Here is a 55,967-nt window from a genome sequence, read left to right as displayed (position 1 = left end):
CGCTCGGAACGGCGACGTTCGCAATCGCGCTCGGCGCGTTGCTCGGCCCCGCCATCGAAGCCCGGCTTACAAGCGCACTCGGAAAGATGACAGAATCACAGCTAGAACTCCTCGAAGGCCACGTTCTCGTCCTGGGGTACGGCGAACTGACGGAACCGCTTCTCAACGAACTCGACGCGAGCGACACGGATTTCGTCGTTATCGCCCCGCGGTCGGAGCGCCTGGAAGCGCTCCGCGAACGCGGCTTCCTCGTCGTCACGGGGGACCCGAGCGACGAGGAGACGCTCGAACGCACGCGGCTGTCGGACGCCCGCGCCGTCGTCGCCGCGACGAACAACGACGCCGAGGACGCGCTGAGCGTGCTGACAGCCCGACAGCTTCATCCCGACGTGCGGATCGTCGCCGCGGCCACGGACGACGAGAACGTCGAGAAACTCCGCCGTGCGGGTGCCGACAGCGTGATCAGCCCGGCGGCCATCGGGAGCCACCTGCTCGCTCAGTCGGCGCTCGGCCAGGACGACACGGAAGCCATCGCGAGCCAGTTACTCGACGAGCACTGACCGCGCGATTACGGCGTCCACCCGCGAACCGGCGAGTCAGGCCAGATGAACGACCGCGACGGCGGCGTCCACGTCGTCGATCCGTTCGAACGTCGGCGGGGAGACGAACCGGGAGGCGGTCGAGCGGTCGGTGCTGGCCCCGATTATCGTCAGGTCGTACCGCGGCGCGTTCGCCGCGAGAAACGACTCTATGCTGGCGCTTGCGACCCGCGTCTCGAACGGCCCGTCGAACGCCTCGACGACGTTCGCGAGCATCGCCTCCGCGGCGCGTCGCTCGCGTTCGTCGTCGATGCAGGTCGCGACTGCGACCGTTCCGGACGGCCCCGCGAGCCGTCGAGCGAACTCGACTTTCACGTGGGCCGCCCCGCCGGCTTTTCGAACGGGGACGAGAACCCGGCGCCAGCGTCGCTGGTCGGCGTCCACGCGAGCGGCTATCACGTCGATGTCACCGCCGAACAGCGATCTGACGTACCCCGAGAGGTGACCGTACTCCTTCTCGTACGGCGAGACGATGAGGTCGCAGTTCGCTTCCCGAGCAGTCCGGAGCGTCGCCGACGCTCGGGCCTCCGTTGCGGCGACAACCACCTCGCAGGGGACGCCGACCGTCGTCCGGACGTTCGCCGCGTGGGATTCGAGGCGGTGCGCCAGTTCGTTGCCCTCGTCCTCTGTTGGCGTTTGACCCTCGCCGCCGTCGGTCGTCCGGTCGGCGAACCCCAGCAGGACCACTTTCCCGGCCTCGTGTGCGGCGGCGAGTTCCGCGCCGAGACGGGCCGTCGCTGCGGCGGAGTCGCCGTGCATCGGAACGAGAACGTGGTCGTCACCGCGGGTCGAGCGGTAGAGGTAGCGGGCGCGGTTCTCGTAGAATTCGTGCCGCCAGACGACGAACACCAGAGCGACGAGCGCCGACGAGGTTGCGACGCTGACAACGTACGCGAACGGCGAGGCGTCGATGAGCAAGACGAGGAGGCCGCAGGCGTACGCCGACGGTTCCTCGACGTCGAGCAGCCACGTGACGAGACCGGTGAGGAAGATAGCCAGCGCCGCGGCCGGCGCGCTGACCCGGAACTGACCGGCAGGTTCCGACAGAACGAGCCTAGCGAGTTCGAGCGCCACCCACCCGCTCGCCGCGCCGGTCGTCAGGCCGACGACGAACCGACCGGGAGACGCGTACTCCCCTTCCGGGTCTGAAAACAGCGTGTACGTTCCCGACGCCAGCGGCGGAAAGAGGAGAAAGGAGAGTTGCTGAACGGCGTTCGAGACGGCCGTCACCAGCGCGATGAGCAGAGGAACGACGAAGATCGCAGTGACGTGAACGAAGTTTTCAGTGTGTTCTATCCAGCGTCTGAACTCCCGTATCTCCCTACGCTCGACCCGACGTAGCCGTCGTTTAGCGGCGCGAAGCCGGGACCAGAGCGCGTCTCGCATGCCGGCAACTGTGACGGCCCCCGGGTAAAGGCGTTCCGTCAGAGACACGTCCTCGGCGGGGCAGAGTCGCCACGGTCCGTAGCTGATCCGTCAGAGTCGCCACGGTCCGTAGCTGATCCGTCAGAGTCGCCACGGTCCGTAGCTGATCCGTCAGAGTCGCCACGGTCCGTAGCTGATCCGTCAGAACCGGTTGTACTGCTCGTCGAAAACGTCTATCGTGGCCTTCAGGGCACCGAGGAGAACCGGTCCGAAGAAGATCCCCATCGCCCCGATCACGTAGACGCCGCCTACGATCCCGAACAGGATGACCGCCGGGTTCAGGTTGGCCCGCCGGTCGACGACGACGGGACGGAGGTAATCGTCAGTGATCCCGACGACGATCGTTCCGTACACCGTCAGACCGACGGCGGCGGCGGCGTCACCGTTGCTGAGCAGAAAGACCGCGGCGGGACCCCAGACGAGGAACGCGCCGACGACCGGCAGCAACGCCAGCACCATCATCACGACGGTCCAGAACAGGGCGTTCGGAATGCCGGTGACGAACAGCCCTACCCCCGCGATCCCGCCCTGAACGGCGGCGACGAACACGTGTCCGGCGAGGACCGCCCACATGACGTTATCTATCTCCTCGAACAGTTCGTCCTGCACGTCCGGCGGCAGCGGGACGACGTCTTTCAGCCACGCGACGAACTCGGCCCCGTCTTTCAGGAGATAGTACAGGAGAAACACGGTGATCCCGAACCCGATCACGACGTGGGTCACCAGGTCGAACAGGCCGAGCGCTTCGCTGAACGCCGTCGAGCCGAGTTCCTGCGGGGCGTTACCGAAGATCGATTCGAGGTCTAGCCGTACCCCCACCGCGTTCTCCACCGTATCCTCTACAAGCGCCACAGTCACGTCGCCGTCACGAATGGCCCGGTACAGCGCCTGCGCCTGCCCGAAGACGGACTGGAACAGGAAAAACAGCGGCAGGAGAACGAGCAGCGACGTCAGCGTGATGAGCGTGAACGCGCTTTTCGTTTCGCCGATCCAGGGGGCGAGATACCGCCGGTGAACGGGGTTGAGAATGTAGACGAGCAGGATAGCGAGCAGTAGAAACTGCAGGAAGGGGAGAACGAGTAGCGCCGCAAACGCACCGAGTACAGCGATGAGGCCGAGCAGAAAGCCGCGGTTCGCGTTCATACTGATCGCTGGCCACGGCGAGCGGCAAAAGCGGGAGGTCGAAGTGACCGGAAACGCCGTCCTTACGCGCGGTGGGGCCGCCGCTCAGAGCGTCGTCGTGGCGTCGAGCGCGATATCGATCGCCCGTTCGACGTTGTTTTTCGCCTTCGACGGGAGTTCGTCCTCGTCCGTCTCGCCCTTCTGAGTCCCTTCGACGAGGTTCCCGTCGACGGTACAGATAGCGCCGGCGCGCATCCCCTTGCGGCGAGCGAGGGTAAAGAGGGCCGCGGCCTCCATCTCGACGGCGAGAACGCCGGCGGCCTCCCAGTTCTCGACGTACTGGTCGGTCTCCGCGTAGAACGCGTCGTCGGTGGCGACGGGACCGACGTGGACGTCTTCGCCGTTCGCCTCCGCGCCGTCGACGAGCGCGGTCAACACGTCGTAGTCCGGGACGGCGGGGAGCGTGGCGTCCTCGTAGCGCTTCGTCGTCCCCTCGTCTTTCGCCGCGCCGGTCGCGACGACCATGTCGCCGATGTCGATGCCCCGCTGGAGCGCGCCGGTCGTCCCGACGCGGATGAGCGTCTCGACGCCGACCGCGTCCAGTTCCTCGGCAGCGATGGCGGCGGACGGGCTCCCGATCCCGGTCGAACAGATCGTCAGCTCCCGGCCTTCGTACTCCGCGTTGACCACCTTGTACTCGCGGTTCTCCGCGACGACAGTGTGGTCGTCGCAGTGCCCGGCGATCCGGTCTACGCGCCCCGGGTCACCCGGGAGGAGCGCAACGTCGGTCAGATCGCCCGGTTCCACCAGTAGATGCGGCTGTTTCGCCATACGTCGACTTCGGCGGACGCCGAGAAAAAGCGTGTGCTTCGCCGCCGACAGCGTCAGGGCCCAGTGACCCGGACGACCACCTCGCCCCGGCCGCGTACGACGACGGTGTATCGACCGATCTCCATGTCGACTGTCGTCGCCGAGTCGGCCGACCCCCACTCGACGAACAGGGAGTCCAGCGCGTCCGGATCGACGTATTCGTACAACTGCGGCGTCGACGAACACGGAGATTCCCCGCGTGCTCCGGCGAGCGCGCGCGAGACGGCGACGCTCGGCGGTTCCGCCTCGTCGGCGTCGTATCGGTGGGTCGTACCGACCCCACCACGCTTCCGGTCTGTACTATCGCTCGGTATATTCGATAAGTTTCCGCTCATTAGTAATCCATCCCCCTGTGAGGTGCTCCTTCATTCACTGAGGCTACGTTGATGAACAAATAACTTTGTCAGACGATTATATATTAATTGATATTTACGCGTCCCGGATCAGGCCCCGATGGTAAACAGCAGAAGATTGTGTATGCCGGGGCCGATACCGACGGCGGCGACGATGCCGAGGAGAACTCTCGCCTGACGCGGTTGCTCGCGGACGTACTCCTCGAACAGCGAGACGATGAGCAGCGCGAGCGTTATCTTCACGAGGACGAACAGCCAGCCGACGCCGATGCTGTCTGCAACCGGTAGCCGGGCCGCGAGGTCGAGTATGGCCTGCGAGGCGGGGGTTTTCTCGCCGGCATCCAGAACGTCTACGCCGATGGCGGTCGAAACCCCGTCCAGCGAGTGCGAGAACACGACTAGCGCTCCGCTCATCCCGGTCACTGCGGCCGCTTCCGTGACGGTGAAACTCAGGAGCAACCAGGCCAGTGCGGCGATGACGCCGGCCAGTACGCCGCCGATAACCGGCCAGAACGGCTCTAACGTTCCTGTCTGCGTTCCCTTGTACAACGAGAACATCACGAAGGTGACGGCGACGCCGGTACCGACTGTCCCGATGTACCGTGCGACCGACGCGTTCCGGCGGGCCGCCGTCAACAGCGTCGCTACGATCCAGACGAGTCCGGCGACGATGGCAGTCGTGACGTACACCGCTCCTGCGCTGAACAGCGGTCTGACCGCATCGGGGAAGGTTTCCTGTAGATAGAGGACGTGCAGCGTCGCTCCCGTCGCCATCCACGGCGCGAACGAGACGACCGTCCAGTCGGTGACTGGCGGTGAAATGGCGTACAGAAGCGCTACGACAGCGACAATCCCGATCCCCAACCCCACGAGATACGGCAACGGCGGTACCACAACCCCTTCCGGTAAGACCATGTAGGACGACCGGCGCGACATCACCGAAAAACTTCCGGTAACCGACACCGTCGAATAAATGATACTTCGATAACAGCTTCCGTCCGGTTCGGTCCCCGGACTTATTGTGTGAGCGGGCGAGGGCCCGGTATGGACCGCGCGACGCTCGCAGAGCGGATCGACCACACGGTGTTGGGACCTGAGACGACGCCGGCGGACGTCCAACAGGTACTGGACGAGGCCGCCGAGTACGGGATGAACGCCTGCATCCCGCCCTGTTACGTCGGCACGGCGGCCGAGCGCACACCCGACGTGACGCTCGCGACGGTCGTCGGATTTCCCCACGGCCAGCACGAACCGAGCATCAAGCGAGAGGAGGCAGTGACCGCCTACGAGGATGGGGCCGACGAGCTCGACGTCGTGCTGAACGTCGGTCGACTGAAGTCAGGCGAGACCCACGCAGTCAGCAGCGAGCTCGCGGGGATAGTCGACGCCGTTCCGGTTCCGGTGAAGGTGATCGTCGAGGCGACGCTGCTCTCCGAGGCCGAACTCCGCCGCGCCTGCGAGGCGGCTGTCGACGCCGACGCCGACTTCGTGAAAACGTCGACGGGGTTCGCCGACGGCGGCGCACGGATCGAAGACGTCGAAACGATGAGCGAGTACCTTCCGGTCAAGGCCTCGGGCGGTATCGGCGACTACGAGCGGGCGGCCGCGATGTTCGAGGCGGGCGCGGACCGGATCGGCGCGAGTAGCGGCATCGCTATCGTCGAAGGCTTCGAGAAGGAATAGCGGCCGTTACAGCGGTCGCGAGGTGAAAGCCGGCCCGGTCACGCGGAACGGCGTCCGGCAAAGAGCGCGAACGCGACGAGAGCGACCAGCGCGACGGCCGGGCCGAAGCCGGGCAGCGACGAGGACGAGGCGTCGTCGTCCTCGCTGTCGTCGTCCCCGCCATCATCGTCGAGACCGAGGAAGGTGTTCGCTTCCGTGGTGTTCATCTCGGGGAACGTCCGTTCGGACTGGTCCCAGTCGTCGGGCATGTGAACCTCGGTGTCGTCGCCGACCGGCGAGAGCGCCCGCACGTCGGACTCGTTGGCGTCGGAGTCGACCGCGTTGGCGACCCGGAGGTACGTGACGGTTTCACCGTCCTGGGACTCGCCGAAGGCGCTTGTAACTACGAGGTCGTCACCGTACGCCTCGTTCATCACGTCGCGGAACGCGGAGACGTTATCGAAGCTAGTCGCGGCCTCGACGGTGACGGTGTCCTCGGTCGCGGAGACGTCCATCTTGGCCCGCTCGAACTCGGACCGCTGGAACGACTGGAGGAACGCCCGGGCCTGCTCGTTGTCCTCACCCGGACCGCTCGTCGTGTCTGCTTCCTGCAGCATGCCGTCGATAGCGTTCTCCACGAGGCCCTCCTGACTGAACGTCGCCGAGGCAGTCGCGGTCAGTTCGTCGTCCTCTGTTTCCACGTGGGTTTCGAACGTGGTGTCGCCGGGCCACTCGACGTCGCGGTCCTCGAGTTCACTGACGTACGCTTGCCAGTTCTCGGTCGCGTACTCCGCGTCGAACTGCATCGTTACCGTGTCGTCGGACTGCACGGAGAGCGACCCGTTCCAGTTCATCGTCTGCTTGAGGTCCGCGGCCTGCATAGCTTCGAACTGACTGCGGGACTCCTCTAGATCCGCCTGAGAGGCGTTCATCTCGGTCGCTTCGAGGATGTCGAACGTCGCCGCGGCGGCCTCGTCGTAGTTGTCGATCTGAACGTTCCAGTTCGTACTCGCCTGTCGTGCCTGTACGTCGACCGACCCCGAGAGTTCGGTCAGTTCGACGGACTGGATACGGTCGGCGAGGTCGCGCGCCTCGCTCTCTGAGAGGTCCAGGTCCTGAGACGAGGCAAGCGAGGCCGTAAGCTGCTCTGAGACGGCTTCGTCGACGCCGGTGAACTCGACGGTGTACTCTATGTCGAGGCGGTTCGTCTCGGCGTCGAACGAGTAGGAGTCGACGGTGACCGAAGCGTCTCCGTCGAGCCCGCGGGCGGTCGTCTCGAACTCGGATTCGAGGGTCCGGGTCGCGTTCGCTCGGGTCGACCAGTTGTCCACGTCCCGGATACCGACGGCGTAGTCCTGGGCGGCGGTGAGAACGTACGCTTCGTCGGTCTCTTGCAGCGTGAACTCGTGGTTCATCTGGGAGCTACTCGGTAGAGACTGCTCCTCGGATAACGTCGCGGTCGCCGACCCCTCGGTCGAGAACTGCGAACTGGTCGTGGTCATCGACCCCTCGGTCGAGACCGATTCGAACGACGAACTACTCTGGCCGGATTCGTCGAGGACCGTGGCGTCGAGTGCCACCGACCCTGAAGACTCCTCGCGGGTCTGGGTCACGGACGCGTCGACCGTCAGGTCTTCGAGCGTCTCGGGCTTGGTCATCGAGAACGCGCCGTCGCCCGACATCGATTCCGGTCCGAGTACGAACGAGGCGTTGCCCGTGAAGTCGTTCTCGGGTTGGTCCTCGATCGTATCGTTGAGAAACACGTGGAACAGCCCTTCCGAGAGGTCCGCACCGAAGTGGCCGTTGGCCGTAGAGTCGCTCTCATTGTTCCGATACACCAGGACGGCGTCGCCGTCGTCCTCGACGTACACGTCGTCAGCCGAACCGCTCGAATCGTCCTCCTGCATGCCGTTCGAGGCAATGCCGGGGGACTGTCCCGTCGCGACTGCACCCACGGGCCCCGTCACGAGAAGGACGACGAGGCCGATGGTGAGAGCCGCACGGCTATATGCAACCATATGTATTCATACCTGAGACCTCTCGAATGATAACTCCACCGACTTGGTTTCGGCGGTGCCGTGCCGTAACAACCGCCATGGACGGGCCGTATCACGGGATCCGTTCACTCTCTGGCGACCAGGCACTGCGGGCCGTCCGCCGGCATCGCGACAGCATACACCGCTTCGCCGGCGGGGAATGCGGACGAGAACGGGAAGGGTCGGTCGCACATCCCGCGAGCGTGCCAGTCGTCAGGGGCCCCGCTACGAGAAACCGGCGACGGGTGCAGGAAATCGAGAGCACACCGGAGACTGACAGTCCGATAATAGTCAGTGCCCGGAATCCGTCGCGCTTTTGACCGCTGGACCGTAAGTCGGTACAAGCGAATGGCCCGCTACCACATCGAGACGTACGGGTGTACGTCGAACCGCGGAGAGAGCCGTCAGATAGAGCGAAAGCTCCGCGACGCGGGCCACAAACCGGTCGACGGACCCGACGAGGCGGACGTCGCCATCATGAACACCTGTACGGTCGTCGAGAAGACCGAACACAACATGCTCCGGCGGGCGCAGGAACTGGAAGACGAAACAGCCGACCTCATCGTCACCGGGTGTATGGCCCTCGCGCAGGGCGAGGAGTTCGAGCAAGCGGGCGTCGACGCACAGGTACTACACTGGGACGACGTCCCGACGGCGATCCGCAACGGCGAGTGCCCGACGCCCGAGAGCGGCACGGACCCCGTCATCGACGGCGTCGTCGGCATCCTCCCCATCGCTCGCGGCTGCATGAGCGACTGCTCGTACTGCATTACGAAGCAGGCGACCGGAAAGATCGACTCGCCGCCCGTCTCCGAGAACGTCGAGAAGGCCCGCGCGCTGGTCCACGCCGGCGCGAAAGAGATCCGTATCACGGGCCAGGACACCGGCGTCTACGGCTGGGACGATGGCGAGCGCAAGCTCCACGTCCTACTCGACCGCATCTGCGACATCGAGGGCGACTTCCGGGTGCGCGTCGGCATGGCGAACCCGAAGGGGGTCCACGGCATCCGCGAGGAACTCGCCGAGGTGTTCGCCGAGAACGAGAAGCTGTACAACTTCATCCACGCGCCCGTCCAGAGCGGCTCCAACGACGTTCTCGGCGACATGCGCCGTCAACACCAGGTGTCGGAGTTCGTCGAGGTCGTGGAGACGTTCGACGAGCGGCTCGACCACTGGACGCTGTCGACGGACTTCATCGTCGGGTTCCCCAGCGAAACGGCCCGCGACCACGAGCAGAGCATGGCGCTGTTCCGAGAGATCCGCCCCGAGAAGGTCAACGTTACCCGCTTCTCGAAGCGGCCGGGCACCGACGCCGACGACATGAAGGGCCTGGGCGGTCAGACGAAGAAGGACCGCTCGAAGGAGATGTCCGAACTCAAACGAGACATCGTCGCCGAGGCGTACGACGAACTCGTCGGTACGACACGCGAGGTGCTGGTCGTCGAGGACGGCACCGGCGACTCCGTGAAGTGCCGCGACGGCGCGTACCGCCAGATAATCGTTCAGGAGGCCTCCGAGTACGACTTCGAGGTCGGCGACTTCGTCGACGTCGAAGTGACAGGCCACAATACGGTGTACGCGCTGGCCGACCCGGTTTAATTCTCTTTGTCACCGTACTGTCCGCCGTCCTCACCGCGGTCCAGCCCGACAGTTCCGGACAGTTCGTGCTCCGACGGGGGGCTGAGCTGTGCGTCGTGGTCGTCTAACCGGTCGATCACCCGCCGAGCGAACTCAGACCGGACGCGAACGTAGTCGGACCGTGCCGGGTCGGCGATCCACACCCGCACCGAAAGCACCGCGCCGTTGTCCGCGAACTCCGTCAGGCGGACCGAGGGAGCGGGCCGTTCGAGGATCTCCGGATGAGCCCCCGCTTCCGCCGTGAGCAGCGCCGAGACGGCCTCAAGGTCGTCATCGTAGCTCACCTCCACCGGTAACTGGAGCCTGAGACGGTCGGTGAGAACCGGGTTCGTCACCGCGGTCGTCGTGAGCTCCGAGTTCGGCACCGTGAGTATCTCGTTGTCGAACGTGCGGACGCGAGTCGCGCGAAAGGAGATATCGTCGATGACGCCCTCGCGCTCGTTCCATCGGATCCAGTCGCCGATGTTGAATTTCGGGTCGGTGACGATGAACGCGCCGCTGACGAGATTTCCGATGACGTCCTGTGCCGCAAATCCGAGTGCCACAGTGAGCGCAGCGACGATAACCGCCGACCCCCCGATCACCCTGCTGAACCCCGCGAACGTCGCTGCGAGCATCACGGCGACGGCGAGGACGGCGACCCGGACGACCCGCTGGAGCGCCGAGGCGTACGTCGGATCGGCGTTCCGGGCGTCTAACAGCCCCGCGACAGCGGGTTCGATCACGTACCGTCCGAGGACGTACACCGCCAGAAACCAGACGGTGAACTCCGCGATACCCGAGATCAGGGTCCCGTATCGTCGCCAGAAGCGGTCGAGTAGCCGTATCTGAAGCGGTAGGGCAAGTCCCACGTGATCCATCCGAACGGGCTACAACGCGACGGAAGTCAAACGCTTGGGGAATCGGAAGAAAGCAGACGGAGGTTTATTCCCGATCCGACAGGAGCGCGTGTGCCGATAGACAGCGCTGACCGCGGTACGGACGTCACGCCGACGGGGAGGCGTCAGTTCACTCTTTCCCGTTAACGTACTGAAGCAGGTCCTCTGCGGCCTCGTCGTCCTTCCACTCGCCGAGTTCTTTCGGGTCGACGTGGACGTACACGTCGTCGACCGACGGTAGCTCCTCGATAGACTGGATGACGGCGCTTTCGATGGCGTGTGCCTCGCGTAGCGTTCGGTCGCCCTCGACCTCGATGTGGAGGCTGACGTCTATCTCGGGACCGACGTAGTGGGCGATGACGTCGTGGACGCCCTGAACGTCGGGGTGGTCCATCGCCCGGCGGACTATCTCCGCGCGGAGGTCCTCGGACGGCGCTGCCCCCACGAGATAGTTGACGTTGTCCCGGACGATCTCGACGCCCGTATAGAGGATACCGAACGAGACGACGGTGGCCGCGGCAGGGTCGAGGAGCGGGTAGCCGGCCTGTGCGCCCGCCACGCCGATCAGCGCCGCGGTCGCGGTGAGGATGTCGTTGCGGTTGTCGAGGGCCGCCGCCCTGACGGCGGGCGAGTTGTTCTCGTCGGCGACCCGCAGGCAGTAGCGGTAGAGGACGAACTTCGTCGCCGCCGCGCCGGCGAGGACCGCGCCGGCGCTCCAGCCTCTGGTGACGACGACGCTGCCGGAGAGTACCTCCGAAACGGCGTTGTAGAGGACGAGTCCGCCGACGACGAAGATGGCGGCGGCGATGAACAGAGAGACGAACGGTTCGATCCGCTCGTGGCCGTGCGGGTGTTCGAAGTCCGGCGGTTGTGTGGTGAGATAGAGGCCGGCGAGCACGACCAGGCTGTACGCCGAGTCCGCGAGGCTGTTGACGGCCTCGGATCCGACGGCGAGACTCCCGGTCGAGTACCAGACGACCCCCTTGAGAAGCGCGAGCCCCAGGTTGGCGACGAGGACAACGATCCCGACTTTGCGAAGCGCCGCGCCGCGGTTCATCGGGTTTGGCTACGGAGGAATCACTTAAGGACGTACCGGCTGATCGATCCGGACCGCTCCCTCGTCGGGGACGGTCGTCCCCTTCTGGTCGGCGAACGCGGCGTGCAGACGGTCGTAGGTTTCCGAGAGCGCCTCGACAATCACTTTCGTGTCAGAAATGACCGGCATGAAATTGGTGTCTTCCTCCCATCTCGGTACGACGTGGGTGTGAAGGTGGTCATCGACGGATCCCCCCGCGCCGTCCCCGAGGTTCAAGCCTGCATTGAAGCCGTCCGGATCGAACGATTCCGTCAACGCGTCGAACGTTCGCTGTTTCAACCCGGCGTGGTCCAGTAGCGTCTCCTCCGACAGATCACCGTACGCACCCGTGTGGTGATGCGGAATGACCATCACGTGGCCGGGGTTGTACGGATAGTTGTTCAACAGGACGTACGCGCGCTCGCTCCGTGCAACGAGCAGGTTTTCTTCGTCGTCCCACTCCGGAAGTTCGCAGAAGACGCAGTCCTCGACCGCAGTGTCGTTCGCGTTTCGTTCGACCCACTCGATCCGCCACGGTGCGAACACCTGATCCATGCCTTGCTCTGAGAACGCCGGTCAGTTATATCATCGGCTGTAGTCGTACTGGTAGATTCCTCCGGTTCAGCTAGCTGGCGGGCCGGTCCTGACGGAATCCGTCGTTGACGTGCCCCTATCAGTGTCAGTGAAGAGGGCTCTGTATCGCCACAGCGGTTCACACACAGGTATAGCCGGCGGGTATAGTAGCGCTTGAAACCCATCACACACTCGCTCGTACGACTGCGTGCGATCGGATGTAACAGTTCCAAGTGTGATATGTCCTTCACGTACGGGTTCGAAGTTCGTACCTACAGGTCGAGTGTCACTTTTCGAGTCCAAAGCGCTTCGAAGCTACCGGCGTACGGTATAAGAGAATCACCGGGTATTACTGCATGAAACTACCATATATAGAGAGTTGAACAGTTCAAACAGCGTCGAACGAAGTAAGGCTTTTATGTTAGCCTCGGCTCTCAGGAATAAGTACCGATGGCAACGACTGACGACTCATTTGACGGAATAACCGAACACTGCGACGATTGCGAAACCGACACGCTCCATGAGGTTTCAGTTCAGATCAAGACCGAAAGCCTCAAAGAGGAAAACTCCGAGTTCTCCCGAGAACCGTACCGCGTCGCCGAATGTCAGCGGTGCGGCGAGCGCTCCAGCCAGCGGATGAACAACGCTTAACGCGTCGTAACCTCGCAGCCGGACGGCGTCACGATGACAGTATGCTCTTTCTGGCTCACTAACGCTCCGTCGTCTTCTTTCAGGACCGGATAGCCGTGGACGATATCCTGTGCCTTCAGCCGACGTAGAGCCATCCCCGCGCGTCCCGTGTCCAGCCATCGGGTCGCAAACGGCAGCGTCTTGAACTCCTCATTGATCTGCTCCAGCGCCTGTCGCGCCTGCCGATTCCGGATCGAGCCGTCTCGTTCCAGCGCGAAGATCTCCTCGTCGGCCCCCTCGTTGACCTTCCCGGATCCGTCGGTCGCGAACGGTTCGATCGCGACGACCTGACCGACAGATAGCGTCGCACCCTGTGACACCGCGCGGTTCGGGATGTTCGGGGAGGTGTGTTGCTCCCAGTGACCGAGGCCGTGACCGGTCAGGTTGACGACGGGGTTGAACCCGTACCCGTCGATGACTTCCTCTATCGCTGCGCCGATATCCCCGGTTTCGACGCCCGGTTCGACCAGATCCAGCGCAGCGTCCAATGCCTCGGCGCTCGCCGCGGCGAGTTCGTCGTGTCCCGAGAGGTCGACGGTTACGGCGGTGTCGGCGAGCCATCCGTCGACGTGAACGCCGATGTCCAGGTTGATCATCTCCTCCCCGAACGTAGTGTCGTCGTCGACGCTGGGGGTGGCGTGTGCCGCCTCCTCGTCGACGCTGATGTTGACGGGGAACGCGGGTTCGCCGCCGAGTTCTCGGATCCGCTCCTCCGCGAATTCCGCGACCTCTAAATGGGACGCACCGACCTCGACGCGTTCGGCAGTTTCCGCTCGGACCTGGGCGAGTATCTCGCCGGCCTCGCGATGTTTCTCGTACTTCTCGGCGTCGAGGTCCACGTCGTTCTCTGCCATGGCCACATGTAGACCGGACCGGCAGAAAGAGGTTGCGTCTCGTTACGTGCGGTCGCCGGCTCTCACCGGCTCGAACCCGTGTAACGCACGCCTCTAGTCGAGCTCACATGAAGGGTCTAACAGCGCCTTTGTACGGGAGGCAAGCGTATTTGAAGGAGATCACCACAGGGAAGATCGTCGCAGAGGCGGGCGCTAACGTGCAACACGACCGCAGGAAACGACGGCGAGCCAACGAACTCGCCGTGAACGTTTTGCGCCATTTTACGTATCGCAGTACGGCGGTTCGTCAGATTACAAAGCACTGTATACCGCTCGCCGTGAAAACGACGAAAACCGCGTATAGAGCTTCAAACACCGTTAAGACGCGTTGGAGAACGAAAACAGAGCGGAACGGCCTCGCTCGTTTATTTGGGGCGTTGTCGAAGTCTCTGAGGCCAGAGTATGAAAAAGCAAACGACACTGGCTGTGATTCTCGCAGTCATGGTTTCGCTCTCCGCCGCGCCGGTGGGAGCGATCGGTACACCCACAACAGACGGCGACGCGACGGAGAACGTGCAGGACGATGGAGTCGTTCTCCAGGACGTCACCGTCGAGGAGCTCCAGCTCCAGAACGTGACGGTCCACAACGCGACGATAGAGGAGTTGCACGTCGAACAGTTGCGCACTAGCGACCGCGCGTTCACGGACGCCACGTTCGAGAACGTGACCTTCGAACAGCTGTCGCTCGAAAACGTCACGCTCGAACAGGTGAGCGGCGAAGAGGAAACCTTGCGTGAGGTATTCGGCGATCAGGTCGAGACCAGCGCCGCGAACGACACAGCGGCGAACGAGTCCGCCGACAACGAAACGATGGACAACGAGTCCGATGGCGAAGCGTTACTCGGCGACAACGAGTCCGAGATGGACAACGAGTCGAACGCCACGAACGCGTCGGCCGCGTTCAACGTCCAGGAGGACAACGAAACTGCTGACAACGAAACGATGGACAACGAGTCCGACACCGGTATGCAGGACAACGAGACGGCTGACAACGAGACCATGGACGACAACGAGACCATGGATAACGAGTCAGACACCGGTATGCAGGACAACGAGACGGCCGACAACGAGACAGCCGACAACGAAACCGGCATGCAGGACAACGAAACTGACGACGGTGCGGCCGCCGATGGCCAGCAACTGGTCGTCCAGGACCTGACCATCGAAGAGCTCACGGTTGAGACGCTGACCATCGAGGAGCTGTCCGTCGAGGACGACCAGACGGGCATCTTCGGTCAGCCGGCAGACGACGAAACGGCCGACAACGAGACCGCTGACAACGAGACGATGGACAACGAGTCCGACACCGGAATGGAGGACAACGAGACCATGGACGACAACGAGTCCGAAATGGACAACGAGTCTGACACCGGTATGGAGGACAACGAGACGGCCGACAACGAGACCATGGGCGACAACGAGTCGAACACCACCAACGCGTCGGCCGCGTTCAACGTCCAGGAGGACAACGCGAGCCAGCAGTCAGACGACGCTCGCGTCATCGGTGAACTCGTCATCGAGGAGATGTCGGTTACGGAGATGACGATACAGTCCATGTCCGTCGAGACGATCACGTCGCCCCAGCTCGAAGCCGGCGGCGGCGAGGCGGCCACAGATGTCGAGATCAACGTGTCTGATACGGCCGACAACGAGACGGCCGACAATGAGACCATGGATAACGAGACCATGGACAACGAAACCATGGATAACGAGACCATGGACAACGAGACGGCCGACAACGAAACCATGGATAACGAAACCATGGACAACGAGACCATGGGCGACAACGAGTCGAACACCACTAACGTGTCGGCCGCGTTCAACGCGCAGGAGGACAACGAGTCCGACAACGAGACGGACGGCGGCATGCAGGATAACGCGACCGACGAGGGTGTCCAGATGCAGGAGCCCGACGTCGAGCAGGTGACTATCAGTAACATGACGGTCGAAACCGTGTCCGTCGAGCAGGCGACTGCCGCAAATCAGACGGTCAACTTCGGTGATAACTTCGACAGTCTAGTGATCATCGATGCGAACCTGCCGGACAGCGTCAGTATCGGTGACAGTTACAACGTGACCGTCACCGTACTCAATCCGACTGACGAGCGCATCGGTAACTTCGTCCAGTACCAACTCGGCGGGAGCACCTACGACAGCAAACTCAGCTCCGTCGAGGCGGGGAACACCACGAACGTCACCATCCAGATAGAAGAACTCGACTTCCTGTCCGGCGAGTGGGTCCAGTCGGTGAACACGAGTAACCACTCGGTGTTCAACAACGTCGGGATAGCCGACATCCAGAACGGCGAAGAGGAAGAGACGCCGAATCAGGGTCCACAGCAGGACAACGAGACTGAAGACACGTTAGCCGACGATAACGAGACGGCCGACAACGAGACCATGGGAGACAACGAAACGATGGACAACGAGTCCACGGCTGACAACGAGACGAGCGACGACAACGAGACGGACGGGAGCGCCTTCGCGGTGACTGAGCGAACCGCCGCGTTCGTCGCCTGACCGGTCCGTCGTAGCTTTTTTATCGGCGTGCAGTCGCGGTCTGCATCGCGTCGCTGTTGAACGCGGAGCCGAGGCTCCCGTCGCGGCCGAGAACGATGATGCCAGCGTCGGAGCCCGTGAGTTCCCCGAAGGCCTCGATCGCACGGTCCGCGGCAGTCGCCGCATCGTCGCCGCGTTCGAGGCGGTCGACGGCGCGCCGCGCGAGCGTGACGCGGGCGATGTCTTCACCCGCACCGGTCGCGCTGGCCCCGCCGGCGGGTGCACAGTAAAACCCGCTTCCGACCTGCGGAACGTCGCCGACGCGGCCCGCGAGCGCCAGCCAGCGACCGCCCGTCGACGTTGCGGCGGCGAGCCGGTTCCCTTGACGCGCGACGGCCCCGACCGTATCGTGGTCCTGTGGCGTGTCGGCGACGTTCGACGCCGCGGAGTCCGACTCTCGACCGTCGGCGTCGGTTCGGTCGAAACGGTCGGCGAGCCACGAGAGATGCTCTGCCGGGCCGCCCGAGGGCGGAGCGAGTTCGGCCCAGCGGTCGCGCGTCCGGTCGGTCCAGAGGTCACAGTCGGTCTCAACGCCGTAGTCCGCGGCGAGTCGAACCCCTTCGTCACCGCTGACCAGCACGTGCGGCGTCTCGTCGAGAACGACGCGCGCCGCGTCGACGGCGTGTTCGACGCCGGGGAGCGACGACACCGCCCCGACCGCTCGGTCGCTGGTCATGAGTCCCGCGTCGGTCCGAACGACGCCGTCCGACTGGACAGCGCCACCGACGCCGGCGTTGAACCGCGGGTTCGATTCGAGCACTCGAACCGCCGCCGTGACCGCGTCGAGCGGGGACGTGGCGTCGGCACCGGTCGCGGCTGCCTCGTCGAGAACGTTCTGTCGCGCCTGCGGGTCGTCGGGACTCGCGCCCGCACCTCCGTGGACGATGACCTGCATGCCGTCTTCTCGGAAGGGCGACCCTATAGATGCGGTGCTTCGTTCGGCGGCGGTCCGGCTTTCGGGACCCGGCCGAGCCGGCGGTGATCTACCGAAACGGGTGGACCGAACTCCGGGCGATACTCGGAACGCGGGAGAGATGACCCACGAGATGTGGGGGCGTCAAGGATCGTTACGCAGAGAGTAACGAGTCGCAGTCCCCCGATACGCCGGGGATCCTGACCGACGCGCGAAATGGCAGGTCTTTTGTTGGCGTCAATGCTCCCTTGAAACGCTATGAGCTACGACAAGGTCGAAGTCCCGGACTCGGGACAGAAGATCGAGGTCGAGGACGAAGAAAACGACGAGATCTACGTCCCTGACGACCCGATCATCCCGATTATTCACGGCGACGGTATCGGACAGGACGTCGCTCCCGCAGCGCGGAAAGTACTCGACGCGGCCGCCGAGGCGACCGGTCGAAACATCAGTTGGATGCGCCTCTACGCCGGTCAGAGCGCTCGCGACCGCTACGGCGAGGACGTGAACCTGCCCGACGAGACCGTCGAAGCGATCCGCGAACACCGCGTCGCGATCAAGGGCCCGCTGACGACGCCCGTCGGTGCCGGCTACCGCTCGCTGAACGTCGCACTGCGACAGACGCTCGATCTCTTCGCGAACGTCCGACCGACGTACTACCTCGACGGCGTCCCGTCACCGATGAAAGCGCCGGAGGAGATGGACATGGTCACGTTCCGGGAAAACACTGAGGACGTGTACGCCGGCATCGAGTGGGAGGCCGGCACTGACGAGGTCGAGCAGGTCCGCGACTTCGTCGAGGACGAGATGGACTTCGACGACGTGATGCACGACGGCCCCATCGGCATCGGTATCAAGCCGATCTCCGAGAAAGGCAGCAAGCGCCTGGTTCGTCGCGCCATCGACTACGCCATCGAACACGACCGCGACAAGGTCACGCTGGTCCACAAGGGCAACATCATGAAGTTCACCGAGGGCCAGTTCGGCGACTGGGGAATGGAGGTCGCCGACGAGGAGTACCCCGACGACGAGGTCTTCGCCGCTCCCGACTCCCTCTGGGAGGAACAGGACGAGGTCGACATCCCGGAGGACGCCGTCATGGTCGAGGAGCGCCTCGCCGACGCGATGCTCCAGTGGATGCAGCTACGCACCGACGAGTTCGACGTGCTGGCGATGCCGAACCTTAACGGCGATTACCTCTCCGACGCCGCAGGTGCCCAGATCGGCGGTCTCGGCATCGCGCCGGGCGGGAACTTCGGCAAGGCCCGCATGCTCGCCGAACCGGTCCACGGTTCCGCGCCCAAGCGCGCCGGCCAGAACATGGCCAACCCGACCGCGCTGATCCTCTCCGGCCGTCTCATGTTCGACTACCTCGGCTGGGACGAGGCCGCGGACCTCCTGCACGACGCCGTCGAGGAGACCATCTCCTCCGGCAAGGTCACCTACGACCTCGAACGCCAGATAGAGGGCGGCGAGAAACTCGGTACCGACGAGTACGCCGACGCGATCTGCGAGAATATAGAGCGACTCGCATAACGAGTCGCTCTGACTTTCGCGGCGAAGCCGCGAAAACATCGAGAAGCTCTCCTAGAGGGGTTCTCGTCCGCTGGCGGCTCGACCGCTGGAACACCGAGAAGCTGTCGGGGACGCCGTTTCGGGTAGTCAGACGCCCGCGGCGTCCGTCGGCGTCGAGACGCTTTCGAACGCTTCTCGGTCCGTCTGTCGTCCGCAACGCTCTCAACGGCAGAGTGTCAACGCCGGACCGATGCACGAGGATGCGGACGCACACGACGGGTTCGACGTGCGAGTCGTCCGGACGGACAGGCAGTACGAGGACGCCCTCGACGTACGGTACGACGTGTTCGTCGAGGAACAGGACGTCCCCGAAGCTCTGGAAGTCGACGAGTACGAGGACGAGTCGATCCACTTCGTCGCGTACCTCGACGGCGACCCGGTGGGGGCCGCTCGGCTTCGCGAGACGGACGACGACACGGCCAAGGTCGAGCGGGTGGCGGTACTGGACCGAGAGCGCGGCGAGGGGTACGGCAGTGAGATCATGCAGGTGATCGAGCGGGTCGCGGAGCAACGGGACTACGACCGCGTTTCGCTCCACGCACAGACGCACGCGGCCCCGTTCTACGACCGTCTCGACTACGAGCGCGTCGGCGAGGAGTTCGAGGAGGCCGGCATCCCACACGTGAAGATGGTCAAGTCGCTGTGACGGCCACACGGCCGGACTGTCGAACGGGAAAACAGCGTCCGTCAGTACGAGCGGTTAGTCCTGCCAGTCGGGGTTCTCCCGCGGCGGACTGAAGATGTCGACTCCGCGTACGGGGATGTCCCCGCGGTTCTCCGCCGCGTGGGTCTCTCCGCCCGGGATGGCGTAGGAGTCGTCCGGACCGACTTCTATCTCCTCGCCGTCTTCCAGGACGAAGACGAGCGTCCCGTCCACGATGTAGCCGGTCTGCTCGTGGGGGTGGCTGTGTGCCGGCACCGTCGCGCCGGGTTCGATGTCGAAGTGCTGTACGTTCATGTTCTCGCCGCCGGCGAGCAGCGACAGATGAACGCCGTCGACTGCCTCCGTCGAGTCGCGGTCCGCCAAGGCAACACGTTCCATGACCCGTCGTACGGAGGAACCCCACCTAAGCTTTCGCCCGATACGCCCTCGGGACGCCGTTCGAGCGGGACGGAGAGGATGTGACTGAGAGACGGCAGAGTATGAAATCCGGGGTCGATGTAGTGCGAAACCCGAGTCTCAGCATAGTCCAAAAACCGGGTGTCGGTGCGTTCAACACGCGGGGAGACGTAGACCCGGGCATGTACGCCGTCGTCGGGTGTAGCGACTGTAGCGCCCTCTGGATCGTCGAAGGGCGACCGGACACGTCGCAGTGTCCCCGCTGTGGAACGCGCCACCGGTTTCCCGCGCTACGGGAGTTCGTCAGCACGGAGGATGAGGACCACGCCCGCGAGGTTCGCGCGTCGATGCTGGCGAACCGACAGGACGAGGGCGAGGCGTTCGCGAACGTGGACTCCTTCGCCGAACTCGACGACCGGGTAGACGATGCCGGGATGGACGACGACGAGTATCTGGAGCGCGCCGGCATCGACACGGACGAGGTAGCCGGCGCGGCCGAACGCGCCGAGAGTGGGCGCGCCGGCGGGAGCCAGAGCCGCAAGGAGACAGTGCTGTCGGCGCTGCGAGACCTGGATCGACCGACAGCCGACGAAGTCGTCGAGTACGCGGGAGAGCGCGGCGTTCCCGAGACGTACGTCCGCGACGCGTTGGAGAAACTCGTCCGGCGCGGCAAGGTGAGCGAGTCGCGGGGAGAGTACCGACTACTGTAGCGGCCGAACGGGACCGGGCCGCCCCGGAACCGCCAGCGGAGCGGTCGCCGGGAGTCGGGAAGCGCTCTCGTCGGCGCTAGGCCTCAACTGCAAGACGCCGGTTCTCGCGACGGCGGCGGCGGCACGGACGCGGAGACGAATCCGGTTGCGGTCACAGCAACCCCAGCGATTCGAGGATGCCGATGAGCAGTACGATCACGGTCAGCAGTAGCTTCGCGACTCTGAGCCACCGCCTGGCGAAAGAGACCGGGCGCTGGTCGTCGCTGTGAGAGTTCTCTGTCATAGTGATGGGGACGCCCGCCGGTGTGGCGGTCGGACGCCATCCGGGTCTACACGGACGGCGAGAATAAGCGCCCGCCAGGGGTGCGTAGTGAAAGTGAAAGTAGTCGTCTGTGAGACTGAACAGGCACGAGACAGGTCGATGCCCGCGGCTGATGGAATTCGTAGTGAAAACCCGCATCGCGTCGCCGGTGAAAGTGGTCGCTACCGGCCCAGGTCCTCGTGGGCGCTAGAGAGGTGACGCGACGCGAGAGCGGCGAGCAGCGATAGCTCGCCGGCGAGCGCGCCGGCGGCGATGACCTCCGCGAGTGCGTCGGCGTTCGCCCCGGCGGGGTCGCCGCTGCCGCGGAGGCCGAGCACGTCCAGAGCCTCGGCCTGGGTCGGTAGTTTCGTCCCGCCGCCGACGGTCCCGACTTCGAGACTGGCGAGGCTGACGCTGGCGTACAACCCACCGTCAGAGCTCCGCTCTGCCGAGTCTCCGCTCGCGGAGACCTCTCCACGCACGTCGACGGTCGTGATGGCGTTGGCCCCTTCGACGACCTGCGCGGCGTCCTGTCCCGTCGCGAGGAAGACGGCGGCGACGGTGTTGGCGGCGTGGGCGTTGAATCCCAGGCTACCGGCCTTGGCGCTGCCGACGAGGTTCTTTCGAGTGTTGGCCTCCTCGATAGCCTCGGGCGTGGTGTTGAGGCGGTCGGCCACCGTGTCGCGGGGGATCAGGACGTCCGCCGTTACGGTGCGGCCGCGCCCCTCGACGGCGTTGACGGCGGCGGGTTTCTTGTCGGAACAGAGGTTCCCCGACAGGGCAACGAGGTCGGCGGGCGTCTCCGCCTCGACGACGCCCGCGGCCTCGCGCGTCGCGATGGTGGCCATGTTCATCCCCATCGCGTCCTTGGTGTCGTAAACGAACCGGAGGTAAACGGAGTCGCCGACGACGTACGGGTCCACGGCCTCAAGTTCGCCGTGACTGGTGGTGGATTCCGCCGCCTCGCGGAGCGCGTCGGCGTTGTCGGCGACCCACTCGACGACCTCGCTCGCCTCGGCGACGCCGTTGACGCGGAACACGGGCGCGCGAGTCATTCCCGATTTGGTGACGCGGGCCGTCGCGCCGCCGGATTCGCTGATCACAGAGAGGCCCCGGTTGACGCTCGCGACCAGCGCACCCTCGGTAGTCGCCATCGGAAGATAGTACTCGCCGTCGGCGGCACTCCCGTCGACCGGGACCGGGCCGGCGACTCCCATCGGGATCTGTGCACCCCCGACCATGTTCTCGATGGCGGATTCGGCCTCGGCCGCCTCAAAGCCGTAGTCGCCGACTGACTCCAGGTCGACGCCGGTCTCGGCGGCGACTATCTCGCGCCGGACGGCGGCGGCCGTCTCGGGGTCGGCGTGGTCGTCGAGTTCGTGCAGACGGAGGTCGCCCTCGCGGACGCGGTCGGCGAGCGTGTCGGGGTCGTCCATGTCCGCCGTTCGTCGCGGGGCCGGCCTAACGTTTTCTACTTCACGCCGGCCGGAGTGACTCATTCGCGGCCCAGGCGCCCAACGAGGTCGGCGAGTCGGTCGATCGAGTTGCTCGTCAGCGCGTCGACCAGCGTCTCGCTCCTGTCATACACCGACTGCAACCGGCGGACCTTCTCCAGGTCGCGCTTGGCCTTCTCCGTGTCGGCGGCTTCGAGTTCGGTTTCGGCCTCCTCCAGCGCACGGCTCATGATCGTCACTTCGTGCATCACCTGATTGCGGAGGAACTCCTGGAATACGCGCCAGAAGTCCGTCTCGCCCTCGAAGTACGCCCGCTTGCCCTCCCCGGGCATCGACCGGCGGTGGACCAGGTGGTACCGCTCTAGCGCACTCATCGCGGTGCTGACCGTCGACTTCGCGTAGCCGCTCTCCTCCGTGAGGTCGTCGAGCGACCGCGGTTCATCCGCGAAAAAGAGCAGTCCGTACAGTCGGCCGTAGCTCCGCTGAAGCCCGTACAGCTCCGCACTCCGCTCCATCGCCTGTACGATTGTCTCCCGTCCCTTCGCCGGGTCCCCTTCGGGTTCGGTCATCGTGATCTAATCGCGGTCGTAAGGACTAATACGTTTCCTTCGAAATATTCGGTAAATGCCGAATATAGAAGGTGCCGCCGTGAGGCCGAACGGCGAATCGTGCGAAACCAGTGTCGAGGGCGACGCCGCGACGGACGCTGACGTGCCGCTTCGGGCCGAGGGGATCGAGAAGTCGTACGGGTCGCGGCTCCCCTTTACGGACCGGGTCGAGGTCCTGACGGGCGCGGACATCGAGGTCCCGGCGGGCGAGATCGTCGGCATCGTCGGGGAGAACGGGAGCGGGAAGTCGACGCTGATGAAGGTGCTCGTCGGGACGCTGAACGCCGATGACGGTGTCGTCGAGCGCGCAGGAACCGTCGGCTGGTGCCCGCAGGAGAGCCTGCTGTACGACCGGCTCACCGTGCGGGAAACGTTCGACCTGTTCGGCGAGGCCTACGGGATGGACAGCGACGCCGTCGCTGACGCGCGCGAGCGCCTCGCGTCGCGGCTGGACTTCGAGCGGTTCCTCGACTATCAGGTGCGGAACCTCTCCGGCGGCAACCGTCAGAAGGTGAACCTCAGCGTCGCGCTGATGCACGACCCGGACGTGCTGTTGCTCGACGAGCCTTACACCGGCTTCGACTGGGACACGTACCTTGCGTTCTGGGAGCTTAGCGAGTCTCTCGTCGAGCGAGACACGGCCATCGCGGTCATCTCGCACCTGATCAACGAGCGCGAGCGGTTCGACCGGATCTACGAACTGCGCGACGGTCGGCTCCACCGGGAGGAGGAACAGTGAGCGCGTTCGGCACCGGGGCGCGGTTGCGCCTGCTGGAGTTCGTCAGGGAGCCGACGACGGCCGCGCTCTTGCTCGTCCTCCCGCCGGTCGTCGTCGAGGTGTACGGGGAGGCGATGGCGTCGTTCCCGGCGCTTCCGGGGACGACGGGCGACCCCGGAACTACGGGGCGGATAATCGGTGCGCTGTTCGCCGCGGCCTTCCTCGCGGGACTCGTCGGGCTGTTTCAGGCGGTGTCCGCGCGCGGGACCGACGAACGGCTCCACCGCTGCGGGGCCGGGCGCGCGAGCCTGCTCGGCGCGCGCGTGGTCACGATGGCAACTGTCGCTGCTGTCGCCGCGGCCGTCTCGCTCGCCGCGCTCGCCCGGACCGTCGACGTCGCCGCGCCGCTCGCCGCGTTCGGTGCGCTGGCGCTCGGAGCGCTCGTGTACGGGCTGTTCGGCGTCCTCGTCGGCGCGCTTTTGCCCCGGCAACTGGAGGGGTCGCTCGTCCTCGTGTTTCTCGTGGACTTCGACAACGTGCTCGCCAGCGGCGTTCTCGACGTGGGCGGGACCGTCGCACAGGTCGCGCCGCTGTATCACCCGCACGCCTTGTTCGAGGCCGCCGTGACCGAGGGGACGGTCCCGACCCACCACGCGCTCGGCGGCGTCGCCTACGCCGCCGTCCTGCTCGCGCTCGCTTTCGTCGCCTACGTCCGCGTCGCGGGGGGTGAGCCAGCGTGACCCGCGTTGTCGCCGCCGCTCGGGCCGGCCTGCGGGAGTACCGTCGGACGCCTGTGCTGCTGGCGCTGTTTCTCGCGCTCCCGGCCTACTCCGTCGGGCTGTTCGCCCGCCTCGCACCGGACGAATCGGCGGCGCTCTACCTCGGGGACGGCGCGGTCCGGGCCGGCATGCCCGAGACGTTCGCGGCGCTGATGACGCCGATGGCCGCCGCCCTCGCGGCGGGCGTCGCCGGCCTGTTCCTGCTGTCGTCGAGCGCCGACGCTGACGCCCGCCTCGTCACCGCGGGCTACCGGCCGACGGAGGTCGTCCTCGCTCGCCTCGGGCAGCTATCGGTCGTCGCGACCGCGGTCAGCGCCGTCGCGGTCGCCGTCGCGCTCACGACGTTCACCCCGGACCACCTCGGGTGGTTCGCCGCGGCCACCCTGCTCGCGGCGCTCGTCTACGGTGCGCTCGGCACGCTCGCCGGGGCCGTGCTGAGCCGAATGGCGGGCGTCTACCTCGTGCTGTTCGGCACGCTCGCCGACCTCTTCCTGTTCCAGAATCCGCTCGCACGGGACGCCCCGGACGGCGCGGCCGCGCTCCCCGGGAACGTCCCGGTCGCGGTCGCGATGGACGCCGCGTTCGCCGGGGGCGCTGACCTCGGCGAGTTCGCCGTCGGCGTGGCGTACCTCCTCGCGGTCGTCGCCGCAGCGGCGGTCGCGTTCTACCGGTCGGCGCGGGGCTGACCGCGCCCACTACCCCAACCGTTTTGCTCTCGCCGTGCGCTCTGGCTCGTATGACGGAGGCCGCGGACCTGATACTCACGAACGCGGAGGTACACACACTGACCGACCCGGACCGGACCGCGGGGGCGGTCGCGGTTCGGGACGGAGAGATCGTCAGAGTCGACAGCGAGTACGAGGTCGAGTTCCTGGAAGGGGTCGAGACGACCGTCGTCGACCTCGACGGCGCGGTCGTTCTCCCCGGGTTCGTCGACGCCCACACCCACATGGAACAGGTCGGGAAGTACGCGGTCCACGCGGACCTCGCGGGGACCGAAAGCAAGGACGACGCCGTCGAACGACTGGCCGACGGGGCTCGCGACGACCGCGAGTGGATACTCGGGTTCGGTTACGACGAGAGCGACTGGGCCGACGAGGGCTATCTCACACGCGAGGATCTCGACGCAGTCAGCGAGGACCGCCCCGTCGCGGCCGTCCGGGTGGACATGCACACGGCGTCACTGAACTCGGCTGCGCTCGACCGACTCTCCGGGGCGATGCCCGACGACGACGTGGTGACTAACGGAGAACGACCGACCGGCGTCGTCGTCGAGGACGCCGTCGAGGCGGTCCGCGACGCGTTCGCGCCGGGACCCGCGGCGACGCGAGAACTGATCGCCGCGGCGCGCGACCGCGCCCACGAACTCGGCGTGACCGGCGTTCACGACATGGTTCGGGACTCGCACGCGCCGCGGGCATACCGCGAACTCGACAGCGCCGGCGACCTGAACCTCCGGGTTCGGATCAACTACTGGAGCGACCACCTCGACGCGGTCCGGGAGGTCGGTCTGCGGACGAACCACGGGAGCGAGATGGTTCGAACCGGCGGGATCAAATCGTTCACCGACGGCAGCATCGGCGGCCGAACGGCGAAGCTATTCGAACCGTACGCGGACGACGAAGGGACGGGCAAGTGGGTCGTCGACCCCGACGAACTCCGCGAATTCGTCGACGAGGTGTCCGACGCCGGGATGCAGGCGACGATCCACGCCATCGGTGACGCCGCCATCGAGGAAACCCTGTCTGCGCTGGAGGGGACCGGCGATCCGGCGGAAGCGCGCCACCGGATCGAACACCTCGAACTCGCGACGGACGAGCAGATCGAACGGATCGAAGCGGCGGGGATCGTCGCGTCGGTCCAACCGAACTTCCACCGCTGGGCGGACGACGGCGGACTGTACGACCAGCGCCTCGGCCGTGAGCGACGGGACCGGTCGAACCGTCTCGGTCGCCTCGTCGAGTCCGATATTCCCGTCGCCTTCGGAAGCGACGTGATGCCGTTCGGCCCGCTTGAAGGAGTCCATCACGCCGTCAACGCATCGAACGCCGAGCAGCGCGTGTCCGTGACTGACGCACTCTGTGCATACACGAGCGGCGCGGCCTACGCCGGATTCGACGAGGACCGCCTGGGAACGATCGAGGTCGGCACGGCGGCCGACTTCACGGTTCTCGACCGGTCGCCGTGGGAGCATGAGGACGCCGTCCGTGAGATCGGCGTGGTCGCGACGGTCGTCGACGGGGAAGTCGTGTACGACGCCCGTTGACTCCACAAGGATTATTTTCTGCCCCTCCATCATCGGAACGCATGTCCCCCCGCGCCCTCCGCCCCGTCCGCGACAGTCGCGCCCTCGCTCTCGGTATCGCAACGCTCACCGGCCTTGCGGCCGACTACGGTGCGCTCCACGTCAGGGTTCGCGACCTGACGTTGCTCGTGACGCTGTTCGTCGGCGTCGCAGGAACGACGTACTACTCGTTGCATTACGGCTATCCGGACGCGCACTGGACGTTCTCCCGTGGGTTCGTCCGGGCGTTCGGACTCATGTTGCTCATGGGCCTGGTCGCCGCAGACACGCCCGCGCTCCACGACGCCGTCGTCCGGATGGCGACCGTCGTCGCGGTCGGCCTCCTCGTGATGCTCTCGACCTCCGCCGAGGCGATGGCTTCCCCCGCAGACGATCCCCAGACCGGGCAGTAGCCCACGGGGACGCCGCGAGTGTCGTGGTTCCAGATAGTGACCGGCCGCCGTGAGATCGTGAGAACGCCGTCCGCGGGATCGGCTAGACGTGCCGGATATCGAGTGAGACAGCGTACAGCGCGTGCGAATATTTCCGAACGAATTACTGTCGGAAGATTCTACGCAGGTATATGTTCGAACGCGCCCTCCGGCCAATCCGCCGATCGTACCGACGTGCTCGCCGACCGTTCCGGGAGAGTCAGTTCCTCTCGCTTTCGATATCAGTCGTCCTCGCCACAGCGGCGGTTAGCCTTTCGCTCCGTGTCGATGTCAACGTCGCGTACCATATTGCGCTCTTTCTCGGCGTCGCAGGAAGCGCGTACTGCGCGCTCCATCACGGCGGCGCGGTACCGTCGCGGGATCGTTCGCACAGCAGGAAGTTCTTCGAATCCTTTAGCGTGAGCCTCATCATGATAGCGGCGGCAAACAGCGTCGACGGGTACTATGCCGGCCTCGTGATACTCAGCGCCGTCGTGTCCGTGTACACGTTCGTCGAGGTGTCGTCCGCCGTCGACACTGCAGTTTCGATGACGCACGACAACAAATAGCACACTTCGAAACGGCAGTATCACCGATCAAATCCACTCGGAGTTCGGTTCACCTACTACTGTGTGTCATACTCACCGTGTTTGAACACAAAATTTTTTCAATACGCACTACCGACATAGGATAACCCATAGGATCCAACCAATGCCGGAAATGGAAACTGCGGACATCGAAACCGACCTCAGTCTGTTCAAGTACGACAATCTCGAACAGCTACCGCCGGAGTACCGGGAACTCGAATCAGACGAACGAACGGAGCGTATCGAGGCGGCGCTTTCGACGCTCGGCGACGACGTGGTCATCCTCGGTCACAACTACCAGCGCCGGGAGATAGTCGAGCACGCCGACTTCGTCGGCGACTCCTATCAGCTATCGGTTGAGGCGGCCAATGCTGACGCCGAATACGTCGTCTTCGGCGGCGTGACGTTCATGGCTGAGAGCGCGGACATCATCACCGACGACGACCAGACCGTGATCCTCCCGTCGATGGAGGCGTCGTGTCCGATGGCCGGCATGGCCGAGGCCCTTCAGGTCGATTCGGCCTGGGCGGAGATAACCGCAGCGGCACCAGACGACGACATCGTCCCGATCACGTACATGAACTCCTACGCCGACCTGAAGGCCTTCTGTGCCGAGCAGGGCGGCGCGGTGTGCACGTCGTCGAACGCCCCTGACGTGTTCGAGTGGGCGCTGGAGAAAGGCGACACCGTGCTCTTTCTCCCGGACAAGCACCTCGGCGAGAACACCGCCCACGAACTCGGGATGGAAGACAGCATCGCGGAGTGGGACCCCTGGGACCCCGACGGCAAGGACGCGGCGACGGTCGCCGACAGCGACATCGTGCTCTGGGACGGCTACTGTCAGGTCCACGAGCGGTTCCGCGTCGAACACATCGAGGCGGTTCGCGAGGAGTACAACGGCGCGAAAGCCATCGTCCATCCCGAGTGCCGCCGCGAAGTCGTCGAAGCGGCAGACAAGGCCGGGAGTACGGCGACTATCTGCGAGACCGTCGCCGACGCCGACCCCGGCGAGACGTGGGCCATCGGGACGGAGATCCACCTGACGAACCACCTGCAGCGGTGGCACCCCGAAGTGAACGTTGTCCCCCTCTGCGGGGACGCCTGCATGGACTGTAACGCCATGCGCCAGATCGACCCCAACTACCTGACGTGGGTGCTGGAGGAACTGGTCGCGGGCCGGGAGCGAAACGTCATCGAGGTCGCGCCGGCCGAGAAAGAACTGGCCGAACTGGCCATGGACCGGATGCTCGACATCGCATGACTGACCCGACCACCGCGGACGTCCTCGTCGTCGGAAGCGGGATAGCGGGCTGTAGCGCGGCGCTCGCCGCGGCCCGTGAGGGGGCCGATGTCCTCGTCGTCACGAAAGCCGAGCGACCGGACGGTGCCAGCACGGACTGGGCCCAGGGCGGTATCGCCACCACCCGGGGCGACCCCAAATCGTTCACGGAAGATATCCTCGCCGCGAGCGCGGACACGGCAGACGCAGACGCCGTCGACGTGCTGGTCGAGAACGCGCCCGCGGCCGTCAGCGATGTCCTGGTCGACACGCTCGGTGTCGAGTTCGACACGTCCGGTGCGGGCTATGACTTCGCCCGCGAGGCGGGCCACTCGGCGTCCCGGATCCTCCACGTCGACGCGAGTACCGGCGAACACCTTCTCAGACCGTTTCTCCACTACCTCGACGAGCACGACGGGATCCGGATCCGCGAGGACACGGCCGCGCTCGATCTGATCACGCACGAAGGCCGCGTTCACGGCGCGCTACTGGACAGCGAACCGGGCGGAGAACCGGCGTTCGCGGGAGCGACGGTGCTGGCGACGGGTGGGATCGGCGCGTGTTACCGGCGGTCGACGAACCCGCCCGGCGCGACCGGTGACGGCCTCGCCATGGCGGCGCTCGCCGGGGCCGACGTGGCTGACATGGAGTACGTGCAGTTCCACCCGACGGCGTACGCTGGCCGCGAGACGCAAAGCGGGGAAACGGGGAGCGACGGCACGTTCCTCGTCAGCGAGGCCGTCCGCGGCGAAGGTGCGCACCTCCGCAACGGGGACGGTGAGCGATTCATGCCCGACTACCACGAGGACGCCGAACTCGCCCCTCGCGACGTCGTCGCCCGCGCCGTCGACGCCGAACGCACGGAAACGGGGGAAGTAATCCTTGACGTGTCCCCTCTCGACTTCGCCGGGGAGTTCCCGGATCTAGCCGAGAAGTGCGAGGAACGCGGGGTCGACTGGACCGACGGGATTCCCGTCGCCCCCTGCGAACACTTCCTCTGCGGCGGCATCGACGTGGACGACCGGGGCCGAACCAGCCTCGACCGCCTCTTCGCCGTCGGGGAGTGCGCGCGGACGGGCGTCCACGGCGCGAACCGCCTTGCAAGCACCAGCCTCCTCGAAGGGCTGGTGTGGGGCCTCCGCGCCGGCGAGGCGGCAGTCGGAAACGAGATAATCGAAAGCGAACCGCCCGAACTGCTCGACAGCGACCCGGACCTCCCGGAACGGTTCGCCGACGAGAAGTTCACTCGCCTCCGTCGCGTGATGGAAGAGCAGGTCGGTATCCGCCGGACGCCGGATGGCCTCCGCCGCGCGTCGGCCGTCCTCCGGCGGCTGAAAGGGGAGGTCGACGCCTACGTCCGCACCCGAACCGCTCGGGATCTGTACGAACTACGCAACGCCAGTGTCACGGCCCTGCTCGTCGCCCGCGCCGCCGCGGAGAACGGGGAGTCCGTCGGCTGTCACTACCTCGAACCGCCGGACGCGACCGCGCCGGTGGACGACTGACCATGCCGGTCACCGACCGGCAGGTCGACCGCTGGCTTCGGGAGGACCTGGGCCATCACGACGTGACGAACGACGTGCCCGGCGAGACGACGGGACGCCTCGTCGCCACGGAAGCGGGCGTCGCGGCCGGTCTCGACGCGGCGACAGCGGTGTTCGAGTATCTCGGCGTCGACGCCGAGCGGCGGGTCGAGAACGGCGACCGGGTCGACCCGGGCGAAACCGTCCTCGTCTCCGAGGGCGACGCCCGGTCCGTCCTCCGCGGGGAGCGCGTCGCGGTCAACGTCGCCGGGCACGCCTCCGGCGTGGCGACGAAGACGCGAGCGGCCGTCGACGCGGCGCGAACGGTAGACGACGAGGTGGCTGTCGCCGGGACCCGCAAAACGACGCCCGGCCTCCGCGGCGTCGAGAAACGCGCGGTCGCCGCGGGCGGCGGTGACACCCACCGACTCGACCTCTCGCACATGGTGATGGTGAAGGAGAACCACGCGGCGGAGATGGGGTTAGCGAACGCTATCGCGCACTTCCGTGAAGAAGCCTCGTTCGCGACGAAGATAGAAGCGGAGGTGGAGACACCGGCCGACGCGCCCCGCGCCGCCGAGGCGGGTGCCGACATCGTGCTGATGGACAACATGACGCCGGAAGAGACGGCCGATGCGGTCGAACTGCTTCGCGAGGCGGACCCGGACGCTCTCGCCGAGGCGTCCGGCGGCATCACCGTCGAGGACGTGCCCGCGTACGCTGGGACCGGCGTCGACGTCATCTCGATGGGGTCGTTGACCCACTCCGCGCCGAGTCTCGATTACTCGTTCCGGACGGGGTAGAGCCGTTTCGCTAGCATGATCTCGTCGACGTACGCTTCGTCGACCTTGTAGTGGTCCGTGCGGACGGCCTCGGTTTCCCAGCCCAACGAGTGGAGGAACTCGACGCCGACCTCGTTCGTCGCCGGAAGACTGCTGTACACCTTCTCGTAGTCGTTCGACGCCGCCCACTCCAACGCGCGCTGAAGGAGGTGACTCCCCATACCGTGCCGGCGATACCCGTCGAGGACGCCCAGAGTTACCTCCGCGGTGTGGGCGAGTTTGTCGAACTGGGGCGCTTCGACGTGTGCCCATCCCACCACCTCGTCGTCCACCGTTCCGACGAAGAACACGCGGGTCTGGACGGCGTTGTGCCGGAGCAGCGCGTCCTCGTAGTCGAGTTGTTCCGCGACCGTCTCGGCGACGATATCCGTCCGCTGGCCGGCCACCGTTCGAATCGCGCCGACCAGTCCGGTCAGGTCGTCCTCTCGGGCCGGACGGATGGTGTAGGCAACGCCCGCCTCACGGTGTTCCTCGGCCTCACCGGGGTCGCGAGCGACCCGCAGTTTCCCGTCCGCGTCCTCCAGATAGCCGTCGCGCTTGAGCACGGTGACGTGATGGTGGAAGCTCTCCGGATCGATGCCGACGGCCGACGCGACCGCGGACGGGTCTGTTTCGCCGTGGCGTTCCACGTATGCGAAGACCCGCTTGCGAGCCTCGGTGTCGAACGCCGGGCGGTCGAACGTCCACATGGACGGGCGATTCGGACCGAGAGAGTATAGAGGTACCCCCGCCGCAACCGCTGCGATACAGTCCGAAACTGATTAAGTTCAGAAAAAGCGAACGAGAAATCATGAGTACTGATGCGAACGACGGGCAGGCGGAGCTGGTAGCGAAAGCGTTCGGCGCGTTCGGCGGGGTCCCGTTCGCCTTCGTCGCGTACTTCCTGTTCGAGGACTTCCTGCTCGCGGGAGTACTCCTCCTCGCGGAGGGGATCGCCTCGTATCACATCCTCGCGTACGTTATGTCGCGAGGGGAGGAAGCGGCGAACGTCCCGTCTCTGGGCGGCGTTCACGCGGGAGCACTCGGGTTCGGCCTCTCCGTGGGGACGGTCGCGATGTTCGTGGGGCGCTTCGCCGAGATCAACAGCCCGGTCGCCATCGCCGGTGGCCTGCTCGTCGCGACCGTCGCGTACGTCGTACTCGCCCAGGCACTCCCGCCCGCGGGACGGGATCGGCCGGCGCTGTAGTCACTTCAGGAGGTTCTCGCCGGTCATCGCGGTCGGCTGCTCGACACCTAGTAGCGACAGCACCGTCGGCGCGATGTCGCACAGCGACCCGCCACCGCGGATCGCGCGTCCGGCGTCCGTCCCGTTCGGCGAGAGGTAGACGATCGGAACGGCGTTGTAGGTGTGTGCGGTGTGAGGTTCGTCCTCCGTCCCCATGTCGTCCGCGTTGCCGTGGTCCGCGGTGATCAGGACGTTCGCTCCGCGGCCGGTCAGATGTTCGACCAGCCGCCCCAACTGCTCGTCGACGGCCTCGACGGCCGTGATGGCGGCCTCGTAGTTGCCGGTATGACCGACCATGTCCGGGTTTGCGTAGTTGAGCACGAGCACGTCGGGGTCGTCCGCGTCGACGATGCGGATGGCCTCGTCCGTGACGCCTTCGGCGCTCATTTCGGGCTGCATGTCGTAGGTGGCCACTGGCGGGCTCTCGACTATGCTCCGCTTCTCGCCGTCGAACTCCACCTCGTGGCCGCCGTTGAGGAAGTAGGTGACGTGGGGGTACTTCTCGGACTCGGCGATGCGCAGTTGCGTGCGGCCGTGGTCTGCAAGCACCTCGCCGAGCGTGTCCTCGGGCCGGTGGGGCGGGTAGGCGACCGGTAGGTCGAACGTCTCGTCGTACTGGGTCATCGTCACAACCTCGACATCGGGCGGCGATGTCTCGAACTCCCAGACGGGGTCGATGTCGGCCAGCATCCGCGTTAGCTGCCGGGCGCGGTCCGAGCGGTAGTTGAAGAAGACGACCGCGTCCCCGTCCTCCAGCGCCGGTTCGCCCTGGATGAGCGTGGGTTCGACGAATTCGTCGGTATCGCCGCGGTCGTACGACTTCTCGACGGCGGCGATAGCGGAGGCCGACTCGTGGTCGGCCTCACGGTTCACGATGGCGTCGTACGCACGCTTCGTCCGGTTCCAGTTCTGGTCGCGGTCCATCGCGTAGTACCGTCCCGAGACGGTTGCGACGTCGCCGGTGCCGTGTTCCTCGATGACTTCTTCGAGGTCGTGGAGATAGCCCGCGCCCGCCGTGGGGTCCGTGTCGCGGCCGTCCATGAACGCGTGGGTGACGGCCTCGATGTCCCGCTTTGCCGCCATCTCGATCAGCGCGAACAGGTGTTCGTAATCCGAGTGGACCCCGCCGTCGCTGACCAGTCCCATGAAGTGAACACGTCCGTCGTGTTCCTCGGCGTACGTCGACGCCGACTGGAGCGCGTCGTTCGTGTAGAACGACCCGTTCTCGATAGAGTCCGTGATACGCGTGTACTCCTGTCTGACGACGCGTCCGGCACCGATGTTCAGATGGCCGACCTCGCTGTTACCCATCTGTCCCTCCGGGAGGCCGACCCGCCGCCCCGTGACGTTCAGCGTCCCGTATGCTCCCGCCTCGGCGTAGCCGTCGAAGTTGGGCGTGTCCGCCGCCTTCACGGCGTCTCTCCTCGCGTGATCGCCGAGGCCCCACCCGTCGAGAACGATGACTGCAGCGTCCATACGCGACAGGTCAGTGCGGTGCGGTAACTACTCTTCGCTTGCGGCCGATCCGTCTCCGGCCGAAAACGTACAGTATACCACAGGTATCTCCGCTGGCTTTTTCGTAGTGGGGGCGAATCGGGGTGACGAATGACGCTCGACCCGGTGCACTTCGAGGGCATTGCGAAACTCGCCCGCAAGATAAGCCAGGACGTCGACGACGGCGACCACCGGGAACTCGCGGAGCGAGTGTGGACGGACTTCCTCGACCCCCTCGTCGACGACGCGGGTCGGCGGGTGGTGGAACCGATCGGAGAGCGACGCCGCCGCTGTATCGACGTGGAAGCGGCCGCCCTGCAGGACCCGCCGTTCCCGTCGACGCACGGACTCGACTCGGGGACGATCAACCCGACGACGTTCAAGAACGGGCTGGTCCTAGACGTCGCGCAGGCCGCGATGAGCGGTTGTCCCTCGGACCTGGACCTGCACCGCTCGCGGAGTCTCGTGGCGACGGTCCACGCCAGCGATATAACCGTTCAGTTGCCCGAGAACTGGGTGCAGTACGACGACGGGTACAGTCGCCGGCGCGTCCTCCAGGCGCCGCGGGTGAGTCGGTTCACCGAGGGCGTCGTCCACGCGCTCGCGCTGTATCTCGCGGAGAGCGAGCACGCGCTGGAACACGCCGACCGCGTCTCGGATCTGCTGGTGCTCGATGGCCCGCTGTATCCGAAAGAGCTGCTGAACTGGCAGGACCGGGACGCCGAACTCCGCGAGCTGGCTCACGACGCCAAACCGAACGCCATCGTCGAGAACTACGTTCGACTGGTCGAGCGGTTCGTCGACGAGAACACGCCGCTGGTCGGGTTCGTGAAAAACCCCTCCGCCAAGCTGATCACGCGGACGGTCGGTGAGAAAGGTGTCGCCGCGCCCTGGGTCGACGACACCGCCTTCTTCACCCGCTTGCTGGAGCGACGCGACGAACCCGGCGGGACGCGCGACGCGTCGAACCGTGAGTCGTTGGACGAGGCCCCCGGATCCAACCGCCGTACCGACCAGTTGACGTTCACCAACTGGTTCGTCTCCCGCGGCGGGTCCGACCGCACGCTCGCCGCGGACGGCGACGCGCTCGGCATCGAGCGCGAACTCGACCCCGAGGCGTACGAGGTGACGTTTTTCGTCGTCTACGACCCTCGTGAGGATGTCCTGTACAAGATCGAAGCGCCGTACGAGTTCACCCGCGACGCCGAGACCCGCGGCCGCCTCGAACGCCAGATACTCGCGGAGGTGGCAGCCGAGCGCGGGCCGCCGGCCGCGGTTCACAAGGCTGACGCGCTGGCGCGGATCAGCCGTGAAGGGAAACAGTCGCTCCGTCGGGCGTTCGAGCGGTCGTTAGGGTCCGAGGAACTCCGGAGGTACGACGACCTGCGGTGGAACGAGGAGTGACCGATCCCTCCTTGCCCGTCTCGAGATCGGGACCCGACCTGCGAAACTGATCAGAGCGCCGACGTGATGGCGATACACAGTGCCGGTGACAGGACAGAGCCTCTGTGTGCGAGCGATTCACCGTGTCTCCGACCCGTCCCTGACGGTCGCAGATCTTTCTATGCCAGATTTATACACATATCCGCAGAGAATACTGTACGAATCCAGTTCGATACGGCGATCTACTTTGCTACCTTAAGTTTTATTTCGCCTGGCGGCTTTGCAACGGAGGATGAGCGACGGACTTCGAGCGAGGGGCCCGGACGACGCCACCGCGCCCGGTCTGGCGACACGGAACGCCACCGGGGGCCATATCGCACGTCGTCCTCTCGACACCGACGGCAACGCCCGAAGGGTGAGAGACATCCCCCGTGAACCGGACGTGCCGACGGATCGGACTCGCGCCCGACTAGCGTCCGTCGGACGGCGAGAGGGCGACAGTCGAGTCGCGTCCGGACTGTGGACGTGGGCGACACGCTCGTTCGCGTTTCCGGGAGGGCGGTCACGGTGAGTGAACGGGCCTTTTCGCACGACTCGGCGGACATTCTGCTCGTCGAGGACAATCCGGGCGATATCCGACTCACGAAGGAGGCGTTCAAGGAGGGACAGATATCCAACACGCTCCACGTCGCGACCGATGGGATCGAAGCGCTGGATTATCTGTACCGTCGTGACGGGTACGAGGACGTTCCCAGGCCGGACATCGTGCTTCTCGACCTCAATCTCCCGCGCAAGAACGGTGACGAGGTGCTCGAAGAAATCAATGAAGACTCCTCTCTCTCGTCGATTCCCGTGATCATCCTGACGAGTTCGGACGCCGAAGAGGACGTCATCAGGTCCTACGAACTACAGGTGAACGCGTATCTCACGAAACCGGTCGACCCGGACGAATTCATCCGAACCGTACGGTCGTTCAAAGCGTTCTGGCTCTCGGTCGTCCGGCTACCGGCACACGAGGAGGCATAATGCAGGAAAGTGAACTCACAGTCCTCCTGATCGAGGACAACCCCGGCGACGCACGGTTGTTCGAGGAAATGCTTCAGGACTCGGAAGAACTCCTCCAGCGCGTCGACCCTGACGAGGCGGATCCAGTCGTTCCGAACGTACGACACGAAAAGCGCCTCTCCGACGGCCTGGAGTTTCTGTCCGAAAACGCTGCCGACGTCGTCCTCCTCGACCTGAACCTACCGGACAGCACCGGACTCGACACCCTGTCCGAGATGGTCGAATCAGCGGAGATGACGCCGGTGATCGTTCTCACGGGGTTAAACGACCGGAGCGTCGGCGTACAGTCGATCCAACACGGCGCGCAGGATTATCTCGTGAAAGACGACGTGACGAGCGACGCGCTGGTTCGCTCGATCCATTATGCTGTCGAACGATCCCGTCAAGCGCGAGAGCGCAGGCGTCGGAACAAGCAACTGGAGTCTCTGAATCGCCTCAACAGGATCAGCCAGGACATCACTCACAGCGTCATCACGACGTCGTCGCGCGACGAACTCGAAGCGGCGGTCTGTGAGCGACTGGTCGAATCGGACGCCTATCATTTCGCGTGGATCGGGTACATCGACCGCGGAACCAACCAGATCACGCCCCAGGTGGCGGCGGGAGTCGAAGATGGGTATCTCGACGATATCACCATCACGGTCGATGACGATACTACCGCCCAAGGACCGACGGGAAGGGCCGTCGAGATACACGAGGTACAGGTAATGCAGAACGCACAGACGGACCCCGAGTTCGAACCGTGGCGCGAGCAGGCGAAAGAGCGCGGCTATCGCTCGTCGGCGGCGATCCCGATCGGTCACGAGGACCTGCTCTACGGCGTCCTCAACGTGTACGCCGAATCCGCGAACGCCTTCTCCGAACCGGAGACGCAGATCCTCGGGCGACTTGGCGACGTCGTCGGGCACGCGATCACCGCCATCGAGCGAAAGGACGCCCTGATGAGCGACACCGTCTTCCAACTGGAGTTTCAGGCCGACGGGTTCGCCGAGGAACTGGTTCGTCTCTCTACCGAGCAGCCGTGTCAGATAAGTATCAGGAACCTGCTGCACAGCAACGAGATTCTCACCGCGTACGGAACGGCGAGCAACGTCTCCCCGGATCAGTTCGGAGACGCGATAGAGCGGTCAGAGACGGTCGACAACTACCGGCTCCTGGCGGAGCGAGCCGACGAGATCGAGTTCGAACTGTCGACTTCCGCAGGTCGCTCACTGTACGAGGCGGTCGCCACCCACGGCGGTCGCCTCCACTCTGTCACGATCAGCGACGGGGAGTTCAGGTTCCTCGTCGAGTTCCCCCCGGGCCGGGACACGCGCAAACTGACTGACCTGGTGGTGGAACACTGTCCCGGAGCGACGCTTCTCGCGAAACGAACAGCCCAGCAACACGACGAGGAGGTGACTGACCCTCGTTCGATACTCGAAACCCGACTCACGGAGAAGCAACGAACTGCGCTCGAAACAGCGTATTTCGCCGGACACTTCGACTGGCCGCGAGCCAGTACCGGTGAGGAGGTAGCTGAAAAGCTCGACATCTCGCCGTCGACGCTCGCCCAGCACCTTCGGACAGCCGAACGGAAGTTCTTCGACGCCGTGTTCGAAGACGGGGCGGACGAAACAGACACCGGACAATGACATCCTCCCCGGCGTTCACGCCGGGACTCTCTCGCCGTAGGAGGTCGGCCGTTACACTTCCGCTCCGGGTTCTTCTTTCTCGACTGTGACCTCGACGTCGTCACGGCTGACGCCGATGCGGGCGAACTGCGTGCGGATGTACTCTTTCGCCGCGTCGAGCCCTTGCTCGCGCGTGTCGAACCCGCGCGGCATCGGCGACTCGAAAGCGATCTGGAGTTCGCGCCCGTTTATCTCCTGTGTCGTGCCGCCGCTCTCGACTTCGTAGAACTCGTCGCAAACCCACACGTACGGGGCGTCTTCGTCGGGCGCACCCTTGAACGAGGGTGCGCGCTCGCCGCGCTCGTACAGCGTGCCGGTCAACTCGGTGCCGCCGGCCTGGCCGCGGACCAGTAACATAGCCCGGCGTATGTCAGGGCGAGGAATAAGGCTATGGATGCTCCCGATGTGGTGCCGGTCTCCCCGCTCGGACACCGAGTGACACAGCGCCTGCGGCCGGGGCTGGCGCGACGACGATACACCCCACACAGCTGATAGGGTCGTGCGCACCTATCGGAGTCACTGCACCCTGATCGCACGACGCCGATGTGATCAGCGTGTAAACCGTTGCAGTGACTACTGTCCTTTCGACCCATTTCCACCCGGTGGGCCGCTTGTGTGTCGGATCACGAGTGATCTGACAGCGTGGCCGGAAGAAACACGCAGACCCTATCGCGACGTGAGAAAGGTTTTAACAGAACGTTCGCATGTCAGGGGTATGCCCGACCTGGGAGATTACACGGAGTACGACTCCGCGGAGGACGCGGAGGAAGCGTCTGCGGACGACACTGCCGACGCCGCGGCGGCCGCGGGCGACGAGACGGACGCGTTCGAGGAGGTCGACGCGAGCGTCGCGGGCGAGGACCGCGGCGTCGGAACGGTCGCCGTCTCCGAGGGCCTCTGTATCGGCGAGGAAGCGGACGAAACGACGCTCCGTGCGTACGTGACGGCCGTCAACCGCCCCAACGTTCGCATCGGGAAGTACCTGCTCGTCCCCTACCCCGACGAAGGCGGCGGAGGTCGAGGGACGGCCGGCGAGAAGTTGTTCTGCCGGATCACCGCCCTGGAGTACGTCCAGGAGTACCGGAGCGACGACGCCACGGAGATCCACGCCCGGCGGGCGATGCGTAGCGACGGCATCGACGAGGCGGACTACAAGTTCCTGGCGACGCTGGAACCGGTCGCGATCCTGTACGAAGACGGTGACGAACTGAAGCGCCGGATGACCGACCGCGTGCCGAAACCCGAGACGCCCGTCCGCGAAGCGACCGACGCCTCCGAGATCAAAACAGGTCTGAAGATGCCAGACGACGGCGTGTTTCTCGGCCACCTCTCCGTCGGCGGCGAGAAGGTCCGGACTGCCGCCGAACCGCCGACCATCGACTACCGCCTGAAAGACGATTACGAGGACGGCGACCCCCTCGTCTTCCGGCACACGCTCGTCGCCGGTGGGACGGGGTCCGGGAAGACACACGCATCGAAGAACGCGCTCCGACAGTTCCTGTCCGAGGAGCGCACGTACGAGATGGACGACGGCCGGCAGGCCCGCGCCGCGGTCGTGCAGTTCGACCCGCAGGACGAGTACGCCCAGATGCACGACGACAACCCGGCCATCGAGGACGCCGACCGCCGCCGCTTCGAACGCGAGGGGATTGCTCACGGCGGTCACGACGACACGAAGGCGCTAGTTCCGGTGGTCGACGGGACGAGTTACGGCGCGGACCACCACCGCGCCGAGCAGGTCGAGTTCACCATCCCGTTCTCGATGGTGAAGGCGAACCGCTGGCTCATCGCGGGCGGACAGTTGAACGACAACCAGTTCAACGCGCTCGACGTGCTGGTCGACCGCTTCTTCCGACAGTACGGTGACGGCGGCACCTACGAGCAGTTCCGCTCGTTCCTCGACGACCCGGCGCTACGCGAGGAACTCCACGAGAGCGGGTCCGTCCACGAAGCGACGTTCGACGCAGTCAAGCGCCGGGTCCGTGGGTTCGGCGACGTGTTCGACGGCGACGCCCGCCCGATCACCGAGCAGATATCGGAACTGGTCCGTCCCGGCGGCCTCACCGTCGTTCCGACGTACCACGTCAACGATACGCGGGCAACCGAGGTCATCGTCCTCGCCGTCTCCAGCCTACTCATCGACCAGAAACTGTCGAACGCGCCGACGTACGACCGGATCAAGGAGACGCCGCTCGTCGTCGGGATGGACGAGGCCCACAACTTCCTCACGGACGCCGAGAGCGTTCAGGCCAGGAAGGTCATCGGGAAGTTCACCGAAGCGGCGAAGCAGGGCCGCAAGGAACGACTGGGGCTCTTTCTCATCACTCAGGACCCACAGGATATCGCGGACTCCGTGTTCAAGCAGATAAACACGACCGTCGTCCTCAATCTCGGCGACGAGGACGCCATCTCGTCGGTTAACATCCCGTCGAACTTGGAGGGGAAGGTTCCGTACATGGAGAAGGGCCAGATGGTCGTCTACTCGCCCGACAACTCCGAACCCGTCGAACTCATCGGCCTCCCGAAGTGCCTGACCAAACACGGGCGGGAGTAGGGCTTTTACTTCTCGGAGAGCGTATACGAGTACATGACGAAAAAGATACTCTTAGCGTACGACGGGTCGCCGCAGTCGGAGAGCGCCCTCGAATACGCACTTGACGAGCATCGGGACGCGACCCTGGTCATACTGAACGCTATCGACCCGGGAGAGGCGGGGTACGGTTCGCAGGCCGCGGTGCCGAGTTACCCCGAGGAGTGGTACGAACAGGCACGAGACTCGGCCAAAGAGACGCTCTCAGAGGCCGAAAAGCGGGCGAACCGTGCCGGCGTGGACGTCGAGACGACAGTCGAAGTCGGCGGTCCGGCAAACACCGTCGTCGAGTACGCGGAGGAAAACGACATCGACCACATTATCACGGGGAGCCACGGTCGGACCGGCGTTTCCCGTATCCTCCTCGGAAGCGTCGCTGAAACGGTGATCCGGCGCTCACCGGTTCCGGTGACTGTCGTGCGCTAGCCCTGCGGTTTCCAGCTTATCTCCATCGATATCGTCTCGCGGTCGCCCCGCAACAGCGTCGACCGCTCGACCACCTCGATGTCGCAACTGATGGCCTCCGCGGGGTGAAGTTGGACTCGTCGGTTAGCGACCGGGACGCTTATCGGTCCCTCGTCGGCCATCTGTTCGCCGAGACGCTGCAGGTACTCTCCCATCTCCTTCCGGTTCATCCGCTGAGTTGCATCCGTCCGCTGGACCATGTCGTGGGCTACGACGAAGACCCGGAAAAGAATGGACCCATTACACGTTGGCTCCGAGGGCTGGCGGGGGTGAACACGGAACGTTGCGGCCGGGAGCGCGGCGCGAGGCAGAGCGCCGAGCGTCGCGCGACTCGGGGGAGGGCAGGCCTGCGAACGAGTCAGGCAATAGATCCGCGAACGATCGAAGCGAGTGAACGGCCTTTTTTGATCGATGTTTTTTGGCCGAGTGGTGTGCCCGCTGAGCGAGCACGCCCGAGGCGAAAAACGTCGTCTTAAAAGATATTCGCCTGCCGATACACGCTCAGCCCCTCGCCGGTGATCTCGTAGGGCTTCGTCTCCCGGGAGTGGTTGGCGTCCCGGATCTTCTGTATCTCGATGGCGAGGCGGGTTTCGCGGAAGTCCGAGGGGCGAACGTACTGGAGGACGAAGACGGCGTCGGTGAGGTATTCGACGATGCCGTGACGGGAAGCGTAGTCGTTGTCCTCGCTGGCCTCGCTCGTCATCAGCGTCGTGATTCCGGCGCGTTTCAGGCTCTTGGTGAAGTCGTATATCTCGTTGCGGCGGGTGGCGCGGTCGTCGTACATCATCTCCAGCAGGGAGACTGAGTCGAGGACGAGGCGAGTCGCCTCGAACTCCTCGATAAGTCGCGGCAGTTCGCTCCGGATGGAGGCGAGACTGTTTGCCATCTCGATAGGGTCGATAGCGACGACCGCTAGCTGTCCGTTCTCGACGTACTCGTCGAATTTGAACCCCTTCTCGGTCGCGCTGTTGACGACGCGTTCGCTGCTCTCTTCGAGCGTGATGTAGACGGCGCGTTCGTCCTGTTCGAGCGCCTGGTGGAGGAACTGTAGCCCGAACGTGGTCTTTCCCGTCCCGGCGCTCCCGATGGTCACCATCAGCGAGCGCTCCGGGACGCCGCCCTGGATCATCTCGTCTAACCCGTCGATTCCGAGGTCGATCCGGTCGAGTTCAGACTCGAACTCCTCGTCGTCGAACTCGTCGCCGAACCCGCCGCCGCTACCGAAGTCGGTACCGCCGAACCCGCCGCCGAGGTCATCGTCCCCGAACTCACCGCCCATACCGAGATCCTGGTCGACCGCTGGGTCGTCATCCACGGCCAGAGATTCGCCGAACCCGGCGGCGTCGTCCGTTTCGCTTTCGCCGGTTACCCCATCCGATTCGGAACCGGTGAGCGCGGACGCGAAGTCCTCCTCGAACAGCGGCTCGTCCGTCTCGTCGTCGTCCGTCTCTTCGTCGTCCGAACCTGTCGACGGAGCGTCGGGCGAATCATCGTCCTCGACCGTCGTCGAACTGTCGTCCATCGTGGGTTCGTCGCTGCTCTCCTCGGACTCCCGTTCGTCCGCGTCTGACCCGATGGCTTGCTCGAACCAGTCGTCGGCGTTCTCGGTCACGGCGTCCACCCCGACAGACCGACAAATCCGCAGATGCGGGCACGGTCATCCGGTCGGACGCGTGAGGTTTCTCTCAGCATGACGGTTCGGGGGACACGAGCGGTTTGGACGTGTCCGTACTACGTAAGCGTAGACTTCTGTAACTAAATAACCCTTGTTGCCAGCGGGGAGTTTTTCACCCAGCGCCGGCAACGGCCATACATGCACGTCGGTTTCGTCGGGCAGAAAGGCAACGATAGCGCCGCGGAACTCGTCGGTGAGATCCGGGACCGACTGGTCGACGAGGGCGTCGAGTGCTTGATAGACGACGCGACCGCCCAGCGTCTCCGGGTCGAGGGCGTCCCCGCCGAGCGCATGCGCGACTGCGACCTCGTCGTCAGCATCGGCGGCGACGGGACCTTCCTGTTCGCGGCCCGCGGCGCGGGGTCGACGCCTATCATGGGCGTGAACCTCGGCGAAGTCGGGTTCCTCAACGCCGTCTCGCCCGGTGACGCCGTCGATGCCGTCGCGGAGGAGGTGCGGCGGCTCCGGGAGACGGGGACGGTGAGACACCGCGAGGTACCTCGGCTGCAGGCCGAGAGCGAGAACTGGTCGCTCGACCCCGCGATCAACGAGGTCGTCGTTCAGGGGGAGCAACGCGGGCCGGGACAGGGGGCCGATATCACCGTCGAGGTCGACGGGGCGACGTACACGAGCGGTCACGCGGACGGCGTTTTGATCGCCACCCAGACCGGGAGTACGGCGTACAACCTGAGCGAGGGCGGGCCGCTCGTCAGGCCCGGCCTGGGCGCGCTCGTCGTCACGGAGATGTGTGCAGCGGACGGGATGCCGCCGCTGGTCACCGGCGACGACAGCGAGGTAACGGTACACGTCGACGACGCGCCAGCGGGATACGCGATAAGCGACGGCCGAACCCAGCGGGAACTGTCGCTGCCCGCGACAGTCCGTGTGTCGAGAGCCGACCGGCCAGTTCGGATCGCCGGGCCCGAAGTCGACTTCTTCCAGGCGCTCGACAAACTCGACTGACCTCGCGCCGCTCGATATAGCAGTCACTGAAACGATTCACACGCTGATCGCATCGCTGTCGTGCGAGCAGGTGTGCAGTGACTTTCAGTGACGGCTATAGCAGGGGACTCGACAGAACTCCCGGTTTCGAAAGGCCTAATCGGATACTTTCCTTAGGCGTATTCAATGAGTGAGCAACTGCCGGACGTGCAGGCGTCGCGGCCCGACGTCACTGTCGGCCTGAGTCAGGTCGGCGTCACCGGCGTCGACAAACTCGTGAAGATCGCGCGAAACGGCAAGCGGCCTATCGTTCTGATGGCGGAGTTCGAAGTGTTCGTCGACCTTCCGAGTTGGCGGAAAGGTGCGGACATGTCCCGTAACATGGAAGTCATCGACGAGGTGCTGGAAGAGGCCGTCAGCGAGGAGACGTACCGCACCGAGGACGTCTGCGGCGACGCCGCCGAGCGACTACTGGAGAAACACGACTACACGAGCAAGGCCGAGGTGTCGATGGAGGCCGAGTTCGTCGTCAAGGACGAGACGCCCGAGAGCGAGAAACCCACGCAGGGAACCGTAGACATCATCGCCAGCGCCACGGCGACCGAGGACGGCACGACCGAGGAGATCGGCGCTCGGGTCACGGGCATGACCGTCTGTCCCTGTTCGCAACGCATGATGAGCGAGCGCGCTCGGGAGAAACTGGAAGACCTCGGCGTCGAAGAGAGCGAGGTCAAGGAGTTCCTGCAAGCGGTCCCGCAGGCCGGCCACGCCCAGCGCGGCCACGCCACGCTGACCGTCGAGAGCGAGGGCGCACCCGAAGTCGACCTCATCGACCTCATCGAGGTCGCCCGCGACTCCATGAGCGCCCGCATCTACAACCTCGCGAAGCGGCCCGACGAGGACCACATGACCTACGAGGCCCACGCGAACGCGAAGTTCGTCGAGGACTGCGTCCGCTCGATGGCCGAGGGGGTCGTGACCGAGTTCCCCGACCTGCCCGACGACGCCGTCCTCACGATGAAACAGTCCAACGACGAGTCGATCCACCAGCACAACGCCCACGCCGAGCGACAGGTCGAGATGGGTACCGTCCGCCGCGAGATCGAAGCGATGCAGGAGTAATTCGGTTCTTCTCTCTACCTATCACTGCGGTCGTGTAACGTCGCCCAGCGACAGTCGAACCGTTTTCCAGTTTGGTCTTGACCGTATTGGTCACCAGATCGGTCGACAATCCATCAGAAGGCGCAGCCACGCTGTCCTGCGTGAACGGAGTGAGCGCAGTCAGAAGACGGAGGGAGGGCAGGCACTCAGAGCGTGCCCCAGCGGCCGCTGGCGTCTTCGCGAGCGGAGCGAGTGACGGTTCGGGATAGCAACTCTCGCCCGGTGACTCGCGCAAACTGGCGGCCCGTAGCGATTCTGGCGGCGGTGCTGAAAAACGCCTTCGGCGTTTTTCGCATGCCAAAAACGGCGCGGTGCGCCGTTTTTGAGCACATTGAAAGGGCGCAGCGAGGCCTGCCAAGGCCGAGCAAGGGCTTTCTTTAGAACGAGAGAGGTTCCGCCTCCTCCCACCGCGGCAGGAACTTCTCGTGGATGTCGGCGGCGAACTCGGGGTCTTTCAGGTCGATCATCGCGAACGGTTCGTCGGTATCGAGGGGGTTGGGAACCTGAATACAGACCTCGACGCCGTCGAGAAGGTTGAACGTGCCGCTGATGTCGGAGTTAGTCCGAACGCTGAAGTCGGGATGAGTCGACAGCGTCCGGCGGTATCGCTTGCCGACTGTTTCGGGGAGCGAGTCGACGAGGCCTGGCGTCATCAGGAGGTCTATCTCGACGCCGCGGTCGAGCGCCTCTTCGAGTTGGTCCGTGATGAGGACGCCCACGTCGCTGATGTCGAACTGAGGCGAGCGGTGGGTAGCGACCATCACCAGCCGTCGGTCGGCCGCCGTGAGCCGTTCAAGCAGCAGGTCGGTCGTCTCCTCGGGGCCGACGGCGGCGGTCCAGAACTGCTCTTCGACGGGGTCGGCAGCGTCGAGTTCGTCGCTCAGGTCGTCGACGATAGACTCGTACTGTTCGGCCTGTTCGTCCAGTTCGCGCTTCTTGTCCTCCAGCAAGCGGTCGAGCGCCGTCGACGGCTCGACGGCGACGTACTTCTTCGGGCGACTCGCGGTCTGACTCCGGACAAGGTTGTACTGTTCGATCGTGTTGAGAACGTCGTAGATACGTCCCATCGGCACGTCGCTGGCGCGTGACAACTCTTTTGCCGTTGTCGGACCGGTGTTGAGTAAGGCTCGATACGCGCGCGCTTCGTATTCAGATAGCCCGAGATCCCTCAAACTCGACATATTGGAGGAACGGGGCCGGAGAAACATAAACGCACCGGAGGTTTGTATTCGGGATTATGTTTCAGTCGACGCGCTCGGCGACGAGGGCGGCGAGTTCCTCGGGCAACGCCGCGGGGTCGGAGACGCCGTCGTCTGTCACTACGTAGGCGTTACCGCGGTCGTACGCGTCGCCGCTCGCGTCCGGGATCACGACCTTCTCGTGGTCGGCCATCCGAAGAGCAGCACGGTGCAGGTCCGAACCCGCGTCGTCCGCGACAGCGATGGTGAGGTCGGGACGCTGCAGGCGGGTCGCGACCGCCGCGTAGTGGGCGGCCTGGGGCCCGAACCGGTCGCTCGCGCCGGCGAAGGCCTCGACGGCGTCGCGGGCGGCGTCACGGTAGCGCTCCGTGCCGGTGAGCGCGTGCAGGTCGAGTAGCGCGTCGGTGAACTCGATGTTCGCGTCGAGCGGCCGAAGCGGTCGGTCGAGGAGCGCAGGTCCGCTCGCGGGACCGTCCGTGAACGACCCCGCTGAACGCAACTCGTCGAGCGCGTAGTCGGCGAGACACTCGGCCGCGTCGAGGGTGTCCGCGCCGAGAACCTGCCGGGCCGTCGTGAGCGCCGAAACGACGCGGGCGTGGTCCGAGAGAAGGCCGCGTTCGCCCGTCTCGTCGCCGTTGCGGTAGTGGATCACGCGGTCGTCCGCGATCAGGTCCGCCCGGACGTACTCCAGGGTTCGCTCCGCGTACTGTCGGGCCCGGTCGTCGTCGGTGTAGGCGTAGTACGTCAGGAGAGCGTCGACAGCGAGGGCGTTCCAGTCCGCGAACACCGTGTCGTCGACGGACGGTTCCGGCGCGTCCTCGCGCTCGGTCGGGTCCAGCGCGTAGTACTCCGCGCTCTCGCCCGCGGCCTGACTGCCGGCGAACGCCTCGCCGGTCCACAGCGTGGTCGTCAGGAACTCCAGAGTCTTCTCGGCGGGGTCGCGATACTCCTCTTTCCCGGTGTAGAGATAGGCGTTGGCGAACGCGCGAACGAGAGCCACGTTCGTGTCCAGCACCTTCTCGTACTGGATACCGCTCCAGTCGCTCTCTGTCGCGTACCGGTAGAAGCCGCCCGCGTAATCGTCGAGCAGGTTCGCGCTGATGGCGTTGAGACTGCGCAGCGCCTGGTCGCGCTCCCGCTTCAGCGCGAACTCGACGGTCCGGGGCATCGGGAACTTCGCGTCGCTCCCCCACCCGCCGGCGGTCTCGTCGTACGCGGCGCGGAGCTGGCCGACCATCCGACCCTCGACGTCGTCGGTTATCTCACCCGATGGCGTGTCGTTGCCCTGCACCGAACGTGGGACGCTCCCCGCCGAGGTCCCTTTGGCGTCCCACATCTCCCGAACGCTGTCGATGACTTGGCGCATCCCGTCGGCACCGAGATAGCCCGCGCCGGTGAGCACTTCGCCGTCGGGCGTGAGAAACACCGTCGACGGGAACCCGCCCATGTTGTACCGCTCGCTGACCCGGGGGTGGCGGTCAACGTCGACGCGGACCGGAACGAACCCGTCGTTGACGTTCGCGGCGATTCGGGGCTCGGAGTACGTCGTCTCGTCCATCTCGTGACAGTGGGTACACCAGGTCGCGGCGAGCGAGAGCAACACTGGTTTGCCCATGCGGTCGGCCGCCGCGAACGCGTCCGGTCCCCACTCGCGCCACTCGACCCGCGTGGCCGCAGCACTGTCGTCCATATCTCCGGGTTGGTTCGCCGCGGCGTAAGGGCTTCGCACCGCGACCGCTCGCCGCTGGCGCTTCGCGCGACGGTCGGGATAAAGGGTTTTGAGGCCGGCACTGGAAGTAACATGCATGCTCTGGTGGCTGCTGGCCCTGTTGTTGATCCCACTGCTAGACGCGGTGTTTCTCGTATACGTCGCCGTTGCACTGCTCGGCGGCCTGGAGACGGTGCTCCTCGTCGTCCTCACTGCGCTCGTCGGCATGCTCCTCGTCCGCGCGGAGGGGCGACGGACCATGCGGAAACTACAGACGACGCTCGGCAAGGGGCGTCCCCCGACGAACGAACTGCTAGACGGCGGCCTTCTCATCGCCGCCGGAGCCTTCCTGCTTACCCCCGGCCTCGTCACTGACGCCATCGGCTTCCTGCTCGCGATTCCACCGACCCGGGCGCTGATCCGCGGCGCGCTCAAGCGCTGGGTCGTCACGCCGTACATCGAGGACAAAACCGGCGGGTTCGCGACCGGTAACGTGTACACCTTCGGGTTCCCAGATTCCGACGACGGCAACGCGTCCGAGGACACCTACGACCTCGGCAACGACGCTTACGATGTCGATCTCGACGACGACGAGACGGCCCGATAACACACCGACGGCGGACCGGTCAGCGACACTGCAAGAAGGAAACTCTTAAACAATACCACCGACAACCGCTAAATGCGTTCGAACGGGCCAATAGCTCAATTAGGTTGAGCGCTCGGCTGATAACCGGGAGGTTCGCGGTTCAAATCCGCGTTGGCCCATTCAGTTTCTGAACGCTTCTTAGACATCCGATATCGGCTGTTTTAGCACCTTTCGTCCGCGAAAACGGCATTTGCGGATTTCGGTGCCCCCTCGAATTCGCGCGTTGTCTCATGCAGTTTCTGACGGGGGGTCTCCGCCGTCCGGGATTCTGATTAGCCGAAACAGCTCTAGGCGGCATAAACATTTGGATAATTGGTGACAATATGCATGGCTAGTCGGATCGGATATCCAGTGATTCTACCCCGATAAGAGAAACTAACGATGGTGATCGTTCCCGGCGTTAATTTCCAGTACTAGTGCGCGCCAGTTAGCCCTTGCAAGAATATCACGGAATCATTGGCCCGTAGGTAATTGTAGTGCTACCCATCCCGACGCATGTCAGATTGGCCCCTTGTTGAAGCTCACTTCCGGAACAGTTCCAGTAGCAAGCCGGAACTCATCCTTTGATCCGCTCAAAGTATTAATCAGATGCTGAAACCGGCTGTTACCTCTATGAGTGCTTGTACTTTCAGAGCGTTACCCGCTGATTTCGTGGCGGATGGTCGAATAGATCTCCAGAGGGGACGTGGATTACTCCTCTGAGCCAAGGGTTTAAAAGCGGACCTTTCATTCATTTCTGTGATTGATGAGCACAGACGACGAAAATATCGCGCATCTCCCGGATCTTCCCGCGAAACTGGCTAGCAGAATCAACAACGTGGCAGTCAGCCCGGGAGATGACGAAACGATAGTTGGAAACGGAGAAATCGAGCTGACGAGCGAGCATCCGGTTAGCGTTGTGGAATACTTCCTCGCGGTCCACGTTGACGAGTGGAGCGAGTCAACGTACAAGGACTATTCCTACGACTTGACAAGATTCTTGGAGTATTGCGAGTATGCCGACCACGACGACCTGACTGAGTTGTCTTCGCGCAATCTCCAAGGATTCAAGCAGTGGCGAAAGCGAGACGAAAACGTTGGGTTGGCCTCCTTACATGGACAACTGGCGAACATTCGTGTCTTCATCCGATGGTGCGAGAAACTTGAACTCGTAGACGTCGGGCTCGCAGACGAGATGGATTTGCCCGACCTTGATCCCTCGGACATCGTCTCGCATACGCGCCTTGAACAGGAATCTGCAGAACGGATACTGAAGTACCATCAGCAGTTCGACTACGTAACCCGTGAATTCGCTGAATTCGCACTGATGTGGGCTGTCCTCACTCGGCTCGGCGGCGTTCGGTCCCTGGATCTGGACAACTACGACCGAGATGAAGGATTCATCGTATTAGAACACAGGCCCGAAGAGGGAACTCCGTTGAAAAACGGTGAGAGCGAGGTCGAGGGCGAAGGTGGAGAGCGTGAAATCAACTTGCCGGAGGGGACCTGTGACATTCTGAACACGTACATCGACGGAGCTGGTGATCCTAATCAACCAAAGCGTATTGAGGTCGAAGACGAGCACGGACGAAAGCCTCTGTTCACGACGAAATACGGGCGTGTTTCAGAGTCCACCCTCCGACGCGATCTTTACCGAGTCACCCAACCATGCCGGTACGGACAAAGCTGTCCCCACGGCATTGACCCTGCTACCTGTGAAAACAGGAACGACAATGACCTCATCAGTAAGTGCCCATTCAATGTATCACCCCACCCGGTTCGTCGAGGAGGTATCTGTTACCAACTGAAACAGGGCGTGCCAAAGGATACCATCTGTGAACGGGCAGACGTGTCGCGCAAGGTTCTGAATAAGCACTACGATCTCAGAACGAAGGAGGAAGCCCGACAGCAACGCCGTGATGAGCTACGAAAGCATCTAGAGGGATACGAGGATGCACCGCAGGAAACGAATAAAGATTCGTCACTTCTGCGGCGAGAGTTGCCGTTGGTTGCCGACCTTGTATCGGTCAAAGACAAATACCTCAGGGGCTCACGGAATTAAGCGCGTATAATGAAAGGTCTCTCAGGCTATGCTGCCTTTGTTGGACTGACGGGATTCAACTTTGCCCTCATGGGGATTGGATTTGACCCGATAGCTTGGGAAGTCACCGTTGGCCTATAGCACCAAACTGAGTACAACTCCTGTAGGCGCACCTCGAATCGTTTCCCACTACGTCTACTCGACAAGAATGCTTTCTGCGGCCGGCATTTCGATAGGATACTGTTTTGCTAACGGGATTGGGTCCAATATTTCGACTTGTGTAATCGTCGCTACGTTGTTTTTCTGCATCGTCGAAGCCTTCGATCCGAATTACCGGGACTGAACCATCCGTATTCTCCCTCCAGGTTACGATGGTTGTATCGAGTTGATCACCGCACCAAGCCTTCGCCTTGTCACGCCACGACCATGCTGTCACAAGCGGTACAGCGTCCCATTTGTTGGCGCGAGCGATCCACACCGTCACGGCGGCGTCAACTTTATCTAAATCCATTGTATCTCCATCGCAAATTCACCAACTTAGCGGCTTGTAGGCTTTTTAACCTGATAACCCGCTATTCTCTTGGGTTCGAATGTCATGCGTGAGGTTCCCCCTGAACAACTAACCCTTTAGCATCCGGGATAGGTGCCAATTGAACTGTCCCGGTAGCTTCTCCTACCTCATACTGGTCTACTGCACTGCTCGTCTCAGAATTTGTCCATCCCCCTTCGCTACCGAGCTGCATTTCAATCCAGTCCTGTGCATTATCGTAGTTCGAGCGAACCACGGCCTGATTTTGGGGTTCGGAAGTCGCGGATATCCAGACATAGACCGCCTTTGGCTCATCTCCAACTTGAGTCATTGTCTCACCAGAACATTAGTGATTGGTTGACTAATACACCTGTAAAACAGATCATGAGGACATTCCTGCGATGCTATCGCTGTTGTATAGTTGTCTCGTGCCGGATTAGATGGTATCAAGCAATCCCGCTCTAAGAACGATAGGCGCGAGTCACGTCGACAACCAGATCCAATGAGAATGTGAGGTTAATTTCGAGTGTTCGATCCTACCTATTTTTCGGTTGAGTTGACAATTCCTTGAATACGATCTAGCGCTCTAACTATATGCATGATTGCGCTACCCTCTCCAGTACTGAGCTTTAAAGATGACCAGCTGAAATATAATACATGCCAAAGGATGGAACGTCTGACAAGACAGCTGGAAGAGAGCAGAAAGAAGAAACGGAAGATGAAGGTACTGGATCTTACCCCGACGACTACTTCCCACCCGATCTCCGCAACCCAATGTCATCCGCTGGAGCCGAAATGGCCGTAGACCCGCGCCTTCCCGAAGAAGCAATTACTGAGAAACGCACACGAACTGAGCTGCCAATAAATCAGGGCGTGAATCTGCCGATAGAAAAGATTGGAGGGGTAGCTCTGACAGGGTCCCACTTGGATAGATACGGGATCACTTTAGACGAGGGTCGGTTTATGCGAGCGGTCGTGAAGGCTATGAACCGCGAATTGCAGGGCTACAACCTTACAGAGTCCATGATCGGCATTAAAGACCAATACGATATTGATGAGGAGAAACTAATTGATGCGGGGTATCTCAAACGGCACACTGGAGTCGACCGTCGCGCGTACTACACGATTCTGCCCACCGGCCAACAAGCCTGCCGGGCGAAGAAGAAACAGGGCCGTGAAATAGGAGACATCGGCGCAGATACTCCACACCGCGTCGGGATAGACCTCGCCCGAAGTTACTACGGATCACTCTCTGAGGTGTGTCGCGTTGAGTTAGCAGTCCGAGAGAATGGGAAGGTGGTTGACCTTCTCGTGATTGACAAGGAGGGCAAGCGTAGTGCTATTATTGAGGTTGAAGGCGGCCGGGTGAACGCGGACCCAAACATATCCGCTCATGGATCGTCCGGCATCAACAATTACGATTCAGTCCGAGCAGACTATCGGATGTTAGCAGACTCGCCCGGTGAGTCGATATGGGTTGTTCGCAACTACGAGATTGCAGGAACATTGCTACGAGCACTGAGTAGCGGCGATAACGTCCCATTCACTCTCCCGAAATATATCATTCAATCAATTGAGAACACAAATATGCGGATCAAGACGATGAACAAAGACCATATTGCACCACTGCAAGATGACGGTATCCATGAAATAGTGACGTTTAGGCAACTTCGAAATTGGCTCCGATAAGACCTAATCAGCAACTGCTCGTTGAATTTCACATGGACGGTCATTGTCAGTGCTCCATTCGAATACGAATTGGCCCCATTCATCATATGGGATATATATGCTTTCACCGACGTGTGTTGGTAAATGGCTACCACCTCCGACGATACATACTCACTGGAAGACGCCAAGGAGGAGATCGACATCCTCTACCGCGTAGAAGACGACGTGGTCGACGCAATCCAGAACGCGGAAAGCGAGGACGTTCTGCGGTATCTCATTGAGGAACAAGAAATAGATGAGGTCCACGATGGAAGGCGTGGCCTCGGAGCTGTCAGAAGGGCAGTTCTGGAATCACCGATAGCGTCTGACCGTCTCAAGCGGATCGTGAGTCTCAGAGTTGACGAAACCCCGGAGGATATCTTAGTACCGGGTGACGTGCTGCGCAATGCAAAGGTAGCACTTGAAGCGGGCAAGCCGTTGGTTCTCTATGGCCCGACGGGAACGGGGCGGACACCCTACGTGGTACGCTCGGTCTCTTCCCCTGCAGTTCCGCTCGCCAGAAACCTTCTAACGAGGGTCCGTGACAACAATGACCACGGGAAGAGACGGCTTGGAACCATTAGCACCCGATCAGGGACAGCGCTTATTCCTTGATCACAAGGCGACCGACTGTACAGAATCGACGGTCCGGAACCACAAGTACCGGACGAACCACTTCGTCGAGTGGTGCGAGGAAGAAGGAATCGAGAACCTCAACGAGCTGTCGGGCCGCGACATCCAGCAGTTCCGACTCTGGCGTAAGGAGACCGCTGATATCAACAACCTCACGCTCCGGATGAACATGAGCACGCTCCGCGTGTTTCTGAAATGGGCTGGATCGGTCGAAGGCGTCCCTGAGAACCTCTATAACAAGGTAATGATTCCGCGCGTCAGTCGGGAAGAGCGACAACGCGACGAGACGCTGAACTCTGAGACCGCACAGGAGATCCTGGACTACCTCACGAAGTACGAGTACGCATCTGTCGAGCACGCGCTGCTCAGTCTCCTTTGGGAGACCGGGATGCGCATCGGCGGTGTGAACTCACTTGATCTCGACGACGTGAGTTTCGAGCAAGACCGCATTCGACTCGTCCATCGACCCGACACGGATACAACGCTGCAGAATGGACAAGGCGGCGAGCGACTGGTGGCTATGACGCCCGAACTCGGCGACCTGCTCAAGAACTACATCAACGACCGGCGTTACGAGGTCACTGATGACCACGGCCGGGAACCGCTGTTCACGACCAGTCACTACCGGATGAGTCGAGATACTATCCGAAAGGTCATCTATCGAGTCACCTCGCCATGTTACCATGGGGAACCGTGTCCGGACTGCGAGGAAAAACCGAACGCGAAGTGCCCCAAGGCAGTTTGCCCACATGCTGTCCGCAAAGGCAGTACCACGCACTTCCTCTCGGAAGACGTTCCCGTCGAGATCGTTAGCGACCGGATGAACGTGAGTCAAAAAGTACTGGACCTGCACTATGACAAGCGTTCGGAGGAGGTGAAACTGGAACAGCGGCGTGGCTATCTGGACAACATCTAACGGTCGTAGAACACGCCTCCCGTCAAAAACATATTTTTTGACACCGCAGCAGCAGATTGCGTGTTGACCCCTCAGCGTACGTTTGCCGACTTATCGCTCGACTGGTGCGAGAGGAACGGCCGCCATTACCTTCCCTGGTGAGAGCCTGGACGTTCGGCGTTCGAGATTCTAGTCACGGAGATACTGCTGTAACGGACGATAGTAGACGCAGTTTCCTACGTATACATCCTATTCGTCACTCGGGACTCTACCCCCGAAGCCGTCGCCGCTACCCCCTCAGACACAGTCCAGGAGCGGATTGAGCCACTTGACTGGCGAAACACGCGGAATTCATCCAGCGATACTCCCACCAGTTACTCGTCTGGCACGCGGGCCGCGTGCCTCAACAGCACTCTGATGTGTTGGAACTATACGACGTTGTCGAGTACACCGTGCACTCGGTGCTGATACACGCATACTGCGTGGGCGTTTCCGCTGTAGATACGAACGTCAGGTGGTTAGTGGCTCGCTCCTTCGACATCAACCCGAACTCCGGAGCGATTGGCCTCTTGCGGACGGGATGTCTCCATTCCAGCGGAGTAGCGACTTCCACCACGCCATGTTGGACTTCGCTGCTGCCGTGTGCACTGCGCGCTTTCCGCAATACGATACGTGCTCGATTGAGAACGCCCGCTACAGGGTAACCCCGAGGAATAAATAAGGAGTTTCCTGAGTCGCCGTGCTATGATCCGGTATTCTACTTACTAATTCTAAAGGACAAAGAGCACGTCGGGATCGGTCACTAGACTTCCCCCCGACAATTCTCGACAAAGTCTTCAACGATCTTTTTGAACTCATCGAGCCTGCCGGTCGCTACGAACTCGTCAAAGTCTGTTTCTTTCGTGTCATGAGGCTCACCACTCAGAGACTGAAATTCCCTTTCGTATTGGTGGTAATCGTCCGAGTCCCATGGAACTAATTCCTCCGAATTATTTCGAAGTGGCCTCTCAGCCGGCCAAACCTTCAGTTTTCCATTCACATTTGCCGTAAAAACGCTTATATTATTTGGATAGTCGCCTCGGTGAGCATCTACCTTTACTTGGAAATTAGCATTCTTTGCCCCGCGAATCTTGACATCATCACCGATAGTCTTCCCGAACTCGTAGAGTTCAGTGAACGCCTCAGCAATCTCGGTAGAAATTTCTCCCTCATTCTGTTTCCTCTCTAAATCTGATAGCAGTTCTTCCTCAGATTCAACGTACGCCGGGCCTGTTCGAGACACTGTACCCAACATCAATCACCTTACATCCCTAAACACTTCGCACTACCATCATCTATCAAGTGGGTAAAAAGAAGCCGAAGTAGTCACTATAAAGGGGAGCTTCAGAGAGGGGGCACTGTCTAGTTTAGCACCTCTGCTGGCGTCTGTCCGTTGAGTGACTGGTGCGGTCGCTGCGTGTTATAATAGTGTACGAACTGTTCAAGCCACTCTCTGACGCTCGCCCGACTGCCGACCCACG

55 protein-coding genes and 1 tRNA gene (1 of these 56 running past the window's edge) are annotated in these 55,967 nt (G+C 63.5%); 32 read left to right on the top strand and 24 right to left on the bottom strand.

What is annotated here, in order from left to right:
- Nucleotides 1-560: the end of an NAD-binding protein gene (locus EYW42_RS12750; RefSeq protein WP_135535678.1), read on the top strand. Its footprint begins 592 nt before the window's first position; 560 of the gene's 1,152 nt are visible here — the last part of the coding sequence; the start codon falls outside the window, past its left edge; it ends in the stop codon at nt 558-560.
- Nucleotides 561-596: 36 nt separating this feature from the next.
- On the opposite strand, the gene EYW42_RS12745 is transcribed toward EYW42_RS12750, so the two are convergent.
- The 5 genes from EYW42_RS12745 to EYW42_RS12725 form a co-directional block, all read right to left on the bottom strand.
- Nucleotides 597-1,985, bottom strand: a complete 1,389-nt coding sequence (locus EYW42_RS12745) for a universal stress protein (RefSeq protein ID WP_135535677.1) — start codon at nt 1,983-1,985, stop codon at nt 597-599.
- Nucleotides 1,986-2,165: 180 nt separating this feature from the next.
- A complete protein-coding gene (locus tag EYW42_RS12740; protein WP_135535676.1) occupies nt 2,166-3,167 on the bottom strand; it encodes an AI-2E family transporter in 1,002 nt (333 codons plus the stop codon).
- Between the two features lie 84 nt (nt 3,168-3,251).
- On the bottom strand, nt 3,252-3,977 hold the full coding sequence (locus EYW42_RS12735) for a nucleoside phosphorylase (RefSeq protein WP_135535675.1): 726 nt from the start codon (nt 3,975-3,977) through the stop codon (nt 3,252-3,254).
- Nucleotides 3,978-4,030: 53 nt separating this feature from the next.
- Nucleotides 4,031-4,351, bottom strand: coding sequence for a HalOD1 output domain-containing protein (locus tag EYW42_RS12730; RefSeq protein ID WP_135535674.1), 321 nt, complete (start codon nt 4,349-4,351; stop codon nt 4,031-4,033).
- 108 nt (nt 4,352-4,459) lie between these two features.
- Nucleotides 4,460-5,284 carry a DUF63 family protein gene (locus tag EYW42_RS12725; RefSeq protein ID WP_135535673.1) on the bottom strand — a complete coding sequence of 275 codons (825 nt, stop codon included), beginning with the start codon at nt 5,282-5,284 and terminating at the stop codon, nt 4,460-4,462.
- 129 nt (nt 5,285-5,413) lie between these two features.
- Here EYW42_RS12725 and deoC point away from each other — a divergent pair, with 129 nt between their 5' ends.
- Nucleotides 5,414-6,052: a deoxyribose-phosphate aldolase gene (gene deoC, locus EYW42_RS12720; protein WP_135535672.1), complete on the top strand. Its 639-nt coding sequence runs from the start codon at nt 5,414-5,416 to the stop codon at nt 6,050-6,052.
- Nucleotides 6,053-6,090: 38 nt separating this feature from the next.
- On the opposite strand, the gene EYW42_RS12715 is transcribed toward deoC, so the two are convergent.
- A complete protein-coding gene (locus EYW42_RS12715) occupies nt 6,091-8,049 on the bottom strand; it encodes a PGF-CTERM sorting domain-containing protein (RefSeq protein WP_135535671.1) in 1,959 nt (652 codons plus the stop codon).
- Between the two features lie 366 nt (nt 8,050-8,415).
- On the opposite strand from EYW42_RS12715, the gene EYW42_RS12710 reads away from it, so the two are divergent.
- Nucleotides 8,416-9,666, top strand: coding sequence for a tRNA (N(6)-L-threonylcarbamoyladenosine(37)-C(2))-methylthiotransferase (locus EYW42_RS12710; RefSeq protein WP_135535670.1), 1,251 nt, complete (start codon nt 8,416-8,418; stop codon nt 9,664-9,666).
- Here the strand turns inward: EYW42_RS12710 and EYW42_RS12705 are convergent.
- From EYW42_RS12705 to EYW42_RS12695, 3 genes are all read right to left on the bottom strand, one after another.
- On the bottom strand, nt 9,663-10,565 hold the full coding sequence (locus tag EYW42_RS12705) for a mechanosensitive ion channel family protein (RefSeq protein WP_135535669.1): 903 nt from the start codon (nt 10,563-10,565) through the stop codon (nt 9,663-9,665). The genes EYW42_RS12710 and EYW42_RS12705 overlap by 4 nt on opposite strands.
- A 148-nt stretch (nt 10,566-10,713) precedes the next feature.
- Nucleotides 10,714-11,640 (bottom strand): cation diffusion facilitator family transporter, encoded by a 927-nt coding sequence (locus tag EYW42_RS12700; protein ID WP_135535668.1) that lies wholly within the window; start codon nt 11,638-11,640, stop codon nt 10,714-10,716.
- A 24-nt stretch (nt 11,641-11,664) separates the two neighbouring features.
- Nucleotides 11,665-12,213, bottom strand: a complete 549-nt coding sequence (locus EYW42_RS12695) for an HIT family protein (RefSeq protein WP_135535667.1) — start codon at nt 12,211-12,213, stop codon at nt 11,665-11,667.
- Nucleotides 12,214-12,681: 468 nt separating this feature from the next.
- Here EYW42_RS12695 and EYW42_RS12690 point away from each other — a divergent pair, with 468 nt between their 5' ends.
- A complete protein-coding gene (locus EYW42_RS12690; RefSeq protein ID WP_135535666.1) occupies nt 12,682-12,882 on the top strand; it encodes a DUF7835 family putative zinc beta-ribbon protein in 201 nt (66 codons plus the stop codon).
- On the opposite strand, the gene map is transcribed toward EYW42_RS12690, so the two are convergent.
- Nucleotides 12,879-13,775, bottom strand: a complete 897-nt coding sequence (gene map, locus EYW42_RS12685) for a type II methionyl aminopeptidase (RefSeq protein ID WP_135535665.1) — start codon at nt 13,773-13,775, stop codon at nt 12,879-12,881. The genes EYW42_RS12690 and map overlap by 4 nt on opposite strands.
- A gap of 441 nt (nt 13,776-14,216) precedes the next feature.
- Here map and EYW42_RS12680 point away from each other — a divergent pair, with 441 nt between their 5' ends.
- Nucleotides 14,217-16,334 carry a hypothetical protein gene (locus tag EYW42_RS12680; protein WP_135535664.1) on the top strand — a complete coding sequence of 706 codons (2,118 nt, stop codon included), beginning with the start codon at nt 14,217-14,219 and terminating at the stop codon, nt 16,332-16,334.
- 19 nt (nt 16,335-16,353) lie between these two features.
- Here the strand turns inward: EYW42_RS12680 and EYW42_RS12675 are convergent, their stop codons facing one another.
- On the bottom strand, nt 16,354-17,268 hold the full coding sequence (locus EYW42_RS12675; RefSeq protein ID WP_135535663.1) for an isoaspartyl peptidase/L-asparaginase: 915 nt from the start codon (nt 17,266-17,268) through the stop codon (nt 16,354-16,356).
- A gap of 276 nt (nt 17,269-17,544) precedes the next feature.
- Here EYW42_RS12675 and icd point away from each other — a divergent pair, with 276 nt between their 5' ends.
- Together icd and EYW42_RS12665 are read left to right on the top strand one after the other, a co-directional pair.
- Nucleotides 17,545-18,822, top strand: a complete 1,278-nt coding sequence (icd, locus tag EYW42_RS12670; RefSeq protein WP_135535662.1) for an isocitrate dehydrogenase (NADP(+)) — start codon at nt 17,545-17,547, stop codon at nt 18,820-18,822.
- A 229-nt stretch (nt 18,823-19,051) separates the two neighbouring features.
- The gene (locus tag EYW42_RS12665) at nt 19,052-19,507 is read left to right on the top strand and encodes a GNAT family N-acetyltransferase (RefSeq protein ID WP_135535661.1); all 456 of its coding nucleotides are present in this window, start codon (nt 19,052-19,054) and stop codon (nt 19,505-19,507) included.
- A 54-nt stretch (nt 19,508-19,561) separates the two neighbouring features.
- On the opposite strand, the gene EYW42_RS12660 is transcribed toward EYW42_RS12665, so the two are convergent.
- Nucleotides 19,562-19,903: a cupin domain-containing protein gene (locus tag EYW42_RS12660; protein WP_135535660.1), complete on the bottom strand. Its 342-nt coding sequence runs from the start codon at nt 19,901-19,903 to the stop codon at nt 19,562-19,564.
- Nucleotides 19,904-20,103: 200 nt separating this feature from the next.
- Here EYW42_RS12660 and EYW42_RS12655 point away from each other — a divergent pair, with 200 nt between their 5' ends.
- Nucleotides 20,104-20,631, top strand: coding sequence for a DUF5817 domain-containing protein (locus tag EYW42_RS12655; protein ID WP_135535659.1), 528 nt, complete (start codon nt 20,104-20,106; stop codon nt 20,629-20,631).
- Between the two features lie 151 nt (nt 20,632-20,782).
- Here EYW42_RS12655 and EYW42_RS20350 read toward each other — a convergent pair whose 3' ends face one another.
- From EYW42_RS20350 to EYW42_RS12645, 3 genes are all read right to left on the bottom strand, one after another.
- Nucleotides 20,783-20,914, bottom strand: coding sequence for a hypothetical protein (locus EYW42_RS20350; protein WP_259371294.1), 132 nt, complete (start codon nt 20,912-20,914; stop codon nt 20,783-20,785).
- A 200-nt stretch (nt 20,915-21,114) separates the two neighbouring features.
- Nucleotides 21,115-22,368: a hydroxymethylglutaryl-CoA reductase (NADPH) gene (hmgA, locus tag EYW42_RS12650; protein WP_135535658.1), complete on the bottom strand. Its 1,254-nt coding sequence runs from the start codon at nt 22,366-22,368 to the stop codon at nt 21,115-21,117.
- Between the two features lie 59 nt (nt 22,369-22,427).
- Nucleotides 22,428-22,955 (bottom strand): GbsR/MarR family transcriptional regulator, encoded by a 528-nt coding sequence (locus tag EYW42_RS12645; protein WP_135535657.1) that lies wholly within the window; start codon nt 22,953-22,955, stop codon nt 22,428-22,430.
- Nucleotides 22,956-23,010: 55 nt separating this feature from the next.
- Between EYW42_RS12645 and EYW42_RS12640 the strand changes: the two genes are divergently transcribed.
- The 9 genes from EYW42_RS12640 to nadC all read left to right on the top strand — a co-directional run bounded on the left by EYW42_RS12640 (nt 23,011) and on the right by nadC (nt 31,398).
- Entirely contained in the window at nt 23,011-23,733 is a 723-nt protein-coding gene (locus EYW42_RS12640) for an ABC transporter ATP-binding protein (RefSeq protein ID WP_135535656.1), read from the top strand.
- Nucleotides 23,730-24,452, top strand: coding sequence for a hypothetical protein (locus EYW42_RS12635; RefSeq protein ID WP_135535655.1), 723 nt, complete (start codon nt 23,730-23,732; stop codon nt 24,450-24,452). The genes EYW42_RS12640 and EYW42_RS12635 overlap by 4 nt, the downstream gene beginning before the upstream one ends.
- Nucleotides 24,449-25,177, top strand: a complete 729-nt coding sequence (locus EYW42_RS12630; protein ID WP_135535654.1) for a hypothetical protein — start codon at nt 24,449-24,451, stop codon at nt 25,175-25,177. The genes EYW42_RS12635 and EYW42_RS12630 overlap by 4 nt, the downstream gene beginning before the upstream one ends.
- 50 nt (nt 25,178-25,227) lie before the next feature.
- Nucleotides 25,228-26,757: an amidohydrolase gene (locus EYW42_RS12625; protein WP_135535653.1), complete on the top strand. Its 1,530-nt coding sequence runs from the start codon at nt 25,228-25,230 to the stop codon at nt 26,755-26,757.
- A gap of 41 nt (nt 26,758-26,798) precedes the next feature.
- Nucleotides 26,799-27,188 carry a hypothetical protein gene (locus EYW42_RS12620; RefSeq protein WP_135535652.1) on the top strand — a complete coding sequence of 130 codons (390 nt, stop codon included), beginning with the start codon at nt 26,799-26,801 and terminating at the stop codon, nt 27,186-27,188.
- 170 nt (nt 27,189-27,358) lie between these two features.
- On the top strand, nt 27,359-27,775 hold the full coding sequence (locus EYW42_RS12615; protein WP_135535651.1) for a hypothetical protein: 417 nt from the start codon (nt 27,359-27,361) through the stop codon (nt 27,773-27,775).
- Between the two features lie 142 nt (nt 27,776-27,917).
- Entirely contained in the window at nt 27,918-29,054 is a 1,137-nt protein-coding gene (gene nadA, locus EYW42_RS12610) for a quinolinate synthase NadA (RefSeq protein ID WP_135535650.1), read from the top strand.
- Nucleotides 29,051-30,577, top strand: a complete 1,527-nt coding sequence (locus EYW42_RS12605; RefSeq protein ID WP_135535649.1) for an L-aspartate oxidase — start codon at nt 29,051-29,053, stop codon at nt 30,575-30,577. The genes nadA and EYW42_RS12605 overlap by 4 nt, the downstream gene beginning before the upstream one ends.
- Before the next feature lie 2 nt (nt 30,578-30,579).
- On the top strand, nt 30,580-31,398 hold the full coding sequence (gene nadC / locus EYW42_RS12600; RefSeq protein ID WP_135535648.1) for a carboxylating nicotinate-nucleotide diphosphorylase: 819 nt from the start codon (nt 30,580-30,582) through the stop codon (nt 31,396-31,398).
- Here the strand turns inward: nadC and EYW42_RS12595 are convergent.
- Nucleotides 31,377-32,126: a GNAT family N-acetyltransferase gene (locus EYW42_RS12595; protein ID WP_135535647.1), complete on the bottom strand. Its 750-nt coding sequence runs from the start codon at nt 32,124-32,126 to the stop codon at nt 31,377-31,379. The genes nadC and EYW42_RS12595 overlap by 22 nt on opposite strands.
- 101 nt (nt 32,127-32,227) lie before the next feature.
- On the opposite strand from EYW42_RS12595, the gene EYW42_RS12590 reads away from it, so the two are divergent.
- Nucleotides 32,228-32,623, top strand: coding sequence for a hypothetical protein (locus tag EYW42_RS12590; protein ID WP_135535646.1), 396 nt, complete (start codon nt 32,228-32,230; stop codon nt 32,621-32,623).
- Here the strand turns inward: EYW42_RS12590 and gpmI are convergent, their stop codons facing one another.
- Nucleotides 32,624-34,138, bottom strand: coding sequence for a 2,3-bisphosphoglycerate-independent phosphoglycerate mutase (gpmI, locus tag EYW42_RS12585; RefSeq protein WP_135535645.1), 1,515 nt, complete (start codon nt 34,136-34,138; stop codon nt 32,624-32,626).
- Nucleotides 34,139-34,267: 129 nt separating this feature from the next.
- Here gpmI and EYW42_RS12580 point away from each other — a divergent pair, with 129 nt between their 5' ends.
- The 4 genes from EYW42_RS12580 (at nt 34,268) to EYW42_RS12565 (ending at nt 38,238) form a co-directional block, all read left to right on the top strand.
- Nucleotides 34,268-35,560 carry a DNA double-strand break repair nuclease NurA gene (locus EYW42_RS12580; RefSeq protein ID WP_135535644.1) on the top strand — a complete coding sequence of 431 codons (1,293 nt, stop codon included), beginning with the start codon at nt 34,268-34,270 and terminating at the stop codon, nt 35,558-35,560.
- A 271-nt stretch (nt 35,561-35,831) separates the two neighbouring features.
- A complete protein-coding gene (locus tag EYW42_RS12575) occupies nt 35,832-36,110 on the top strand; it encodes a hypothetical protein (RefSeq protein WP_135535643.1) in 279 nt (92 codons plus the stop codon).
- Entirely contained in the window at nt 36,107-36,565 is a 459-nt protein-coding gene (locus EYW42_RS12570) for a response regulator (RefSeq protein ID WP_135535642.1), read from the top strand. Before EYW42_RS12575 ends, EYW42_RS12570 begins: the two co-directional genes overlap by 4 nt.
- Entirely contained in the window at nt 36,565-38,238 is a 1,674-nt protein-coding gene (locus tag EYW42_RS12565; RefSeq protein ID WP_135535641.1) for a bacterio-opsin activator domain-containing protein, read from the top strand. The genes EYW42_RS12570 and EYW42_RS12565 overlap by 1 nt, the downstream gene beginning before the upstream one ends.
- Before the next feature lie 51 nt (nt 38,239-38,289).
- Here EYW42_RS12565 and EYW42_RS12560 read toward each other — a convergent pair whose 3' ends face one another.
- Nucleotides 38,290-38,634, bottom strand: coding sequence for a DUF7113 family protein (locus EYW42_RS12560; protein WP_135535640.1), 345 nt, complete (start codon nt 38,632-38,634; stop codon nt 38,290-38,292).
- Nucleotides 38,635-38,992: 358 nt separating this feature from the next.
- On the opposite strand from EYW42_RS12560, the gene EYW42_RS12555 reads away from it, so the two are divergent.
- Nucleotides 38,993-40,831, top strand: a complete 1,839-nt coding sequence (locus EYW42_RS12555) for an ATP-binding protein (RefSeq protein ID WP_135535639.1) — start codon at nt 38,993-38,995, stop codon at nt 40,829-40,831.
- Nucleotides 40,832-40,864: 33 nt separating this feature from the next.
- Nucleotides 40,865-41,293 (top strand): universal stress protein, encoded by a 429-nt coding sequence (locus tag EYW42_RS12550; RefSeq protein ID WP_135535638.1) that lies wholly within the window; start codon nt 40,865-40,867, stop codon nt 41,291-41,293.
- On the opposite strand, the gene EYW42_RS12545 is transcribed toward EYW42_RS12550, so the two are convergent.
- Both EYW42_RS12545 and EYW42_RS12540 read right to left on the bottom strand, forming a co-directional pair.
- Nucleotides 41,290-41,532 carry an amphi-Trp domain-containing protein gene (locus EYW42_RS12545; protein ID WP_135535637.1) on the bottom strand — a complete coding sequence of 81 codons (243 nt, stop codon included), beginning with the start codon at nt 41,530-41,532 and terminating at the stop codon, nt 41,290-41,292. The genes EYW42_RS12550 and EYW42_RS12545 overlap by 4 nt on opposite strands.
- Nucleotides 41,533-41,804: 272 nt before the next feature.
- Entirely contained in the window at nt 41,805-42,944 is a 1,140-nt protein-coding gene (locus EYW42_RS12540; protein WP_237561326.1) for a KaiC domain-containing protein, read from the bottom strand.
- Between the two features lie 201 nt (nt 42,945-43,145).
- On the opposite strand from EYW42_RS12540, the gene EYW42_RS12535 reads away from it, so the two are divergent.
- Both EYW42_RS12535 and mptA read left to right on the top strand, forming a co-directional pair.
- Complete coding sequence (locus EYW42_RS12535) at nt 43,146-43,970, top strand: NAD(+)/NADH kinase (RefSeq protein WP_135535636.1); 825 nt, start codon at nt 43,146-43,148, stop codon at nt 43,968-43,970.
- Nucleotides 43,971-44,135: 165 nt separating this feature from the next.
- Nucleotides 44,136-45,071, top strand: a complete 936-nt coding sequence (gene mptA / locus EYW42_RS12530) for a GTP cyclohydrolase MptA (RefSeq protein ID WP_135535635.1) — start codon at nt 44,136-44,138, stop codon at nt 45,069-45,071.
- A gap of 416 nt (nt 45,072-45,487) precedes the next feature.
- Here the strand turns inward: mptA and EYW42_RS12525 are convergent, their stop codons facing one another.
- Nucleotides 45,488-46,291: a TrmB family transcriptional regulator gene (locus EYW42_RS12525; protein WP_135535634.1), complete on the bottom strand. Its 804-nt coding sequence runs from the start codon at nt 46,289-46,291 to the stop codon at nt 45,488-45,490.
- A 61-nt stretch (nt 46,292-46,352) separates the two neighbouring features.
- A complete protein-coding gene (locus tag EYW42_RS12520; protein ID WP_135535633.1) occupies nt 46,353-47,999 on the bottom strand; it encodes a DUF255 domain-containing protein in 1,647 nt (548 codons plus the stop codon).
- 115 nt (nt 48,000-48,114) lie between these two features.
- Here EYW42_RS12520 and EYW42_RS12515 point away from each other — a divergent pair, with 115 nt between their 5' ends.
- The 6 genes from EYW42_RS12515 (at nt 48,115) to EYW42_RS12490 (ending at nt 54,468) form a co-directional block, all read left to right on the top strand.
- The gene (locus EYW42_RS12515) at nt 48,115-48,624 is read left to right on the top strand and encodes an FxsA family protein (RefSeq protein WP_135535632.1); all 510 of its coding nucleotides are present in this window, start codon (nt 48,115-48,117) and stop codon (nt 48,622-48,624) included.
- A gap of 84 nt (nt 48,625-48,708) precedes the next feature.
- Nucleotides 48,709-48,782, top strand: a tRNA-Ile gene (locus tag EYW42_RS12510).
- Between the two features lie 626 nt (nt 48,783-49,408).
- Nucleotides 49,409-50,704: a tyrosine-type recombinase/integrase gene (locus EYW42_RS12505; RefSeq protein WP_135535631.1), complete on the top strand. Its 1,296-nt coding sequence runs from the start codon at nt 49,409-49,411 to the stop codon at nt 50,702-50,704.
- 1,165 nt (nt 50,705-51,869) lie between these two features.
- Nucleotides 51,870-52,901 carry a hypothetical protein gene (locus EYW42_RS12500; RefSeq protein WP_135535630.1) on the top strand — a complete coding sequence of 344 codons (1,032 nt, stop codon included), beginning with the start codon at nt 51,870-51,872 and terminating at the stop codon, nt 52,899-52,901.
- Nucleotides 52,902-53,024: 123 nt separating this feature from the next.
- Nucleotides 53,025-53,534 (top strand): hypothetical protein, encoded by a 510-nt coding sequence (locus EYW42_RS12495; protein WP_237561325.1) that lies wholly within the window; start codon nt 53,025-53,027, stop codon nt 53,532-53,534.
- Nucleotides 53,470-54,468 (top strand): tyrosine-type recombinase/integrase, encoded by a 999-nt coding sequence (locus EYW42_RS12490; protein ID WP_135535629.1) that lies wholly within the window; start codon nt 53,470-53,472, stop codon nt 54,466-54,468. The genes EYW42_RS12495 and EYW42_RS12490 overlap by 65 nt, the downstream gene beginning before the upstream one ends.
- Before the next feature lie 781 nt (nt 54,469-55,249).
- On the opposite strand, the gene EYW42_RS12480 is transcribed toward EYW42_RS12490, so the two are convergent.
- Both EYW42_RS12480 and EYW42_RS12475 read right to left on the bottom strand, forming a co-directional pair.
- Entirely contained in the window at nt 55,250-55,729 is a 480-nt protein-coding gene (locus EYW42_RS12480; RefSeq protein WP_135535628.1) for a hypothetical protein, read from the bottom strand.
- A 119-nt stretch (nt 55,730-55,848) separates the two neighbouring features.
- On the bottom strand, nt 55,849-55,967 hold a 119-nt coding region (locus EYW42_RS12475), incomplete at its 5' end, for an integrase core domain-containing protein (protein ID WP_161972926.1).

Origin of the sequence: Halostella pelagica (genome assembly GCF_004762015.1) — an archaeon.
Lineage (GTDB): Archaea > Halobacteriota > Halobacteria > Halobacteriales > Natronoarchaeaceae > Halostella > Halostella pelagica.
Note: the sequence above shows the minus strand (reverse complement) of the source record. Positions and strands in the feature narration are given on the sequence as shown.

What these genes read in the sequence shown, in the direction of transcription:
- EYW42_RS12745 (WP_135535677.1), bottom strand. Translation starts at nt 1,985, where the DNA reads ATGCGAGACGCGCTCTGGTCCCGGCTTCGCGCCGCTAAACGACGGCTA.
- EYW42_RS12740 (WP_135535676.1), bottom strand. Translation starts at nt 3,167, where the DNA reads ATGAACGCGAACCGCGGCTTTCTGCTCGGCCTCATCGCTGTACTCGGT.
- EYW42_RS12735 (WP_135535675.1), bottom strand. Translation starts at nt 3,977, where the DNA reads ATGGCGAAACAGCCGCATCTACTGGTGGAACCGGGCGATCTGACCGAC.
- EYW42_RS12730 (WP_135535674.1), bottom strand. Translation starts at nt 4,351, where the DNA reads ATGAGCGGAAACTTATCGAATATACCGAGCGATAGTACAGACCGGAAG.
- EYW42_RS12725 (WP_135535673.1), bottom strand. Translation starts at nt 5,284, where the DNA reads ATGGTCTTACCGGAAGGGGTTGTGGTACCGCCGTTGCCGTATCTCGTG.
- deoC (WP_135535672.1), top strand. Translation starts at nt 5,414, where the DNA reads ATGGACCGCGCGACGCTCGCAGAGCGGATCGACCACACGGTGTTGGGA.
- EYW42_RS12715 (WP_135535671.1), bottom strand. Translation starts at nt 8,049, where the DNA reads ATGGTTGCATATAGCCGTGCGGCTCTCACCATCGGCCTCGTCGTCCTT.
- EYW42_RS12710 (WP_135535670.1), top strand. Translation starts at nt 8,416, where the DNA reads ATGGCCCGCTACCACATCGAGACGTACGGGTGTACGTCGAACCGCGGA.
- EYW42_RS12705 (WP_135535669.1), bottom strand. Translation starts at nt 10,565, where the DNA reads ATGGATCACGTGGGACTTGCCCTACCGCTTCAGATACGGCTACTCGAC.
- EYW42_RS12700 (WP_135535668.1), bottom strand. Translation starts at nt 11,640, where the DNA reads ATGAACCGCGGCGCGGCGCTTCGCAAAGTCGGGATCGTTGTCCTCGTC.
- EYW42_RS12695 (WP_135535667.1), bottom strand. Translation starts at nt 12,213, where the DNA reads ATGGATCAGGTGTTCGCACCGTGGCGGATCGAGTGGGTCGAACGAAAC.
- EYW42_RS12690 (WP_135535666.1), top strand. Translation starts at nt 12,682, where the DNA reads ATGGCAACGACTGACGACTCATTTGACGGAATAACCGAACACTGCGAC.
- map (WP_135535665.1), bottom strand. Translation starts at nt 13,775, where the DNA reads ATGGCAGAGAACGACGTGGACCTCGACGCCGAGAAGTACGAGAAACAT.
- EYW42_RS12680 (WP_135535664.1), top strand. Translation starts at nt 14,217, where the DNA reads ATGAAAAAGCAAACGACACTGGCTGTGATTCTCGCAGTCATGGTTTCG.
- EYW42_RS12675 (WP_135535663.1), bottom strand. Translation starts at nt 17,268, where the DNA reads ATGCAGGTCATCGTCCACGGAGGTGCGGGCGCGAGTCCCGACGACCCG.
- icd (WP_135535662.1), top strand. Translation starts at nt 17,545, where the DNA reads ATGAGCTACGACAAGGTCGAAGTCCCGGACTCGGGACAGAAGATCGAG.
- EYW42_RS12665 (WP_135535661.1), top strand. Translation starts at nt 19,052, where the DNA reads ATGCACGAGGATGCGGACGCACACGACGGGTTCGACGTGCGAGTCGTC.
- EYW42_RS12660 (WP_135535660.1), bottom strand. Translation starts at nt 19,903, where the DNA reads ATGGAACGTGTTGCCTTGGCGGACCGCGACTCGACGGAGGCAGTCGAC.
- EYW42_RS12655 (WP_135535659.1), top strand. Translation starts at nt 20,104, where the DNA reads ATGTACGCCGTCGTCGGGTGTAGCGACTGTAGCGCCCTCTGGATCGTC.
- EYW42_RS20350 (WP_259371294.1), bottom strand. Translation starts at nt 20,914, where the DNA reads ATGACAGAGAACTCTCACAGCGACGACCAGCGCCCGGTCTCTTTCGCC.
- hmgA (WP_135535658.1), bottom strand. Translation starts at nt 22,368, where the DNA reads ATGGACGACCCCGACACGCTCGCCGACCGCGTCCGCGAGGGCGACCTC.
- EYW42_RS12645 (WP_135535657.1), bottom strand. Translation starts at nt 22,955, where the DNA reads ATGACCGAACCCGAAGGGGACCCGGCGAAGGGACGGGAGACAATCGTA.
- EYW42_RS12640 (WP_135535656.1), top strand. Translation starts at nt 23,011, where the DNA reads ATGCCGAATATAGAAGGTGCCGCCGTGAGGCCGAACGGCGAATCGTGC.
- EYW42_RS12625 (WP_135535653.1), top strand. Translation starts at nt 25,228, where the DNA reads ATGACGGAGGCCGCGGACCTGATACTCACGAACGCGGAGGTACACACA.
- EYW42_RS12620 (WP_135535652.1), top strand. Translation starts at nt 26,799, where the DNA reads ATGTCCCCCCGCGCCCTCCGCCCCGTCCGCGACAGTCGCGCCCTCGCT.
- EYW42_RS12615 (WP_135535651.1), top strand. Translation starts at nt 27,359, where the DNA reads ATGTTCGAACGCGCCCTCCGGCCAATCCGCCGATCGTACCGACGTGCT.
- nadA (WP_135535650.1), top strand. Translation starts at nt 27,918, where the DNA reads ATGCCGGAAATGGAAACTGCGGACATCGAAACCGACCTCAGTCTGTTC.
- EYW42_RS12605 (WP_135535649.1), top strand. Translation starts at nt 29,051, where the DNA reads ATGACTGACCCGACCACCGCGGACGTCCTCGTCGTCGGAAGCGGGATA.
- nadC (WP_135535648.1), top strand. Translation starts at nt 30,580, where the DNA reads ATGCCGGTCACCGACCGGCAGGTCGACCGCTGGCTTCGGGAGGACCTG.
- EYW42_RS12595 (WP_135535647.1), bottom strand. Translation starts at nt 32,126, where the DNA reads ATGTGGACGTTCGACCGCCCGGCGTTCGACACCGAGGCTCGCAAGCGG.
- EYW42_RS12590 (WP_135535646.1), top strand. Translation starts at nt 32,228, where the DNA reads ATGAGTACTGATGCGAACGACGGGCAGGCGGAGCTGGTAGCGAAAGCG.
- gpmI (WP_135535645.1), bottom strand. Translation starts at nt 34,138, where the DNA reads ATGGACGCTGCAGTCATCGTTCTCGACGGGTGGGGCCTCGGCGATCAC.
- EYW42_RS12580 (WP_135535644.1), top strand. Translation starts at nt 34,268, where the DNA reads ATGACGCTCGACCCGGTGCACTTCGAGGGCATTGCGAAACTCGCCCGC.
- EYW42_RS12575 (WP_135535643.1), top strand. Translation starts at nt 35,832, where the DNA reads ATGAGCGACGGACTTCGAGCGAGGGGCCCGGACGACGCCACCGCGCCC.
- EYW42_RS12565 (WP_135535641.1), top strand. Translation starts at nt 36,565, where the DNA reads ATGCAGGAAAGTGAACTCACAGTCCTCCTGATCGAGGACAACCCCGGC.
- EYW42_RS12560 (WP_135535640.1), bottom strand. Translation starts at nt 38,634, where the DNA reads ATGTTACTGGTCCGCGGCCAGGCCGGCGGCACCGAGTTGACCGGCACG.
- EYW42_RS12555 (WP_135535639.1), top strand. Translation starts at nt 38,993, where the DNA reads ATGCCCGACCTGGGAGATTACACGGAGTACGACTCCGCGGAGGACGCG.
- EYW42_RS12550 (WP_135535638.1), top strand. Translation starts at nt 40,865, where the DNA reads ATGACGAAAAAGATACTCTTAGCGTACGACGGGTCGCCGCAGTCGGAG.
- EYW42_RS12545 (WP_135535637.1), bottom strand. Translation starts at nt 41,532, where the DNA reads ATGGTCCAGCGGACGGATGCAACTCAGCGGATGAACCGGAAGGAGATG.
- EYW42_RS12535 (WP_135535636.1), top strand. Translation starts at nt 43,146, where the DNA reads ATGCACGTCGGTTTCGTCGGGCAGAAAGGCAACGATAGCGCCGCGGAA.
- mptA (WP_135535635.1), top strand. Translation starts at nt 44,136, where the DNA reads ATGAGTGAGCAACTGCCGGACGTGCAGGCGTCGCGGCCCGACGTCACT.
- EYW42_RS12525 (WP_135535634.1), bottom strand. Translation starts at nt 46,291, where the DNA reads ATGTCGAGTTTGAGGGATCTCGGGCTATCTGAATACGAAGCGCGCGCG.
- EYW42_RS12520 (WP_135535633.1), bottom strand. Translation starts at nt 47,999, where the DNA reads ATGGACGACAGTGCTGCGGCCACGCGGGTCGAGTGGCGCGAGTGGGGA.
- EYW42_RS12515 (WP_135535632.1), top strand. Translation starts at nt 48,115, where the DNA reads ATGCTCTGGTGGCTGCTGGCCCTGTTGTTGATCCCACTGCTAGACGCG.
- EYW42_RS12505 (WP_135535631.1), top strand. Translation starts at nt 49,409, where the DNA reads ATGAGCACAGACGACGAAAATATCGCGCATCTCCCGGATCTTCCCGCG.
- EYW42_RS12500 (WP_135535630.1), top strand. Translation starts at nt 51,870, where the DNA reads ATGCCAAAGGATGGAACGTCTGACAAGACAGCTGGAAGAGAGCAGAAA.
- EYW42_RS12495 (WP_237561325.1), top strand. Translation starts at nt 53,025, where the DNA reads ATGGCTACCACCTCCGACGATACATACTCACTGGAAGACGCCAAGGAG.
- EYW42_RS12490 (WP_135535629.1), top strand. Translation starts at nt 53,470, where the DNA reads ATGACCACGGGAAGAGACGGCTTGGAACCATTAGCACCCGATCAGGGA.